Genomic DNA, 57225 nt, shown 5'->3' with positions numbered 1-57225 from the left:
AGATGGTGTATGAAGCAACACCGTCTTCCAGCGTGTCGGCACGCGCCTCTCAAAAGGCGCAAGTGCCGGCACCTCCATCGCCGACAGAGGTCAAAGCGCCTCCAACGCCCGAGCCACCAAAGCCTGCCCCACCTGAGCCAACACCTCCTGTTCCTGCTCCTCCGCCAGAAGCGCAAGCGTCGCCAGAGCCAACACCTAAACAGGCTTTAACGCCGGTTCAGCAAAAAGCGCCACCAAGTGAAAAGGGGGAGGTGAGCGAAAAGCCAAAGCCGGTTCATAAGATGCAGGCAAAACCTGCGCAGATTAAGGCAGCGGAGCATCAGGTTGAAAAACCGCCCGCCAAACCACAATCCTCGCAAACGCATCAAACCCACGAGGCGCCGAAGCATCAAGCTGATAGTCATTCTCTCCTTGCGACATTGGAGAGCTTCCGTACCGAGCAGAAGCAAGATCACCCACCGCGCGCGCAGGCTAATCCTCAACAAGGTGGGTCGCGTTTGGGAGGGGGGCGTCCTGATGGGGATACACGTGCGCTGACCAGTGGTGAGCAAAACGCTATTGGAAGCTCCGTGCAGCGTTGTTATCAAGAAGATACAGCGGCGCGGAATTATGCGCATTTTGAGGCGCATCTTATTGTGACTGTTGATGGAGCGGGTGAGGCGCATCTCGTTTCCTTTGCGCCAGAGACGGCCACGCGGATGGCGGCAGACCCGTCTTATCGCGTTCAGGCAGAACGGGCTCGTGCGGCTGTCTTGAGCCCCGTCTGTGCACGTTTGCCTATTCCGTCCCGTATGTTGGGGCAAAGGCGGCAATTTCGTTTTGTCTTCAAGCCCTGATTTTCAAGAGGTATCTGCACATGTCCTTTTTTTCTAACAAGGAAGCTGAAGCGCTTAAGGCTCATTTTTCACGGCGTTCTTTATTGGGTGGCTTAGCGGCGGGCGGCGTTATCGCTTCCCCATTGCGCGCTTTGGCCCAAGGAAACGGTGCCTCAAGCCCTGAAATTACGGTCGCTAATGCGCATCAAGCCCCCATCCCCATCATTGTGCCTGACTTTGGGCCGGGCGTGGGGCAGCGTATTGCGAGCGTGATTGCTGCAGACTTGGGCAATACAGGTCTGTTTCAGATCTTACCGGGCGAGGTGCCTCCCAATGTTCAGCCTGACTTTAGAGCTTTAAAAGCGCGTGGAGCGCGGGCTGCGGTAGCTGGTACCGTGGTTGAAAGCGGGCAGCTTCGTGTTGAAATGCGTCTTTGGGACGTGTTGGTTGGGCAGCAAATCCAAGGGACGGCTTATACGGCTCCAGTCGCGGATTGGCGCCGGATTGCCCATATCATTGCTGATGTTATTTATCAGCGCTTGATGGGTGAAGAAGGCTATTTCGACACACGGATCGCCTACGTCGCGCGTACGGGGCCACGGCGGCGCCAGACTACCCGTCTTGCCATTATGGACCAAGACGGGATGAACCCTCATATGTTGACTGATGGGCGCTGGTTGACGTTGGAGCCGCGTTTTAGCCCTGTGAGTGAGGAAATTGCGTTCCTCTCTTATGCGCAAGACCGCCCTCGTGTGTATACGTACGATATTAACTCTGGCCGTCAGCGCATGTTAGGGGCGTTTGAGGGGATTTCGTTTGCCCCGCGTTTTGCGCCTCATGGCAAGGCGATTATTTTGTCAGCGACGACCTCAGATGGTGGGGCTGATCTCTTCCAGGTTGATTTGACCAGTCAGCAGCGGCGTCGGTTAACGAGCTCCCCGGGGGTTATTGATACAAGCCCGTGCTACAGTCCAGATGGTCAGCAAATTGTCTTTAACTCTGACCGTGGCGGTAGTCCGCAGCTCTACGTTATGAGCGCTTCAGGTGAAGGTGCGCGTCGTATTTCCTATGGGGCGGGGCACTATGGGTCTCCGGTTTGGTCTCCTCGTGGTGATGTGATTGCTTTTACGCGTATTCACCAAGGGCGTTTCTCTCTTGGGGTGATGAATCCTGATGGCACTGGGGAGCGTATCCTGACAGAAGGCTTTACGGTGGAAAGCCCAAGTTTTGCGCCAAATGGTCGTGCGTTGACCTTTTGTCGGCAGAGTGAAGCGGGTGCTGGAGGTGCCGGCTTTACATCGACGATTGGGGTTATTGATGTTGCAGGGTTTAATGAACATATCTTACCCACGGCGACGGGTGCCTCTGACCCAGCATGGTCACCAAAACGGCGTTGAGTTCGTTCTTGTGTTTTAGGGAAATAAAGCGCAGGTTTTTCTAGAATTTTATAAATATCGTAGAGGTTAAGATGAAAAGTTTTAAGACATGCGCGGCATTGGGTATTGCTTTAGCTTTGACAGCATGCAGTGGCGATCATGATAAGCATGATGTTGGCGGGACAGGCCAAGATGTGGCTCCTCAGGTGAATAATGCCGGCCCTGTGCCTGGTAGTGAGGCAGATCTCGTTGCAAGCGCTGGTGACCGTGTGTACTTTGCTTTAGATCAAAACCAGATCAGCGGTGAAGCACGTGTGACATTGGATAAGCAGGCTGCTTGGCTGGCCCGTTATCCGCAAGTTAAGGTGCTGATCGCTGGTAACTGCGATGATCGTGGGACGGAGGAATATAATATTGCTCTGGGTCAGCGCCGTGCCAATGCTGCTCGTGAATATCTTGAGTCCAAAGGTGTGAACGCACAGCGTATCTCAACTATTTCCTATGGTAAGGATCGCCCTGCTGTCGATGGTGATAGCCAAGACGCATGGGCACAGAATCGTAACGCGATTACGTCCGTACGATAAGCGCATGAGTTTTGATACTCATCTGTAAAGGTTGATTGGTCGGGTTGAGCAGCTTATTGCTTAACCCGACTTTTTTATGTGAGGGAAATGTTCATGTCCCGTGTAGCTGCGTCTTCTATGCTGCGTTTGGCGGTGCTTTCAGTCGTTTTTAGTGGTTCGACGGTGGGTGCTGTGGCTTTTGCTGATGATGATGGGTTATCGCGTGAAGCGATCATGCGTCAGCACAGACATCTTGCCCAACAAAATAGCGGGGGAGATGAGCCGGCGAGTGAAAGCGTAGGTGGAGAAAGCTTGGCACCACCTCTTGCAGCTTCAGATGAAGGGAATGGCTCTTCCCAAGGGCAGGTGACGAAAAAAGCGGGCGGTGATCTTGTGACGCGTTTATTGGAGCGTGTCAGTGCGTTAGAGGGACAAGTAAGAACCTTGCGTGGTGATGTTGATCAACTCACGAACCAAGTTCATCAAGATGAGGCGAATACGAGCAAGCAGCTCAGTGATATGCAGTTTGCTCAACAAGGGGCGGCTCCACGTCGTGCGGCTTCCGTGGCTGCTCCGGCACCGGCAAATGAGGAGCGTAAATCAGATAACCCTTCTACGGCTAAGCAAAATCTTCATGATGCGGCTCTTGCGATCAAAGCCCATCATTATGATGAGGCGGAGCGACTTGCGCGGCAAGCACTAAAAACAGCCCATAGTAGCTGGGGTAAGACTGAAGCTCAATTTTTATTAGCGCAGTCTCTTGCAGGTAAAAAAGCCTATCAAAAAGCAGCACTTGCTTACTATGATACGTACAGCAAAGATCCTCAGTCTAAACGTGCTCCTGAAGCCTTGTTAGGTGTTTCAGGTGCGATGCTTGCGCTGAAGGATAAGAACTCAGCGTGCGAAGCATTGCAACGCCTGAAACATGAGTTCCCTAATGCATCAGAGCGCGTTAAAGCGTCCGAAAAAGTTTTCCGTGCACGTGCAGCCTGTCAGTGAGAACGAATTTTTAGCGCTCATTGAGCCGCTGGGGCCGTTTCCGCCTGACTGTCCAGAAACGCCCGTTATGCTGGCTGTGTCAGGAGGAGCGGACTCGATGGCGTTGGCTGTTATGGCACGTCGTTGGCGTCGTTATGTGATGGCTCTTGTGGTGGATCATGGTTTGCGGTCGGAATCTCAAGCTGAAGCACAACAAACCTGCGCCCGCTTGGCTGCATTAGATGTGCCATCACAGCTTGTTACGTTGAGAACGCTTCCTACTGGAAGTACGCAAGAACGAGCGCGAATAGCGCGCTTTCAATGTCTGGAGAGCGCTTGTGTGCAGGCCGGTGGAAGCGTTTTGCTGGTGGCTCATCATGCGGCGGATCAAGAAGAAACGGTGATGATGCGTCAGGAGCGTGCGAGTGGTTTTGCTGGGCTGTGTGGTATGGCACCACGAGCTGTACGAGAGCGGATCGCTGTCGTGCGGCCACTTCTGAGTGTAAGGCCCGAACGTTTGCGAGCAACCTTGCGAGCGGCCGGCGTGAATTGGTGCGAAGACCCGTCTAATCACAAACGCCATTATCGTCGTGTGCAAACACGCCAAGATATGACGTCGTCCCAGCGCGAAGAGATGACAGCGTTGAATGGTCAGGCGCTTGCTCACCAAAAGAAGCGCGACCAGCAGGTGTCTCAGTGGTTAGCAGAACAGGCAGTCTGGCATCCTGAAGGCTGGGTGACCCTCAACCGCTCTGCTTGGGAGATGATGAATAAGGACGGTATGTTGGATGGTCTTGCGCGATTGATAAAACTGATCGGTGGACGGCTTTATGAGGCCAATAGAGAAGCCGTTCAGCGTTTATGGCAACAGGGTTGTGGAACGCTTAGTGGTGTGCGCGTCACATGGCGTGAGGCGCATCAGGACATCGTTCTTTTGCGTGAGCGGCGCGGGATTGCTGCGGGCGTAGCGGCTCAGACGGGCCAGCGATGGGATGGTCGGTGGCGGTATCTGGGCCCTGATCAAATATCTTGCCAGATTGCTGCTTTAGGGAAAGCAACATGTTTTTTACGACAGGGGCGAGAAGTGCCGGCTGCTGTGTTACAAACAGTTCCAGCCTTGTGGTGTGAGGGAGAGGTGATTGCTGTCCCAGAAGAAGCACGTGGGCTTGATGGTCGTATACCACGCTGTTCTTTTGTGTGGGAGAGCGGTGTTCCGGCAACGGGAGAGCGTTCTTTTGGTTAAAACAGGCCCTCATAGGGCGATAAAAGCGCTTTTCTCTGATGAAAGGGGTAGGATCATTGCAGGAAATGCCTATCTTTAGAGAGATGAGTTGTAAGAGAACGGATTGCCGGACATCCGGCTTTCGTGAAATCATGAGAGTAAGATGAACAACATCGGTCGTAATGCCGCGATCTGGGTGGTGATCGTCATGGCCGTCATCGTCGTGCTGACAGCGTTTCAGCCCGGTGGCAGCCATAAAGCGATCCAACAGATTGCCTATTCTGATTTTGTCCACGATGTGGACCAGCATGACGTGCGTTCTGTGGCGATCCGTGATCAGAACATCTCAGGTGTCCTGACAAACGGAACGTCTTTTGAGACATACGCTCCGCCGGATCCTTCTTTGGTGCCACGTTTGACGTCGGCAGGGATTGAGGTGAAGGCGCAGCCTCCACAGAGCGATGAGAGTCCTTTCCTCCGCTATGTTGCTGCTTATTTGCCTATTTTGCTGATCCTTGGGATTGGCTTTATGATTTTCCGACAGATGCAAAATGGCGCTGCGGGAGGTCGTGGTGCGATGGGCTTCGGGAAGTCGCGTGCCAAGATGATGACGGAGCAAAAAGGCCGTGTGACATTTGATGATGTCGCTGGGGTTGAGGAAGCGAAAGAAGAGCTTGTGGAGATCGTGGATTTTCTTAAAAATCCTCAGAAATTCACAAAGCTTGGTGGGAAAATCCCCAAAGGGGTGCTGCTGACAGGCCCGCCGGGGACGGGGAAGACTTTGCTCGCACGTTCCGTCGCGGGTGAAGCGAATGTACCCTTCTTTAGTGTTTCTGGTTCAGACTTTGTTGAAATGTTCGTAGGTGTCGGGGCATCGCGTGTCCGTGACATGTTCGAACAAGGTAAGAAGTCTGCTCCATGCATTATCTTCATTGATGAGATTGATGCTGTTGGGCGGAGCCGTGGCTCAGGAATTGGCGGCGGTAATGATGAGCGCGAACAAACGCTTAATCAGATGCTGGTCGAAATGGATGGCTTTGAGAGCAATGAGGGTGTGATCCTGATTGCGGCAACAAACCGTCCTGATGTTCTTGATCCCGCCTTGTTGCGTCCCGGTCGTTTTGACCGTCAGGTGGTGGTCTCTAACCCCGATGTGGATGGGCGTGAGAAGATCCTTCAGGTTCATATGAAGAAAGTGCCGCTTTCATCTGATGTGGATCCACGCATTATTGCGCGTGGAACGCCGGGCTTCTCTGGTGCTGAATTGGCCAATCTGGTGAATGAGGCCGCTTTGTTTGCTGCGCGTCAAAATGCGCGTTCTGTCACGATGGATCATTTTGAAGAAGCACGCGATAAAGTGCTGATGGGGGCAGAACGCCGCTCCATGGTCATGACAGAAGAAGAGAAGCGTTCCACAGCTTATCATGAAGCGGGGCATGCTTTGGCAGGCTATCATACGCCGGGGAGTGTCCCCATTCATAAAGTGACGATCTTGCCGCGTGGCCCGGCTTTGGGTGTGACGTTCTTCCTACCGGAGAAGGATGACATTTCTTATAAGCGTCAACGCTGCATGGCTGATCTTATTGTGAGTGTCGGTGGACGTATCGCTGAAGATGTCATTTACGGGCATGACCAAGTGAGTGCTGGGGCTGCGGGGGATATTCAATCTCTGACAAAGCTTGCTCGTAATATGGTGATGCGCTTTGGGATGAGTGACCGCATCGGTATGATTGATTGTGCCGACTTGCGGATGGTTTCCCCTGAGACACATCATCAGATTGATGAAGAAGTGCGTCGTTTGTCGGATACGGCTTATGAGCAATGCCGTCAGCTGATCTTGTCTCATTTGGATGAGTTGCACCGTATTACGGATGCCTTGATGGAGTATGAGACCATCACGGGAGAAGAAGTCGGGAAAATCATCCGTGGTGAGCCATTAAACCGCGACGAAGAGACACGCACTTATAATGGTCGCCGTCCTTCTGTGCCTTCAAGTGGGGCTCCTGCGGGGGGCCTACCGGTGCCACAGCCCGGCTGATGGGCGGTTTTTAAAAAGGCGTTTAACGAGGCAGGCGTATGACGATAAGGTTCGTTATACGCCTGTTTTATGTTAAAGGCGTCAGATTATTATTGATGCACAAAGTTGCATTCTGAATTGTCGGATCGACGCGATGTGACGGGTGAGAGGGGAACGTATTCATGGCTGGTAAGCGAGTATTTTTTGGTACAGATGGTATTCGCGGTCAGGCTAATACGTCTCCGATGACCGTAGAGGTTGCCCAAAAGCTTGGCCAAGCGGCGGGGATACAATTCACAACGCAGTCTAACCATCGCCATACGGTGATTGTCGGTAAAGATACGCGTCTTTCAGGGTACATGATTGAATGCGCCTTGGTGTCAGGCTTTTTAGCCGCTGGGATGGATGTCATTCTTGTTGGCCCCCTTCCGACGCCAGCCGTGGCTTTTTTGACCCGCTCTTTACGGGCGGATTTGGGCGTGATGATTTCTGCATCCCACAATCCGTTTACGGATAATGGGATTAAGCTTTTTGGCCCTGATGGTTTCAAGTTGTCCGATGCGATGGAAGCGGATATTGAAAGCTTAATGCAGCAAGATTTGTCGGGGAAATTGGCAACACCTGAACATATCGGTAAAGCGTCTCGTCTAACGGATGCTGCGGGGCGTTATGTGGAGAATGTGAAATTCTCCTTCCCGCGTGGGCTGCGTTTAGATGGGCTTAAAATTGTTCTCGATTGTGCGAATGGTTCTGCTTATCGTGTTGCCCCTGCTGCTTTGTGGGAGCTGGGGGCAGAGGTGATTTCCATCGGCTGTCATCCAGATGGGGTGAATATTAACGATGGTGTTGGCTCTACACATCCGCAGCGTATGTGCGAGGCGGTGAAAGAGCACGGCGCGCATTGTGGGATTGCTTTGGATGGCGATGCGGATCGTGTTCTTTTTGCCGATGAAGAAGGACATTTGGTGGATGGCGACCAGATCCTCGGTCTTATTGCGGCATCATGGCATGAGCAGGGCCGCTTGAGAGGGCAGGAAGTTGTCGCAACTGTTATGTCCAATATGGGGCTCGAAAAATATCTCCAAACGATGGGACTGACATTGCATCGCACAGCTGTGGGAGATCGTTATGTGGTAGAGCGTATGCGTCAGGTGGAGGCAAATTTAGGCGGCGAGCAATCTGGCCATATGGTATTGTCTGATTATGGAACGACGGGTGATGGTTTGCTTGCAGCCCTACAAGTTCTAGCGGTTATGGTGGCGAAAGATCAAACCGCCAGCCAAGTGTGCCGGATTTTTGAACCTTACCCCCAGCTTTTGGAAAATGTGCGCTATTCGGGTGAAAATCCACTCAAAAGCTCTGAAGTCGCTGAGATTAGCCAATGGGCCGCGTCTATTTTAGGTGAACAAGGACGGCTCGTGCTCCGTGCCAGTGGGACTGAACCGTTGATCCGTATTATGGTCGAAGCTCAAAATGAGGAGACGGTACGAGAGATGGTGCAGCAGGTTCGTGAGAGAATCTGCCGCGTGATCTCCGTAGAGTAAATGACAACAGCAACACTTCTTTTACGTTGATAAAGCCACATAAAAGAGGTGTTGCTGTAAGAGAACGGTTTAGATCGCTTCACGTAAGTTAGGCGCTGCATGTGTCGATGACGATAACGCTGGGGAAGCAGGCTGTTCTGGTTCCTCAGCTAGAATATAGCCACGACCCCATACGGTTGTGATCATATGACCGGCTCCGAAACGTTGAAGTTTACGTCTTAGTTTACAGATGAAAACATCAATAATTTTCATTTCAGGCTCATCAATCCCGCCATAAAGATGGTTCAGGAAGGTATCCTTAGTAAGGATAGCGCCCCGACGTACGATCAAAAGTTCCATAATGGCGTATTCTTTACTGGTTAGATGTAAGAATTGTCCATCAATGCTGATCATTCGACTGCTAAGATCGAGCTCGAGTGGGCCTACTTTAATGCGTGGTTCAGCAAAGCCATGGGCGCGACGCATGAGAGCCTGAACACGAGCAAGAAGCTCATCATTATCGTAAGGCTTAATCACATAATCATCAGCACCTGCAGCAAAGGCCATTACTTTAGCTTGAGGCTGCATGAGTGTGGAGATGACCATAATTGGTGTTGTGATTTGAGCGCGTCTTATTTGACGAATAATGTCATGACCTTCCATATCCTCAAGAGACATTTCAGTAATGAGGAGGTCATAATCATAATATTTTAGCATGTTGATCGTATCACTTCCTGAAGTCGCATGATCGACTGTATAGGAAGCATTCCGCAACATTCTAATAAGAGGGGACGAGATAAAAAGGTCACTTTCCGCGATTAAGACACGCATAGGTTTTAACTCCTGTGGTGGAAATACAATTAGAAGCAGTATCAGCGATAAATGCAACCATAGATTGTTTTTTTGTGAATTTTACAACCAGACAGTGTGTCGTTGTCACGACTAATCGCGCACATGATGAACCAAAAAGTCGGTAAGCATCTAGCTGAAACGCTGGTTTATTATAAGAACAATAAAGGTAAAAATAACGTATAAGTAAAAAGGGGATAACGTTTGTTTTGGAAGTTTTTATTTAAAAACTTATTTTAATAACTATCAAATTTGGTGAAATCATATTCTCATGGAACCTCGACGAAAAGAAACTCGCCCGAATCGATAATAAACGAATCGATTCGAGCGAGGACAAAAGATTGCAGAGACGTTTCGTCACTCTACGGGGAAGAAGGCCGTATAATTTCCGAAATTTGATCGGGAGTTCCGATAAGTGCGCACGCAACGTGGTGAGATATGTCCTTTACAAAGACGAGGCGTGTCTGCGTGTTGCTCGGGAAGAGATCCGTTTCAAGACTATAGAGAGAGGGTGGAGTGCTCTGTTCATGCTCTTGTGCAGCTTTCGCTGCTTGGGTCATGAGGAGTCCAATACTTTTCTCAAGAGCTGTGAGAACACGTGTAGCGGTGTCAGCAACCGTTTCTTGTTCTTGAGCGTGATGACTAATCAGCTCATTCCATCCTGAGCGTGTAATGAAAGCGGGAATGCCATCTTCTGGTGTTTCGCGCTCTGCTCTCACAATGGCTCCAGATTGAGCCAATGTGAGGATGTTGAGTTCCGGTAGCTGAGCTGGATCAAGCGAAATAGGCATAAATATTAGTCCAGCACCCACTCACCTTTGCGGAGAACGGGCGTGCGTTGTCCGTTTTTGATACCATCAACATCAATTTTGTCAGACCCAATCATCCAATCAATATGGATAATGGAATGGTTGGCACCACGAGCAATCAGTTCTTCTTCACTCAAACCTTCGGGATCGGTCATGCATTTTGTGTAGGCTTGACCCAAAGCGATATGGCAGGACGCGTTCTCATCAAAAAGCGTGTTGCGATACAGGATTCCGCTTTGTGAAATAGGGGATGAGTGCGGCACAAGAGCGACTTCGCCAATGCTACGGGCCCCGTGATCGCTTTCAAGAATACGGTTGAGGACGTCTTCACCTTGGTCAGCATGAGCGTCAACAATACGGCCATTTTCAAAACGAACCGTGATTCCATCAATGAGGGAGCCTTGGTGAAACAAGGGCTTAGTCGAGGAAACAGTGCCGTTGATATGGGCGCAATGTGGCGTTGTGAAGACTTCTTCCGTTGGAATGTTGGGGTTACAGACGACGCCATTGCCAGCCTTTTCGGCCCCACCAGCCCAAAGATGGCCGTCAGCAAGGCCGATATCAATATCAGTGCCGGGGCCTTTAAAGTGGAGCGAATCGAAACGTAGCTTATTGAGTAGAGTGGAGCGGTGATGGAGGACGCGGTTATGGTCTGCCCACGCCTGAACGGGGTTTTCTGTATCGGCGCGAGACGCACTAAAGATACCCTTCCATAGAGCGTCCATAGCCTCTGCTTCTGGCAGGTCTGGAAAAATTTGCTGGGCCCAAGCCGGCGTTGCGCAGGCGATGATGTTCCAGTTGGTTGCAAACTGGGTAATGATCTCCATCGCGGGGCGGTTTGCGCGTGAGGCGGCCCGGCTGACGCGTGAGACATGGTCGGGGTTTTGGCCTTTGAGCAGGGTTGGATTGCCACCGGTAATGGCCATGCGTGCGGCCCCTTCACGGAAGGCCTTGGCAATACCGTCAGCCATCCAATTTGCGGCCGTATCGAAGCTCTCTTCAGGCGCATGAGCAAAGCGAGCGAGGAGGGCTTCGTCATCATTGTAGAAAGTTGTGACCAAGGAAGCCCCAGCCTTATAGGCATGGGTGGTGATGCGACGTATGAGAGGTACGGCATCAAGCGGTGCAGTGATGATGAGCTGCTGCCCTTTTTGGAGGTTTAGTCCAACGCGGACGGACGTTTCAGCAAGACGATCAAGGAGTTGATCGTGTGAAAGAGAGGAATGAGACATAGCCGTTGCACCCTGATGTTAGGAGACAAGAAATTAAGGCTATCGTGACGGCTGAACGCCAGAAGTGCAACGGGTCTAATGATGAGAAAAGTGAGCTTAATCGGCGTGCAAGACGTAGGAGCGGTGTGGACGCTCTTGCGGTGAGGAAGGAGACGTTGGTTTTTGCCGCAAATCTGAGCGTAATTCACGAATACGGCGCTCAATGCTTGCGCGCAAAGCCGGCGTTGTCTGCGGGCGTAACCGTAAGGCCGTATTGCAGAGCTCGTTAAGCTGGCGGCGCTTTTCATTGTTGTTACGCCGAATAGGGCGATGTTCGGCAAGTGTGCGATGAGCGGGACGCATCATGAAACCCTCCTGCATGGTTGTGAAGATCTACAGCTGTAGAACCTCCAACAATCATGCAGGAGGAAAGCTTACGACGCCGTTAACGCAGCGTATTTTTCTCTATAAGATCAAGGGCTTCTAGAAGGCGTTTGCTATCGTGGTCTGTGCCGATCGTAATACGTAGCCAGTCCTTAATGCGTGGTGAAGAGCCTTGATAGCGTACAATGATCGCCTGATCCCGTAATGCTTTGGCCAGCTTCCCGGCATCATGCTGTGGATGATGCGCCAAAATAAAATTCGCATAAGAGGGGAGAACGGTGAGCCCACGTTGACGCAGATCAGCGATCAAGGCATCACGGGTTTTGATAATTTTCCGTGTTGTGTCTTCAAGCCATGCTGTATCGCGGATGGAGGCTTCAGCACCAGCTTGGGCCGGGCGGGAGAGCGGGTAGGAGTTGAAGCTATCTTTGACACGGGTGAGCCCATCAATAAGCTCTTCAGAGCCGATGGCGTACCCTACGCGAAGCCCAGCGAGGCCAGACGATTTTGAGAAAGTGCGCACAATAAGCAGGTTATCGTAGCGTTTGATGAGAGGGATGGCGCTTTGACCGCCAAACTCGACATAGGCCTCATCAACGACGACGGTTCGGTTTGGGTGGCGTTGAACGAGAGCTTCAATATCTTCAACAGGAAGAAGCATTCCCGTATTGGCGTTCGGATTGGCAAGAATGATACCGCCGCATGGCCCGGTATAGTCTTCTTGATGAATGGAGAAGTCTTCTCGTAAGGGGATCATCCGATACGGCAGATCGAACATCTGGCAGTAAATAGGGTAAAAGCCGTAGGTGACATCGCTAAAGAGCACGGGCTCATCAGGATGGAACAGAGCGCGGAAGACATGAGCAAGCACTTCATCAGAGCCATTGCCGGGGAAGATATTCTCAACGCCAACGTTATAGAGCTCAGCAATCGCTTGACGGAGCCCTTGTGAGGTTGGATCGGGATACAGACGAAGCGTGCCTGAAGCCGCGTCTTTAATAGCCTGAATTGCCTTTGGGCTAGGGCCATAAGGAGATTCGTTCGTGTTGAGCTTTGTTAAATTGGTGAGTTTAGGCTGCTCACCTGGCGTATAAGGCTGAAGCGCGTGAACGCTCGGGTTCCACAAACGGCTCATGACGGGGTGCTTTCATCAAAGAGGGTAAGGCCCTGATGGGTGGCCATTTCGCGGGCGGACATGCCTTCTGCGTCGCGGAGTTCAGGGTTAGCACCATGATGCAGGAGAAGGCGGGCCATATTTTCGCGCCCGAACATAACGGCGAACATTAAAGGCGTGCGCCCTGCATGGTTGGGTTTATCAACCACCGCACCTTTGTCGATCAACAATGTGGCGATGTCTTCAAACCCCTTAAAGGCCACGCCAGAGAGAGCGGTGGCTCCTTTTTCGTCGATCTCGTTGGGGTCTGCGCCATGCTCAAGGAGGAGACGGGCTGCTTCAATTTGCTCATTGTACGTGGCAACGATCAGTGGAGTATAGCCCCGGCTGTCCGTGCAGTTTATTGGCATGCCAGCGTCCAAAAATTGCTTCAATAAGGAGCACTCGCCCGAGCGAGCAGCGTCAATGAACAGAGCAGTGATCTGTTCGGGTGTGAAATGCATAGCGTCGGCTTGCGTCATGATTGATGCTCATCCGTGTAAATGGCCGGTAATGGTCGTCAGGCTAGCCTGTTGTGCGTGGGAGGGAAAGATGAGGGCTGTGCTTTCTGAGACAAGGAAAAACGATCATCATGTCGAAAATGCACAGTTTCTTTACAGAAGGCATTGCGTCAGACGAAGGATCGCGCCACTTGTGGGGTCGTCATTCCCAAAAGATGGAGAGGTTAGGGGTGATCTCTTCAGCCTTTGGGAGATTCTGAGCATAAAAGGACTGTAAAAAAGTGACCAGTACGCTGTCAAAACTCTGTATTGACACCATTCGCACCTTGTCGATGGATGGTGTTGAGCGCGCAAAATCCGGGCATCCAGGAACCGCCATGGCTCTAGCACCGGCAATGTACGCTTTTTGGCAGTATGATATGCTCTATTATCCGGCAAACCCCCTTTGGCCGGCACGCGATCGATTCGTACTATCAGGCGGTCATGCGGCTATTTTGCTGTATTCTGTTCTGCATCTCGCTGATGTACATGATGTTGAAGATGGGAGGGTGGTTGATCGCCCTGCTTTAACGCTCGAGGATTTACGCTCTTTCCGGCGTTTAGATTCGCGCACGCCTGGGCATCCTGAATATGGGCTCACCGCTGGGGTGGAAGTTACGACTGGCCCGTTGGGGCAAGGCTGTGCGAATACAATCGGTATGGCCATGGCACAGCGCTGGCTGTCAGCCACGTATAACCGTCCGGGTTTTTCCTTGTTCGATTATCATATCACTGCCTTCTGTGGTGATGGTGACTTGATGGAAGGTGTGACGGGTGAGGCCGCGGCCATGGCGGGGCATTTGCAGCTCGGTAATGTCACGTGGGTGTATGATGCCAACCGTATTTCCATCGAAGGTGGGACTGATCTTGCCCATACGGAAGACGTCGGTAAGCGTTTTGAGGCATATGGTTGGCAGGTTCTCTATGTCGCAGATGGTAATGACGTGGGGGCCATCATGCAGGCCCTTAAAGAAGGGAAAGAGGATCAAGAGAGGCCAACGCTCATTATCCTCACAACAGTAATTGGTTACGGCGCTCCTAATAAAGCGGGTAAAGCTTCAGCCCATGGGGAGCCTTTGGGTGAAAATGAAATTATTGGTGCGAAAGCGGCCTATGGCTGGCCAGAGGATGCGCCTGATTTCATGATCCCGGATGGTGTAAAAGAGCATTTTGCGGAAGAGTCTGGCGCGCGTGGGCAGCAGGCCCATGCAAAATGGCAAGAGCTTTTTGCCCGTTATCATGAGGAATACCCTCAAGAGGCTGAGGAGCTCGATACGCTTTTTGCTCACGAGTTACCGCAGGGGTGGGATAAAGATATTCCGATCTATCCTGCCGATGAGAAAGGAATGGCCTCACGTCAAAGCTCGGGTGAGGTTCTCAATGCAGTAGCGAAGAATATCCCGTGGATGATTGGCGGGGCGGCGGATTTATCCCCTTCGACACGGACAACGATCAAAGGATCAGGGGCTTTTCAAGCACCGGGCATACGAGGTGTGATGGGGTCTTACAAAGGCCGCAATATCCATTTTGGTGTGCGTGAGCATGCGATGGGTGCTGTTTGCAATGGTATGGCTCTGACAGGATTACGTGTCTTTGGTGCCGGCTTCTTGATCTTTTCTGATTATATGAAGGCTCCTATTCGTCTTGCCGCGCTGATGCATCTCCCTGTGGTGTATGTATTCACCCATGACTCCATTGGTGTGGGAGAGGATGGGCCTACCCATCAGCCGATTGAACAATTTGCACAGCTGCGAGCAACGCCGGGATTAACACTTTTACGTCCGTCCGATGCGAATGAAGTGGCTGAAAGCTGGCGTGTGGCGATGAATGTCTCACGTCGTGGCCCGGTTGCGTTAGCCTTGAGTCGCCAAAACCTGCCGACGATCGATCGGACGCATTATGCACCAGCCGCTGGTGTCGCACGGGGTGCGTACGTGCTGGCAAGTTGTGAGGGAACGCCAGAACTCATTCTGATCGCTTCTGGTTCTGAGGTTTCTTTGGCGGTTAAGGCATATGAGCGTCTGACGGCGGAAGGTGTGAAAGCACGCGTTGTTTCAATGCCGAGTATGGATCTGTTTGAAGAGCAGGATAAAGCATATCGTGATACGGTGCTTCCTCCTTCAGTAGCGAACCGCGTTGGTATTGAGATGGCGTCTGGTTTTGGTTGGGATCGCTATCTTGGCCTCAAGGGTGCCATGATTTCGTTGAATGGTTTTGGTGCATCCGGAGCGGCCGGTGCCTTGATGGAGCGCTTTGGTTTTACCGAAGATGCTGTGTATCAAGTGGCACGGGAACAGCTAAAAGATCAGCATTAAAGGTTAAAATGGGGAGAGAAAACATGGCCAATGATACAGAGAAAAGTCCCCTAAATCAGCTTGCTCGTTGTGGTCAGTCGATCTGGCTTGACTTCATTCGTCGTGATTTCACGACGAATGGGTCGCTTAAAGAATTGGTTGATCGTAATGTTGTGCGTGGGGTGACTTCTAACCCCTCCATTTTTGAGAAAGCGATTGGCCATGGGGCGGAGTATGAAGAGGAAACACGCGCGCTTTTGGCTCAAAAATCGCTTTCAGCTGGGGAGCTGTACGAGCATCTAGCCGTTGAGGACATTCAACAAGCTTGTGATGTTTTAGCACCTGTTTTTAATGAGACGAATAAGCGAGACGGATATGTAAGTTTTGAGGTCTCTCCTTACATTGCTCATGATCAAGAAGCGACTCTTCATGAGGCGCGGCGCTTATGGCAGGCTGTAGCCCGTGACAATCTCATGATCAAAATCCCAGCAACGGTTGAGGCTGTTGATGCTGTTCGTCAGGCGATTGCTGAGGGTATTAATGTTAATGTGACGCTGCTTTTCTCCATTGAGCGCTATAAGGCCATTCTGGAGGCTTATATCGCCGGGCTAGAAGAGCGCGCGGCTCAAGGGAAGGCCGTTGACCACGTTGCGGGTGTGGCCTCTTTCTTCGTTAGTCGGATTGATACAAAAATTGATGGCGAGATTGATCGCCGTGTTGCGGATGGCGATCCGCAGGCAGAGGCTCTTCAGGCGTTGCGCGGTAAGGTGGCCATTGCAAATGCCACCTGTGCTTACCATTATTATAAAGAAGTGACGGAGAGTGAGCGTTGGAAGGCGCTAGCTGCCAAAGGCGCTCAGACGCAACGTCTTCTTTGGGCAAGCACAAGCACAAAAGATAAAGCTTACCGCGACGTGCTTTATGTAGAGGAGCTTATTGGTGATGCAACAGTTAATACGCTGCCTCCAATAACGTTAGAGGCGTTTCGTGATCATGGTGTTGCGCAGCCTCGCCTAGCAAAAGGAGCTGAGGAGGCGCGTCATGTTTTGACACAAGCTGACCAGCTTGGTTTAAAGCTAGGTGATATAACTGACACTTTATTAACTGAAGGATGTGCAGCATTCTGCTTATCCTTTGACGCGCTTCTGGGCGCGGTTGCAGCACGGCGGGAGGCAGTTTTGGGCGAAAAACTTCTAACAGTATCAAATGCGCTGCCCGATGATATGGCAGCTTCTGTAGTAGCGGCTGAGAAAGAATGGAGCCGTGAAGACAAAATACGCCGCTTGTGGGAGCGGGATGCCTCTGTCTGGACGAATGGCTCAGAGAGCAAGTGGCTTGGATGGTTGACCGCTGCGCAAGATGGCTTGGCGAATATTGATGCGTATAACCGCCTTGCACAGGACGTTAAAACCCACGGTTATAAAGATGTTTTGCTGCTCGGTATGGGGGGCTCCAGCCTTGGCCCAGAGGTGTTGGAGAAAACGTTTGGCCGTGTTGATGGTGGCCCTACGCTGCATGTCCTTGATAGTACAGATCCTCAGCAAATTGCGACGTTCCGCGATGCGGTCGATCTTGGCAATACGCTCTTCATTGTTTCCAGTAAGTCTGGCAGCACGCTAGAACCAAACATCTTGTTGGCTTATTTCTGGGAACAGGCCAAGAAAGCCCTTGGACGGGAACCGAGCGAGCGTTTTGTTGCGGTGACAGATCCAGGCTCAGCGATGGAGCAGAAAGCCAAAGATCATGGCTTCAGTCATATCTTTTATGGCAATCCTGAAATCGGTGGCCGCTATTCGGTATTGTCCCCTTTTGGGCTAACGCCCGCAGCAGCAGCTGGCTACGATGTCCGCGCCTTTTTAGAAAATGTGCAGTTGATGGTGGCGTCATGTGATGCGACGGTACCAGCGATGGTGAACCCCGGCGTGCAGTTAGGGTTAGCACTAGGCGTAGCGGCAACTTCTTTTGGGCGCGATAAAATTACTTTTGTGGCCTCACCGGAGATTGCTTCTTTAGGGGCATGGCTTGAACAGCTTCTGGCCGAGAGTACGGGTAAACGCGGCACAGGTCTCATCCCCTTTGATGGGGAAACATTGGGAGAGCCTAGCGTTTATGGTCAAGATCGTGTATTCGTAGAGTTGCGCCTTGGGCATGAGCCTGTAGATTCACGCTTGAAGGCGCTGCGTGAGGCTGGTCATCCAGTGTTGGGGCTTCATCTTCAGACACCGGAACAGATTGGTCAGGCTTTCTTCGCTTTTGAGTTTGCAACGGCGGTTGCGGGGTCAATTCTCGGGATTGATCCTTTTGACCAGCCCGATGTGGAATTCAGCAAAGTGGAAACACGAAAGCTGACTGAAGCTTACGCAGAGACAGGTCATCTGCCGGAAGAGGTTCCGTTTGCATCGGATGGGTCTCTGACATTTTATGCGGATGACAAAAATGCGGCTGCCCTCGGAACAGGAGATGCAGCATCAGTCCTGGGGGCACATTTTGAACGTGTTGGAGCAGGGGATTATATCGGTCTGTTAGCCTATATTGAGCGTAATAGTTCTCACACTCAGTGGGAGCAGGACGTTCGCCTTATGTTGAGAGACCGCCTGCATGTGGCGACGGCTGCCCAATTTGGGCCCCGTTTCCTTCATTCGACCGGCCAGGCTTATAAAGGGGGCCCCAATAGTGGTGTGTTCTTGCAAATAACAGCAGAAGATGCTGCTGATCTGGCAATTCCTCATCACGCTTACACATTTGGTGTGGTGAAAGCAGCGCAAGCGCGCGGGGATTTTGATGTATTAGCATCCCGTGGCCGTCGTGCATTGCGTGTGCATATTACCGGACCCCTCAGCGAAGGTCTCGAACGCCTCGCCAAGGTGCTGTCTGATGTTGTGAAAGGAGCTTAATGAATGCGTATCGGAATTATCGGACTAGGTCGTATGGGCGGAAATATTGCGGTTCGTCTAACACGACATGGGCATGATGTTGTAACATTCGACCGTACTCCTGCTGTAATTGATAAGATCGTTGAGCGGTGTGAGCCGGGACGCGCGCAGGGGGCTCCTACTTTTGAAGACATGGCGCATCTTCTGGAGAATGAAGAGCGTCGTGTTATTTGGATCATGTTGCCAGCTGGCGAGGTGACTGAAAACTGCATCAAAAAGCTTGCGCCTTTATTGAGTAAAGGTGATATCATCATTGATGGTGGTAATACTTATTACAAAGAAGACGTACGCCGTTCACATGAGTTGGCTGAAAAAGGCATTGATTATATTGATGTCGGTACATCCGGTGGTGTGTGGGGCTTAGAGCGCGGCTATTGCATGATGTATGGCGGTGAGCGCGCTGCTGCGGATTATATTGACCCGATCTTGAGTGCGTTGGCACCCGGTATTGGTGATATTCAGCGCACACCAGACCGTGACGATGGCCGTCACGATCCACGTGCTGAGCAAGGGTACCTCTATTGTGGCCCAGCCGGTTCAGGCCATTTTGTGAAGATGATTCATAACGGCATTGAATACGGTATGATGCAGGCTTTTGCTGAAGGGTTTGACGTTCTGAAGTCTAAGAATTCACCTGCGATGCCAGAAGATCAGCGTTATGATCTGAACTTGGCGGATGTGGCAGAAGTCTGGCGTCGAGGGAGTGTTGTCTCCTCTTGGCTGCTTGATTTGACAGCAGAAGCACTGACACGTTCTTCTGATCTGTCTGAGTTCAGCGGCGAAGTGCAGGATTCTGGTGAGGGACGTTGGACAATCGAAGCCGCGATTGAAGAAGACGTTCCAGCGCCTGTTATGACAGCGGCGCTATACACGCGCTTCCGTTCACGCACAGGCAATAATTTTGCTGAAAAAGCACTGTCTGCCATGCGGTATGGCTTTGGCGGTCACGTCGAACGTAAAAAATAACATCTTGATGATCAGGGAGCGTGCCGGGTTCGCCGCGCTCCCGGTTCCCTCCTTGATCGGAGTGCGTAACTATGACCAGCGACTCAGCTTCTTCTATTCGACTCGTTCTCTCTGATATGGATGGAACGATTTTGTCGTCAGAGCGTGTTCTTTCGCCCAAAACTCAGATGGCGGTGCGACATTTAAGAGATGTCGGCATTCCTGTAGCGCTTGTCAGTGCGCGCCCTCCTCAAGGGATGATGCCCTATATCCACCAGTTAGAGCTTCAAGGCCCATGTGCTGCTTTTAATGGTGGACTGATTTTTGATGCTGACGGCACGATTAAGCATAATATTGTATTTCCCAGTTCTGTCGCGCAGGCGTTATTGAGCTGTTTGACGGCTCACGATGGTGATGTGTGGTTTCAGAATAAGGATCGTTGGAGCGTGCGTGATGCGACGCGACCTTTTGTTACTAATGAAAGCCGGATTATCGGGGTGCACCCTTACGAGGTTGAGGATCTCGCCACTGAAGTTAGTGAAGTGAATCGTATCATTGCGATTGGTGACAATGTTGAAGAAGCAGCACGTTTAGAACAAGAGCTTGGTGAAAAGTTTGCAGGTCAAGCGAGTGTGCTGCGTTCAACACCCACTAAAATTAATATTACTCCAGCCCAGGCGACAAAGGGGCAAGCGGTTCATAAACTCGCGTCGTTCTACAGTGTGTTAGCTGAGCAGGTGGCGTGCTTGGGTGATGCGCAGAACGATCTTCCTATGCTGTCTGAAGCAGGAATGAGCATCGCTATGGGGCAGGCTCCTGAGACTGTGAAAGAAAAAGCATCCTATATTACAGGAAGTAATGCAGAGGATGGCTGGGCAGATGCGGTTGAAAGGTTCATTATGCCCCGCGTAGTGCATAATTGATTCTACTGATTCGGGAGCAGGAACATGACAACCGATATGCGGCATGCCGTATTTGAAGTTCTGTCGGATGTCGACGCGGTCGCCATGCGTATGGCTGAGCTGTTTATTGAAGCCGTGCAGAATCGCCCAGGGGAGCGTATTCGTATTGCTTTGTCGGGTGGTTCAACACCTAAGCGCTTATTTGCGATTTTAGCGCGTCCGGAAGTGGCTCAAAAAGTCGATTGGAAACGTGTTGAAATCTTCTACGGAGATGAACGCCACGTACCAGTCGGTCATGCTGACAGTAATCAAAGCATGGCGGAAAGTTTACTTCTGTCGAAAGTTCCGCTTCCAGCAGAGCAGATCCATCCAATGCCGACGCAGGGTCAGGCCCGCGATGATGCTCAGCGTTATCAAGAGGTGATGGAAGCGTCCTATGGGGCGGCAACCTTAGAGAAAGGTCGGCCTTTCTTCGATGTGGTGATGCTAGGTTTGGGTACAGATGGGCATACAGCTTCGTTGTTCCCGGGTGAGCCTGTGTTGGATGAGACGAAGGCATGGGTGTCTGTGTCTGATCCAAAGACAGCACCTCATGAGCGTTTAACACTGACATATCCTGCGATTGCTTCAAGCCGTAACGTTGTTTTCTTGGTAACAGGGGACAATAAGGTGCCGATGTTGCGACGTCTGCGCGAGGGAGATAGCAGCATTCCATCTGGGCGTATTGTTTCGGAAGGTAAAATTCTGGTACTGGCTGATCAAGCAGCCGCCGGAGAACACACTTCATGAATGTTGATGATTGCAAGAGAATGACCGCTCGTCACGCTGCAGACCTCGTCCGGTCCGGCATGGTCGTTGGTTTGGGGACGGGGAGCACAGCCGCTTTTTTAGTGGAGCGTCTGGGTGAGCGTGTTGCAGAGGGGCTGAAGATATGGGGAATTCCAACATCTGAAAGCACGGCAGCGCTTGCACGTGCTGTGGGGATTCCGATCACCACTTTTGCTGACCATCCAGAGCTCGATATTGCGATTGATGGGGCGGATGAAGTGGAGCGTGGCTCTCTTCATATCATCAAAGGACTCGGCGGTGCTTTGCTGCGTGAGAAAATTGTTGCTCAAGCAGCAAAGCGCTTTGTTGTGATGATTGATGCAACAAAGCCGGTTGACCGGTTGGGGGAACGTACTCCTGTTCCTGTGGAGATTACCCCATTTGGTTCAGAGTGCACGGCGGCACGTCTTCAAAAATTGGGCGCTCAGATCATTCGGCCACGCCGTACCTTGGCGGGAGAGCTGTTCGTCACAGATAACGGAAACATGATACTCGACTGTGCTTTCGGCCCGATTGCGGATGTGCCAGGTTTGGCAACACGCATCGACGGGACTGTGGGTGTGGTGGAGCATGGGTTGTTTCCAAAGATGGCAACCGATGTGCTGGTTGCAACAGAACGAGAGGTTGAACAATGGACGCCATGACTCAAGAGTCTACAAAGTCTCAGGCAGTGTCTGATATTGTTCCGCATTATGTTGTTGTTATGGGTGTTTCCGGAACGGGAAAAACAACGGTTGCGGAAATGCTAGCTAATACAATGAATTGGCCCTTCCAAGAGGGGGATGCTCTTCATCCGCCCGCCAATGTTGAAAAAATGCGTTCAGGTCACCCCCTAAACGATGATGACCGCGCGCCATGGCTGGAGCTATGTCGTGAGTGGTTGGCAAAGCAAGTGCAGGGCGGTCATGGCGCTGTTTTAACCTGTTCTGCCTTAAAACGTAGTTATCGTAATATTTTAGACAAGGGGATACCGGTACAATTTGTGTATCTGAAGGTGGATCCTGAAGTGGTGAAAGAACGTCTGGAAGCACGGACGGGCCATTATATGCCGCCAACGTTGCTCCCCAGCCAGTTTGCGACCCTTGAAGAACCGACTGAGGATGAACCTGTGATTGTCGTTCCTGGCGATGCTGGGCCGGAAATTCTGTTGCAGCGTATTTTAGAGCGTTTGCGCCGTGTGCCACCGCCAGAGGAGCAGGCGTAACGCCAATAAGCTTTAGAGCTCTTTTGTAAAAAGCGGCAGGGATATGCCCCCTGCCGCTTTTTTTTTACAGAAGTCGCTGAAGGTTAATCGCCGGCTGTTTGCCAGCCGGGGCCAATAATGGCGACGCGTCGTTGCCGTCCTTGTGTTTGGAGAATAATGGCTTCGCATTCTTCTAAATAGTGTAATTGCCGGCGTGCGCGACCAAGAGAGTGTGTGCCGTAAGCACGAGCAAGAGCGGCATCATCAGGGCAGGGGAGGCCATCCATTGCAGCGCGGGCGAGCAGAAAGAAAACGGCTTGCATATCGTCAGGAAGGCGGTTGGCGCGTTCTTCAATATCGTGCCATTCGGCACTTTGGGCACGTTCGCGGTCGATCCCACTTCGGATCGTCCCTAAAAGACGACGGAAGCGCTCCATACTTAACACCGTGCGTGGCAAGCCATTAAGCCGTGCGCGGAGTTGAAAGTCCTGATACAATGTGGCGAAAGGTCGGTATCCAGCGTCTGTTTCATTCACCATATCGGCAATAATCTGCCAGAGTTGTGCTGGGTCGGGCGTATGCTCTTCTGGTGCCTGCGCGGCCTGCTCATCGGCAGAGCGTTGAGCCCCATATTGATCAAGCTGCGTGATAAGATCTGGCTTAGGGGCTGTGGGCTCACGTCGTGGGCGTGGCGGTGGTTCCGTTGGTGCTTGCAGGATTATCTCGCGCAGTTCTTCTGGAGGAAGGTTAGGCTGTTCGAGAGGGACAAGTTCAGGCCCACCCGCATGGCTTGCGGTTTCAACGGGGCCTATTTTGATGCGTTGTGGCCGGCGGCATAAGGCCGGGCCAAGAGCCATAAATTGTCCTCGATCCAGATCGCGAAAAGCTTCAGCAGCGCGACGTTCCATCCCTAGCAAATCAGCAGCGCGGCTCATATCAATATCAAGGAAAGTGCGTCCCATCAGAAAGTTAGACGCTTCGGCGGCAACATTTTTGGCCAGTTTGGCAAGACGCTGCGTAGCGATAATGCCTGCCATGCCGCGTTTACGGCCACGACACATCAAGTTTGTCATTGCGTTCAGTGAAAGGCGGCGGGCTTCATCAGAGGTATCGCCACCTGCAACCGGTGCAAAAAGTTGGGCTTCATCGACGACAATGAGAACAGGATACCAATAAGCGCGCGGGGTCTCGAACATGCCGGAAAGAAATGCGCCAACAGCACGAAGCTGGGCGTCTGGTTCGGAATGCTCCAGATTGAGGATGACAGAAGCCCGGTGCATACGGGCGCGCTCTCCCGCAGTCCGAAGGCTCGCTTCTGTTTGGGTGTCAGTGTCGATGACGAGATGATTATATTTCTCAGCTAAGGTGACGAAATCCCCCTCCGGGTCCACGATCACTTGTTGGACGAGAGATGCCGTTTGTTCCAAGAGACGGCGTAGTAAATGGGATTTCCCTGAGCCAGAGTTGCCTTGTACAAGAAGGCGTGTTGCCAGCAATTCGGGCAGGTCAATAAGGGCCTCAGTGCCAGTTCTGTTCTGGCCGAGTACGATAGATCCAGGCATGGGTGACGTCATGGCGTTGTTATACCGTTCTCTGAAGAGAAGAGCCAGCGATGAACGCCTTCTGCGCAGGTATAAGCAGTCGAAAAACAGCCTTGTAGAAGATACCCTCCCGTAGGGGCTTCCCAATCCAGCATTTCCCCGCAGGCAAAAAGGCCTGGCTGATGACGGAGCATAAACTCATCGGTTAGGGCGCTATGCTGTAGCCCACCGGAAGTAGAAATAGCGCGGTCTATGGGCATTGGAGCCGTTAATGTAAGAGGCAGTTGCGTGACAGCACGAGTGAGCTCGTCCGGTGTTTGGGCATGGGGCGCGTATTCGGAGAGGAGCGCGCGAGAGAAGCGGTCCAACCCGAGAGCTTTGCGCAAACGGTTGCTACGGCTTTCACGTGGGCGCTGGGAGGCGAGGCGTTTATGAATGGCTTCAGCTGATAAGGTCGGGCGGAGATTAAGGGTTAATGAAACGGTGTCGTGCGTTTGTAAAGCGTCCCGCAGAAGCGGCGAAAGTGTATAGAGAGGAGCGCCCTCAAGGCCGCGGCGGGTCAGGATCAGATCGCCGCGATAATGATGCGTGCCATACTGTAGGCGAATGCCACGAAGTGTGTCGCCTTCATGACGCTCGCTTAATGATTGTGGCCAATGAGGGACGAACCCGCAATTAGAGGGGCCAAAGGGTGCACAAAGCGTGGGAAAAAGGGAGGCCCATTGCCCATCACTACCTAAGCGCGACCAGCTCGCTCCGCCCAAAGCAAGAACGCAGGCTTTATAGGGCACATGATGTGGGCCATGAGGTGTGTCGAACGTGGCTTCGTGAGCTGTGATAGCGGTGAGACGATGATGGGGCTGAAAATTTACCCCATGCTGTTCAAGTCGTGTGAGCCACGCGCGGAGCAGCGGGGATGCTTTGAGGCTTTTGAGAAAAATCCGGCCCGAACTGCCTTTGAAACAGGGCTGACCTAGGTCTTCTGCCCAATGTTGCAAAGCTGAAGGGGGGAATTGACGTAGTGCAGGTTCAAGCCAAGATTGAGCTTTTCCATATCGTGAGAGAAAACGCTCCAAAGACTCGCTATGGGTTAGATTAAGGCCGCTACGTCCTGCCATAAGAAGTTTGCGCCCAGGTCGTGCCATATGGTCGAAAAGTGTGACCTTGTGGCCGTAATGGGCTAAGCGTTCAGCGGTAAAGAGACCAGCAGGCCCTCCTCCGATGACAATCACAGAAGAGAGATGAGAAGCAGCTTTTTTGTCTGTCATAATGCGGTTATTGCCATGAGAAGAAAGGTTTGTCAGGGTGTGTTGGCCAGCCTTATAGCGTAGTTAGAAAAGGAAGACCCGCATGAAACGTTGCACAACCGTTCAAGAGGTGCGTCAGAGCCGAAAAGCACTGGGAACTGTCGGGTTTGTGCCAACAATGGGGTTTCTCCATGAAGGGCATCTTTCTCTTGTGAAGCGGGCAAAGGCTGAGAATGATGCGGTTATTGTCAGTATTTTTGTTAATCCCATTCAGTTTGGCTCCAGTGATGATCTCACACATTATCCTCGTGCGTTAGAACGTGACCTTTCTTTACTGAAGGAGGCAGGCGTTGATGTGGTGTTTACGCCGGACGTTGAGACGCTCTATCCGCGGGGATTTGTAACCAAAATTGACCTTGGGGGGATTGCTTCCCAAATGGAGGGAGCGTCACGCCCCGGGCATTTCTCGGGTGTGGCAACAGTGGTTACGAAATTGTTTAATATTGTGCAGCCACAGCATGCTTATTTTGGCCAGAAGGATGCTCAGCAATGCGCTGTTGTGCGGCGTTTTGTGACGGATCTCAATATTCCAACAGAGATTGTCGTGGTGCCGACAGGGCGTGAAGCTGATGGATTAGCCTGCTCCAGCCGGAATGTTCGCTTAACGCCGGAAGAACGGCAGAAGGCCCCGGCCCTTTATAAAGCACTTCAGAAAGCACAATCGCTTTTTAAAACAGGGGAGCGTTCTGGCCGTGTGTTGGAGAAGACAATGCGTGATGTACTCCATCAGCATGGACTAACACGGATTGATTACGCTGTTGTGGTTGACCCAGAGCAGTTCACGCCCATTAAAGAAGCCTCTGAAGAAGCGTTAGCTCTTCTTGCTGTTCAGATCGGTGATGTGCGTCTTATTGATAACATTGCATTAGATCAGGCATAGACTATGTTAAAAACCGTTGTTGCAAGTAGTTATCATATAGATAAATAGGAATAATTTTATCCTATTTATGACCTATGCAGATGGATACATTCAGACATGACGGATCAACCGTATAATGGCCTAGGCAATACTATTTTTTAAGCGTAGGGTAACCGGTGAATTAGGCGTTTACCATATGCTTTAGGAGGCCTTTATGGTCGAAAAGACACCTCGCTCCGTTACCTCTCCAAAGAAATTTATTGTTGGCATGGGGCTGCTGTCTCAGCTGCACGATTTTGTGAATGATTTTGGTGATAATGCATTTATCATTAGTGATGAGTTTATCGTCGAGCGTGTGAAAAAAGAGTGCCTTCCAGGGCTGGAGAAGGCTGGTCTAAAAGGGGCCGCTGAGAAGTTTAACTACGAATGTACAGACGAAGAAATTAAACGTCTTGGTGAGCTCGCTGGCCAGCAAAAAGCCAATGTGATTGTTGGTGTTGGGGGTGGTAAAACGCTTGATACCGCTAAGGCTGTGGCGCATTACTACAAAATGCCGGTGCTACTTTACCCAACTATCGCATCTAGTGATGCACCATGCACGGCTCTCGCTGTTGTATATACGAAGGATGGGGCATTTGACCGTTACCTCTTCCTACCACAGAACCCTGATGCTGTTATTGCTGATACGTCCATTCTAGCGGGCGCTCCAGTGCGCTTCTTTGCTGCTGGTGTGGGTGATGCACTTTCCACTTATTTTGAAGCTCGTGCATGCTTTAACTCTGATGGCATCAACTTGATGAACAAGAAGCCATCTCGTACGGGGCTTGGCATAGCAAAAATGTGCTATGATCTGCTGCGTGAAAATGTGGTGGAAGCCATGGACGCTGTGCGCAATAAGGTATCAACACGCGCTGTTGAGGAAGTTGTGGAAGCAACGATTTACCTGAGCGGTATTGGTGCGGAAACAGGCGGTTTGGCTGCTGCCCATGCGATCCATAACGGGATGACAGAAATTGAAGACCTCCATCATGCTCAACATGGTGAAAAGGTGGTCTTTGGTCTGCTGACACAGCTCGTTCTGGAAAAAGCTCCTCGTGAAGAAATTGACGATGTGGTGCGCGTTCTGAAGGCGGCTTCACTGCCAATGACGCTGAAGGAAATTGGTCTGAAAGAATTTGTTGAGGCTGATTGGCGCAAGGTGGCCGAGCTGGCCTGTGCAAAAGACGATACAATGAGCAATATGCCGTTCGCGGTAACGCCAGAAGATGTCTATAACGCGATTGTTGCTGCCAATGCGATGGCAGAGCGTTATCGTGCAGAAGGCTAAACGATAGTTTGGCTAGGCGCTGAGGCGTTTTAGGAGGCCTGTGGGGTTTCTCTGAAAAGAGAGGCTCCGCAGGCTTTTTTTATAAAGGGTAGGGTCGAATAGCGAATGGAGAATAGATGTTAGAATAAATGACCGAAAACAGACATGCTATGGATCGTATCGTGTACGCTACATCCACCGGAGAGGCCGAATAAAAGCAAAAAGAAAAATTTACTCATGAGCACATACCTTAATAATAGATTGCGTCATTCTCGTTCCTCTTCTGTGTCTTCTTATGCTTCCTATAATAGGGCATTGATAGGTTGCGCGCACTAAAAGGGATATGTTTTTTATTTTAAATTTCTTCCATCATAGAGAAAAATTACGGTTCCCGACTGTACACGCTTGTTGCTGAAGTGTGGAGATGTATGGCGTTAGAGGTCTTCAGTCCCTAGGCTACTAAGAGCCGCTTGCGTGTAGAAATGTTGTAAAAGAATCCGATCTTATATGAGCATGAGCAAGAGAGAAGCGATGCTCATCGCGATGGCGTTGAGAATGTTATTGCCTGCGGAAATGGTGGATGTTGCGCCCTGTGTCCTTTCAATAAGGCGTGCGTAAAACTGGCTGGAACATAAGCCTGCTGCGAAGCCCCCGAAAATGAGAAAGGTCAGGTCTGTTCTCCACGAGAGATTACAAAAGAAACCGACAGAAGCGAGGAGCATAACGATAAAAACAGATGTGGAGATGTGCCGATTGTTGGGGATGAGGCCTGCACAAAGCGCCCCCACACCAAGGGTTAACGTCGTGCTGAGCATGAGCACACTTGCGGCGTGTGGTTCTGATATGGGTAATGCAGCATGTTGGGCAAGCTGATGCATAAAAGGGGGGATGAGAGTGACTAATGCTGAAGCCACTCCCCAAAAAAGGCTGAGTAAGAGCGCAACGCCCATTTTCCCTGCATGGTGGGTGACGTGGATCATATGACGGAGGCTTGAGAGCCAATGAATGTTGATTGGTTCATTGCCTTGAGAGGGTGAGCGGATCGCTAAACTAGAGCTGATTCCGATAAGGGCCATGACAAGCATAGTGACACAGAGCCACATGGGTGGAAGCAGACTTGCAAGGGCTGTGCCTGCAAGGATGGCCATGAAGGTGGCGCCGTCTAGGAGACCGTTTGCAGTAACAAGATGGTCATCAGACGTTAGGTCTGGCAAGAGACCCAGCTTAACGGGAGAAATTAAGGTGATTTGTACACCAAAGGCGATAAGGGCACTGAGCATAAGGGGGATCGTGTCAGTGAGGATGCCGATGCTGCTGAGAAGCACTGCAACGAGCTCACTATATTTGTAGCATTGTAATAAGCGCGTTCGTGGGAAATGATCGCCCAAACTTCCTGCTAGAGGCGAGAGAATAAGGTAAGGAAGCACAAAAGAGAGCGTAGCCACGGCACCTACCCAGCGGCCATGACCGATAAGGTGAAGGAGAACAAACGTCTTCATCATATTGTCGGTGAGAGATGTCGTCACCGTGGTAAGGATGAGCGCGCTTATGGAGCGGTGTGAAGATAAGAGGGGCATAACGTGCTCGGTGAAAAGGGTGCTTATCGTGAAAGGAATTCTTTGATTTTTGAAAAGAAGTGAGCGTCTTTCTCTTGTGCTAGGGCGGTGGTTTGTGTGGACAGCTGCTCAATTTGGGTAATCAAAAAGGTCAGAATACGGTCGCATCCTTCAAGTTCACGGTTAATACCCTGTCGGTGATTCTCTAGCTGAGACTGTTGTAAGAGCGTATCATTGAGGAGAGTCGATAGAACGGTGCAACGTTCCGCAAGTGGTGTAAGCAAACGGTCTTCGTGTGGCGGTAGCTTTTTTTGAAAAAGGGTATGCGCCTGTTGGAGCGCTGCAATAAGGCGTTTTAATGTGTGGGTGTTGGCTTGTACTTTGGCGTATTTCTCCGCAAATGCGCGGTCTTGCTGAGTGAGCTTCTCTTGTAAGGCTATGATCCGTCGGCTGTAATCACGCAAATAGACATCCAAAGGGCGGTCTTTGAGTAGGCGGTTGCGTTTGCGTGGTTGATGCCACCCGTCAGCAAGGAGGGTGATGTGCTCTGAGAGAGCGGCAAACTCGTCGCGTTCTTGCAGGTCGATTGTTGCGATCCAGTGGGCGATAAGACGGTAGGCTTCTTCTTCTTGGCGGCCAATCGCGCGTATGCTGTGAGGGTGGTTCAGAGTAATGGATAAAAGAATGGTCTTTTCATAGTCAGGGCAGGAGAGCTCGCTGGGCGAAAGGCGTGTACGTAAGGGGGCTGTGACAGAGGCTTCTGTTACGGTTCGATCTGTTGGGGGCGGTGGGACAGCGACGGTTGATGGACGTGGTGCCACTTTTGAGGCAGTGGAAGACTCGGCATGTGGCACCGGTACTGTGCTGGCGCGCGCTTGAGGCGATGTCGTGCTGTTTTGTGGAGGGGGTACGGTACTAGGCCGTTTGGAGGAAGACACCATAAGAAAATGGATTAACGCGGTGCGTTAAGAGATGTCGAGTCCTGTTGGGCAATGGTTTTGTGGTAATCTTCTTGAGCGGCTTGCAAACGTTTCAAATCTGCGGCGCGTTTTTGTTCCCCATCTTGTTGAATTTGGCGGACATGGATAATGGTTTCTTTCATGGCTTCTTGCGCCTTGATCAGACGGTCGAGATCAATGGTGCCACGTTGTTGATGTTGGGCTACTTGCCGTGTGGCTTGATTGAGCATTTCCGCACGTTTTTGTCGCAAATTATTGGTGCTTTCTGCAACAGCATCAAGTTGGCGCACTGTTTCGCTGCTACGCTCAATAGACAGCGTATCGGCGAAAAGATTGCGATATTCTGTTAACTGGGAAAAAAGCGCGTCGTGAATGCCGCGAAAGAGGGCAAGAATATTATCTTTAATCCCCTCTTGTGTCATAAGATCTTGGCTAAGCGCTGCGAGCGTATCTTGGATGTCGTCGCGTTTACGGCGGGCTAGTGCGAGGCTGCTGTCAAATTTTTTAAGAGTAGCAACAGCGAGCGGATCATTGGTATCAAGGCTTTGTTCGAGCTCTGCTCTTTTTTTCTCAGAGTTCTCAATAAACTGTTCCATTGCTTGAAGATTTAGACGCTCTTCTGTGTAAAAAGAGCGAATATCCTCAATGCGCTTTTCGGCACGGATGCCGTCATCACGATGGATTTCTGCACGTTGGCGGAGGTTGTTTTCGAGCTGCTGAATGTTGCTTTCAACGGAGCGATATTGCTGCTTGATCAGCTCGATTTTATTTTTTCCTTTGCCCAGCCAGCGTGAGAGTATGGAGGTCTTTTCTTCTCCGGGGGATACGTTATTGACGGTGTTGAGCAATGAAGTGAGAAATTTACCGGTTTCGCCGGTATCTTTGGTCATCAACGAGGCCAAGAGTGCTTTTGAGGTATCGGCACGTTTTTGGCGGATGGAGAGGTCGATCGTGTCGATGCTGTCCGGGGCGTCGAGTGTTAACGAGGCCAGCTTGGCTTGAATTAAAGAAGCATCGGACATGACCAAACCTTTCAAAACTGTGAGCGGATCACTCATCTTCTCTTAACAAGAAAATATCGAAAAGCGAGGGGGGAAGCATCTTTTTTCGTTTTATGAAAAGGATTTAATAATGTTATAATAGCTCCTTAAGTCTTATATAAAATATTGTCCAAACGCTATTTTCAGTATGCGAAAAACACCTTATGGAAAATGTAGTTGTCATTAGAGTGGATGCGATACATGTCTGACCTTGTTTTTGATCTCAGCAAAAAGCTCGAGTTTCAGTTAGAAAAAAATGATGTATCGCGCAATATTTCGTTACGTGTTGGCTTCGCTCTTGATGCCTCAAGCTCGATGGAACAGGACTATGCGAGTGGGCGTATGACGCGTTTGAATGAGCGTATTTTGCCGGTGGCCTTACGGTTTGATGATAACCGTTCCCTTGAGGTCTGCGCGTTCTCTAAAGTGGCGTATGCTTTGCCTGATATGACGGCTGAGAACTATCAAACTTATATTGCAGATCATATTATGCGCGATTTTTATCGTTTGTCTGGTGCAACTTATTTTGCACCAGCACTGGCGTATTTTATTCATGAATGGGGTAAAAAAACCTCCATTATGGGAGCTGTACGTCGCTTTTTTACGCCGTCAGCACGTACAGAATCTTCAGAAGATCCAGGCTATATTATTTTGCAAACAGACGGCTGTAATTTTGATAACGACGAAACTATGGCCCTTATCCAATCGTTAAAAGAAAATAATATTTTCGTGACCTTTGTAACAACAGGGCCAGAAGCGAACCGTCAGCGTACGGAATATTATGCTCAGTGCTCAACAAATGTTGCAACATTGCATATTGAAGAATTGTCATATGTCTCTGATGATCGTCTGTATGCGTCTTTAGTCAGTCCTAAACTGGTAACATGGTTGCATTCTTTGTAGTGTCTTCCTCATCATACCTGTTGAGATGTGATCGATATAGATGCAGTATAAGGTTTAATAGTTATGAGTGAGTTAGCGTTTAATCTTTCTAAAGGGATGACATTTGACCTCGAAAAGGCACGTCCAGGACTTAAAAAGGTTCGTGTTGCGCTGAAATGGAAGAAGGTTAAACAAGGTATATCCGAAGCAGATGCAGACTTGACGGTGGTTGTGTTAGGAAGCCGGGCCGCTGCTGAAAGTGATTCCGCAGCCATTGCACAAGGTCAGAAGGATGCTCAACGTAAGATTTATGCATCTGACCCGGCCTGGGTTCTGTATTATAACTCCCCCCAAACAACGCTTGATGATGGCACAGCGGTTAAGGCGACACCGGGGCAAGAAATTGTTCACTGGGGCGACAACCGCACAGGGGGTGACTTTAATGGCGTAGATGGTGAGCAAGTTGATATCAACTTTGAAGGAATGCCTGAGGGGGTGATGGAAGTGTCCATACTTGGCACGATCTATGAAGGGATGGAACGGAACCAGAATTGGAACGCCCTAGAAGCCGTCTTGGAAATTACGGATCTGACAGATGATCGTATGATTGCGCGCTATGAGCTGGAGCATGATTTCCCGACTGATACGGCTGTCCAAGTTGGGGCATTTATTCGCACTGGGCCAGCGACATGGGAGTTCCAAGCGATTGGTAGTGGTAGCCGTAGTGGTCTAGGGCATTTCTTGTCCTATTGGAGCTAGAAACGCTGCCGTCCTGTTATGATTGTGTAAGAGGGAGTATAGGCGTGGAACGGGCATTATACTGTTGATTAGAAAAGGGAAGCTATGAGGCATTTCTATCCTGCCATCATCGTGTCTGTGGTGGCATTACTCATTGGTGTGGCGTTTGGCTATATTACTCAACCGAGCGTGGCAGGAGCACTGCTTGGAGCGGAATCTGTCATCATTCTAGCGCTCATGGAAACAGCAGAATCAATGGATAATGCCATTGTTGATGCCCGTATTCTTAAGACCATGACGGAGAAATGGCAGAAGCGCTATCTGACATTTGGAATGCCTGTTGCCGTTCTTGGAATGCGTTTCCTTTTCCCTGCTGTGATTGTATCCGCTATTGCGGCGATCACACCTTGGGAGGCGATTACCTTAGCGTTTAAGGAGCCTCACCATTACGCTGAGATTATGACAAGCGCGAAAAATAATATTTCAGCCTTTGGTGGTACATTCTTGCTGATGATTGCGTTGTCTTATTTCATTGATGAAGACAAAGAAGAGCATTGGCTGACATGGGTTGAGGCGAAAGCGGCTCGTTTAGGGGGCGTTAGTGGTTTTTCAGCAGGGGTGACGCTTTTGGCGTTGTTGGTCACGTCCTTCGCGGTGGCTGATCTTCGGCAACGTTGTGATCTTTTGCTGTGGGGTGGGATCGGTATCGTGAGTTATGTCCTCATTAAGGAGGTTCTCAGCTGGCTCATTGGGGATGCTCAGAGTACGAATACAGCGATGCGTGGTGGTTTTCTGACCTTTTGCTATCTCGAATTTATTGATGGTTCTTTTAGCTTTGATTCGGTTATTTCTGCGTTTGCGATCACAAATGATCCCGTTATTATCGCAGCAGGCCTAGGTGTTGGGGCGATGGTGGTGCGTTGTATGACATTGGCAATGCTGCGATCGGACACGTTGGCGGAATTTTCTTATGTAGAGCATGGTGCTTTTTATACGATTTTAATTCTCGCGATTTTGATGCTTGTGTCTATTTTTCATGATATTCCTGAGTGGTTAACAGGTAGTATTGGATTGGTTCTCATTGGTGGTAGTTTTGTGGCTTCCGTTTGGAAGAATAAGCAAAATGCTCACAGTCCTTAATGCAGGGGGTAGTTCTGTTCTAGAGGCTGTTAGTTCTTGATGTAGTGTGCTGTGGAATGGCTAAGGCATATTAAGCTTCGACGGTCAGCTTTTGGTGGAACCAGAACGGTGCGACATGGTTTTTCTTGATGGCATGGTCATCCACAGCCATCACAGGATAACTAGGACGAAAAAAGATACAGAAACATTGTAGGGATCGCGAAGCTGACTGATCGTATCAATGTTGATCTGTCCTATATTGGTCAATATGGGAACCACTCTGTTGATAGTGGGGCGCAAGCGAGTGTTTCTGCGGCCTTCTAAGGCCGCAGCATTGCTGGTTTAAGCGTTGTTTGGTTGAAGAGACGTTTGAGAGCATGTCAGGGTAGCGGAGAATAGTCTGGCGATTCCGTTCTCCTAATGGGGAAATGGGATCGTGGAGATGGATATAAGGAAAACGCTCCATGACTAATACACGTCGCGATGACATCCATGATGTGACCTCTTCTTCCCAGATGACGACACGAGAAGGGGCTTCGCCTGTTGGTAGGCGAGCGCTCCTTTCGGGAATGACTGCGTTAGGATCCTTATCAGCCTTGTCGTCGGCACAGGCTGCCAAGAAAGCGGTGAGCACGACCTCAGCAGAGGCGGCTCCCCTGCAAGACCCTGTTCATCATTATCCTTCGCCACCTTTTCATCAGCCACTACAATCTTGGCCGGGACTGCAGAGTTCTATGACCCCTCGTCCTGATTGTGGAGAGAAGAGCTATAAGGGGGCAGGGCGTCTTTCTGGACGAAAGGCGCTTATTACAGGGGGTGATTCCGGTATTGGACGTGCTGTTGCGATTGCTTATGCGCGAGAAGGTGCTGATATCGCCATTAATTATTTGCCGAAAGAAGAAAGTGACGCTCAAGAAGTTGCGGCTCTTATGCGCAAGGCAGGGCGTCAGGTTGCGCTGATACCAGGAGATTTACGTGAAGAAACATTCTGTCAAACATTGGTTCATAATGCTGTAAAGCAGCTGGGAGGCCTTGATATTCTCGTCAATAATGCCGGACGCCAGCATTATTGTGAGGATATTTTAGAGCTCACAACCGAAGAGTTCGACTGGACGCTTAAGACAAACATCTATGCGTTGTTCTGGTTGGTGAAAGCGGCTGTGCCTCATCTTCCTAAAGGGGCTACGATTATTAATACAGCATCACGCAATGCTTACGCGCCTAACCCTATTCTTGTTGACTACGCTATGACGAAGGCGGGGATCGCCAACATGACGCATAGTCTCGCCCGACAGCTTTTACCACGTGGTATCCGTGTGAACGCGGTAGCTCCCGGCCCATTTTGGACACCCTTGCAAGTGTGTGGGGCACAGCCGCAGTCTGTGGTGGAGCATTTTGGCTCTGAAACAGCGTATCATCGTCCCGGTCAACCTGTTGAGATCGCGCCCATGTATGTAACGCTTGCATCGCAAGAAAGCAGTTATGTTACTGGCCAAGTTTGGGGCATTACGGGAGGTGACGGCTCTCCGGGCTAGGTACACTGATAACGGTAGTAGAAGCTCATGGTGGCAACTAAATATAAGGTATTATGCTCTCAACCGTTCTGTGTATGAGCTCAGGTAGGCAGAGAAGAGAGGCTGGTCTAGAGTACTGCCCGTTATGTGACACCTGTGTGTAGGGATCGACCAATTTAGCGAGAGCAGTAAGGCTTCTCTTTGTTGTTACTTGTTTGAGAGGTTCTTTATGGCGACGCTTCGGTTTCGGCGATTGCACATTTGGCAGCGTTTTTTAAGAAAGTAAGATAGGCTTCGCTCATGATCCGTACAGAACGTTTTTCCTTGATGGCAAGAAAGCGCCTGTGCGGATCATGGATAAGGGGCTTTTGTGAAGGTTTATGCTTTGGAGAAGACTGTTTCATATGCCAGACGAGATTTGGGGCGTTTGGCGTTGGAATCATCGTCTGAATGATAGCCTAGTGTGACCACGACCAAGGGGGTAAGCTTTTGTCGTGTGAGGTCGAATTCCTCCGACATAATGGTGGGATCAAACCCTTCGATTGGGGTTGCATCAATGCCCATTGATGCTGCGGCGAGCAATAAAAACCCTTGGGCGAGATACACTTGCTTTTGGTTCCAATGCTCCACATCTCCGGCTTGGCGATGTAGGCCAACATAATGCGTCAGTGCTTCTTTCCACGTTGTAAAGGCTTCCTCTGTCGCAAAACGACCGTCTTCTTTCTCTTTTTCAAGAAGTGTTGTCAGATATGTATCGGACAATTCTTGGCGTGCGCAGAGAAGCACGGCATGGGAGGAACCGGTAATTTTAGGGCGATTATAAGCTAATGGGCTCTGCTCAGGGGTCGCTTTCGCGAGCCGTTCTTTCCCGGCATTATCATCAGCAACGATAAAATGCCAAGGCTGTGCATTGACCGAAGATGGGCTTAAACGCAAGGCTTCTAGAAGCTGGGCAATCGTTTCATCAGGAATACGACGGTCATTGTCATAGGCCTTAGTTGTGTAGCGTTTCTGTAGGGTATGAAGCAGTGTCACTGTTCTCATCCTTTCTTATAAAGTTATTGTTCTATTTTAATCGAACCATTGAGTCGTGACAAAGATTTTCTTGAGGAAGGGGTTTTCACAGAATATGAAATCAGGATAAGTATATATGGTATTTTTACTTTTAATATGAGTTCTATTCTATGTGTGGTCGTACGGAGACGGTAGCATATTGCTATAATAGGAACAGATTGGAAGTTGCTGAAATGGCACATTCACGATAATCATGATATGGGGCTCGATGCTCGCCAGCGACAGACAAGCCCAAAACGTGGTTTTGTAATGGTCTTATATCGTCGTACTTTTATATGAATAGCCAAAAAATGACAGCTTTGCGCTGGTGTCCCGTACGGGATTCGAACCCGTGTTGCCGCCGTGAGAGGGCGGTGTCCTAGGCCTCTAGACGAACGGGACTAAAGGCGTGAGCGTCTTTTAGGGGAGTTGGCGCCGGAGTGCAAGAGCAAAACAGGCACTCCGGTCATATTTTAGGTGTTTGAAGGGCTTAAAAGCGGGCCAAGAGCTTTCCCACCCAGCATATGGATATGAAAATGTGGGACTTCTTGACCGCTGTCAGGCCCAATATTGCTGATAATGCGGAAGCCATGATGAATGAGTGAATGCTCAGCAGAAATTTTATCTACGAGCTTCCAGAAATCAAGGATCTCGTCGTTGGATGCCCGAGAGGTGAAGTCGTGGAAGTCCGTGTAAGCACCGCGAGGGACGACGAGGATATGTACTGGTGCTGCTGGTGAAATATCGTAAAAAGCGAAAGAATACTTGCTATCGCAGACACGTTCAGCGGGGATTTCACCGCGCAGAATGCGGGCGAAGACGTTATTAGGATCGTACTGTGCGTTGCTCATGAGAACTCTCCCCTCAGGGCGTATTTTTAGGGCGTGATGCTTTTTCTTCAATGCCGCTTGTGCCTTCACGGCGCTCAAGCTCTGCCCAGACATCGCTAGGCTTCACCCCAGCATCAACCCACATCACGACGAGATGATAGAGCACATCGGCACTTTCACTAATGAGGGCATCGCGGTCTCCGTTGACAGCCTCAATGACACATTCAACGGCTTCTTCACCGAATTTTTGCGCAATCTTGTTCCGACCTCGTGCCATCAGTCGTGCTGAATGACTTAAAGAGGGGGAAGCGTCTTTACGCGAAACAACGGTATCGAACAAACGTTCGAGCACGTAGCGGGCTTGAAGATCTTTGCTCATCACATTCTCACTTTATATTATCGTCCGAGACGCACAGGCAAGCCTGCGTTGTGCAGGGCTGCTTTGACATCATGGATCTGGAATTGCCCGAAATGGAAAACACTGGCGGCGAGTAACCCACTGGCTCCTGCTTGTGCTCCTTCGATAAAATGTGCGTATTCTCCAACACCGCCTGAGGCAATGACAGGGACAGAAACGCGGCTACAGACAGTTTTCAGGAGTTCTAGATCAAAGCCAGAGCGCGTTCCATCGCGATCCATACTGGTGAGCAAAATCTCTCCAGCGCCGCGCTTAGCCATGTCTTCTGCCCAAGCAACGGCGTCTATGCCGGTCGGCTCGCGCCCGCCTTTGGCGTAAACTTCCCAACCGCCTTTGCCATTAGAGCGTGCATCAATGGCCACTACAATGCATTGGCTTCCAAAACGCTCTGAGGCTTCATTAATCAGCTCAGGTGTGCGGATAGCCGCTGAGTTGATGGCGCATTTATCGGCTCCACTCAGTAGGAGGCGGCGGACATCCTCACACCGACGCACGCCCCCACCAACGGTGAGGGGGAGAGAAACCTCCGCTGCGGTGCGTTTCACAACGTCTAAGATCGTATCGCGATTATCAGAGCTTGCCGTGATGTCGAGGAAGGTGAGCTCATCAGCGCCCGCCTTATCGTATAGTTTGGCTTGCTCAACGGGGTCTCCTGCATCACGCAGAGAAACGAAATTAACACCCTTTACGACGCGGCCATCGGCGACATCTAAGCAGGGGATAACGCGGAGTTTTAGCATGGAGCCTCCAGCACCTTAAGGGCGTCGGGAAGAGAGATCCGTCCATCATAGAGGGCTCGGCCTACAATAACACCCTCAATCCCTGGTACATCCTGAGCGACATTACGGAGAGCTTTAAGGTGGTCAAGATTACCCACACCACCGCTAGCGATAACAGGTATAGAGACGCTGCGGGCCAGCTCAGCTGTCTGCTCAAGGTCGAGCCCTTCTAACATGCCGTCACGGCTAATTTCGGTAAAGATAATGCGAGCGACCCCGGCATCTTCCATACGTTTTGCCAAATCAGTGGCTGTTAGTTCGGAGACTTCCGCCCAGCCTTCTGTGGCGACACGTCCTTGGCGCGCATCAATCCCAGCCACGACACGCCCCGGCCAAGCGCGGGCAGCCTGCCGCACGAGGTCTGGGTCTTTCACCGCCGCAGAGCCGAGGATAACACGGCTGACACCGGCTTGCAGCCATCGTTCGATGGTACGCATGTCACGCAGGCCACCGCCTAGCTGCACAGGCAAGGCTGTGTTCGCGACGATTTTTTCTACTGCATCGGCATTGGCGGAATGGCCGGCAAAGGCTCCGTCGAGATCCACGACATGGAGATGAGTGCATCCTGCATCAGCAAAAAGCTGTGCTTGAGCGGGGGGATTGTCGGAGTAATGAGTGGCGTCATCCATTTCTCCCTGTCGTAGGCGGACACAGGCACCGCCCTTGAGGTCAATGGCCGGGTAAAGCGTCAACCCTGAAGGGGCTGGGGACGCTGCGGGTTCATCATGTGATGCTGCTGAAGCAGCAGGCATATCAGCGGGCTGCCATTGAGCGACTTCTTGTTCGGGCACAACGAGTTTGGAAAAGAAAAGACCGCGCACTGTTTGTCCTTCGATACGTGTGTAATAGGGATGCGTCCCCCAATGGGTAAAACCGAGCTTGGCTATCAGTTGGATGGCTGCATGCTGATCTTCTCGAACTTCGCAATTAACCACCTTAGAGCCACGGCGCTGTGCTCGTTTGACCATCGTCGTGATGAGAGCCAAACCATAACCACGGCGGCGTGCATAAGGGGCGATGAAGAGCGACGACAGGCAGGCTTTAGGGCTGTAGAGCTCAGAACGTGAGGTCGGATGAGCGAGCAGGCCGGCACCGCAAATTACCCCTTCATGGTCACGCACCAAAAAGAGCTCACGTTCTGGAACGAGGAGAAGCCCTTCAAAAAAGCGCTGCATGTCCTGAGGGCCGGGCGGGTAAAGCCAACCGAACGTGCCACCATCGATAATGGCAGCCGTTGTGGCTTCAATCAGAGCGTCCATATCTTCCTGGTTAAGGGGAGAGGTGGCGCGGTCTATCCTGATACCCTCAGAGGAAGGAGATGTCATTGACAGCTTTTGAGAGGGATTGAACGCCATCTCTGTCACGATTGGGGCGTCCATTGTAGGAAGTTGCCGAGAATAGTGAGACCAACCTCTTGGCTTTTTTCAACGTGGAACTGTGTGCCACAGCGTGACCCGCGGGCGACGATTGCTGGAACAGTCTCCCCATATTGTGTGGAAGCGATGATATCAGCGTTGTCGGCCCCATGAAGGGCATAGGAGTGGACAAAATAGCCATGCTCACCGGGGGAAAGCCCTTCTGTTAGGGGGTGAGCGCCGGGTGTGAAGTCTAGAGTGTTCCATCCCATATGAGGCAGGCGCATTCCTGCTTTTTCGGCTTCGACCATGCGGCTGACATGGCCGGATATCCAGCCAAGCCCTTCAGTGCGCCCATGTTCAAGCCCATATTGGCTCATCAGCTGCATACCGACACAGATTCCCATAAAAGGGATTCCGCTCTCCGTTGCGCGTTCGATCAGTGGGCGAAGGTTGTCTTCTTCAAGCCCACGAGCGCAGTCGGCAAAGGCGCCTTGGCCGGGTAGAATGAGGCGGTCAGCATGCTCGATAACGCTTTCTTGGCGGGAGATAACCACCTCAGCCTCAATCCCCCGGCGTGCAGCAGCACGACGTGTCGCTTGAGCGGCGGAGGCAAGATTCCCTCCATTATAATCAATGACGACAACGCGCATCATGAGAAAAACTCCAAGACCGGGGGGTTATAGAACACCTTTAGTGGACGGAATCGTGCCTTCGCTGCGTGGATCAGGCGCAATGGCCATTCGTAACGCGCGTGCGAAAGACTTAAACGCACTTTCAGCGATATGATGGGCGTTTTTCCCACTCTTGCAGGTGACGTGTACGGTGAGATGGGCAGCCATAGCAAAAGCACGAAAGAATTCTTCCACCATTTCGGTTGCCATTGTGCCGATCATTTCGCGCGGGAAGGTGACATCCCATGCTAAGAAGGGACGGCCTGAAACATCCACAACCGACTCGCATAAAGCTTCATCAAGAGGAACAAGGGCATAGCCGAACCGTTCAATTCCGCGCTTATCACCAATGGCTTGACGGAAAGCATCCCCGAGAGCGATCCCGATATCTTCAATCGTGTGATGATCGTCGATATGGAGGTCGCCCTTCGCGTGAACGTCAAGGTCTAGGCCGCCATGACGGGCTAGGGCGTTGAGCATATGGTCAAAAAAACCAACCCCGGTTGCAATCGTACCTTTCCCCTGTCCATCAAGACAGAGGGAGACGGAAATATCGGTTTCGCCGGTGCGGCGAGTCAGGCGAGCGCTGCGTGATGTGTGCGTATTCATAATAGCCTTGCTATACCAAGGCTTGGGTCTTTTCCAAAGGTTGCTTCTAAAAAGAAGAGAAACGACATTAAGTGTTTGTCTCTTTTTGATGGATAAGGAAAGCTTATGACATCGTCAGTGCCCCACTCAAAAACGGCTTTTCAAGCGCTGTTAAGCCGCTCATCAACCGATGACCTTCTCACTCCTGCCCCGCAAGGAGAGCAGCTTGAGCGTATTCTTTCAGCGGGAGTAAGGGCGCCAGACCATGGGAAGTTGCGGCCTTGGCGCTATATCGTCGTGCAGGGAGACGCTCGTGCCGCTTTGGCGCATGAGGTGGTGGCAGCACTGGAACGCCAAGCCCCAGAGACGCCAGAGAAGAAAAAAGAAAAGATGGTGCACCGTTTTTCTACGATGCCAATGGTGATCGGGCTAGGGATGGCTTTACGTCCTGATGGCAAAATTCCCCTTCAAGAGCAGGTAATGGCCAGTGCGGCTGGGGCGATGAACGTGCTCAATGGCTTGCATCTTGAAGGGTTTGGTGGTGTTTGGGTGAGTGGGGTCTATTGTGACGACCGCACATTGCTGACTCGCCTTGGTGTGGATGGCCTTGCAGGTTTTTTGTTTGTGGGAACACCACAAGAGCCTGAACGTGTAAAACGCCGCCCTGATGTGGCTCATTACATGGTAGATTGGAACGGTCTGGGAGACGTGTCGTTCCCAGTGGATGAGAGAGAGAGCTGATGACCACAAAATCACAGACTGCTGATGGATCCTATGATGTCATTATTGCAGGAGGTGGCCCGGCTGGTCTCGCAAGTGCGCTCTCCTTTGCTTACGAGGGCTGGTCGGTGTGTGTGGTGGAACGTGCACCTGAGAGAGTGCTGGCTGATCCCTCTTTTGATGGGCGTGAAATTGCCCTGACGCACCATACAATCCAATGGCTTAAAGATTACGGAGCATGGGAGTTTATTGACTCTCATGCTGTTAGCCCACTGGAGACTGCACGGATTGAAAGCGGTACAGATAACGGCCCTCCTTTGCTTTTTCAGCCACCTGAAGAAGCGCAAGAGGCGGGGGAAGCGCTTGGTTATTTGGTCGCCAACCATCTTATTCGGCGGGCTCTTTACCAAGCTGTTGCCCAGACGGTAGGGATCACGCTCTGCTGCGATCATTCTGTGACGTCTTACCGTGCAACGCGCCGTGATGTGACGGTGCGTCTGGATGATGGGCAGATGTTGACCGGTCGTCTGCTGGTTGGGGCTGATGGGCGGTTCTCACGTGTGCGTGACATGGCGGGCATTGGAGCGATCGTGCATGATTTCGGTCGTGATATTCTCGTTTGCCGGATGCGTCATTTGCCATCTCACGAGCAGACGGCACTGCAATGGTTTGATGAGAATCAGACTATCGCGCTGCTTCCCGTTGCACCTGATGGTGGCATAGGGGATGTGTCATCTCTTGTTCTGACCTTACCACCTGATGACATCGCTCGCCTGAGAGCGGCTCCTGATGATGTTTTTAATACGGAGATTACCGAGCGCACAAGGGAAAGGCTTGGGATGCTTCGTATCGTGAGTGAGCGCATTACCTATCCGTTAAAGGCTGTATATGCCCATCGTTTCCAAGCGCAACGGTTAGCTCTAATTGGGGACGCTGCGGTTGGGATGCATCCGATTACCGCTCATGGTTTTAACTTAGGCCTTAAGGGGCAAGAAACCCTTGTGCGTGAGATACAGGCCGGCACAGGTGATCCGGGTGATTCACGGGCATTATTCCGTTTTGCGCAACGTCATCGTCGCGATACATTTCCTCTCTTCGCGGCAACGAATGCGATTGCGGTGGCCTATACGCGTGATGAGAAACCGTTCCTCATGGCACGCCGGGCGGGATTGGCACTCGCAGAGCGTCTCTCACCCTTTAAGAAGGCGGTGACGCGCATGTTGATGGATCCAACGCGTTAGACTGACGGAACGTCAGTGCTTTTCCCCTATGAGCATAGTTGGTGGGATTTTAAATGATGACTACGTTAGGAGTGTGTCATGGCATATAAAGGTCTCTTCTTTTCGTGTGTTCTTGGTCTCAGTTGGGCAACGGCCTCTCATGCTCAGAATACAGACACAGCCCCTCAGGTTGTGCAAAAAGTCGCGGATATGACAAACCATAGTGGGATATTGCCACTTCCTATAGGGGACGCTTTATCCGTCACACATTTGGAGGGGGCTGGCTCTGACCTTATCTATGATGTTGAGATTAATAAAAAAGCTTTGAACAAAGATGCGCTTGATCCGAACTTAAAAAGTGCAGCACAGCATGCTTTCCTAAAAAGCACCTGTGAACGTAAAACGAGTTATATTCTTTTAAATAAGGGCGTTACGGTTGTTGTGAACTATCGGAAGGAAGCGACCTCAAAAGTTCTTCTAAACTTGCGTATTTCAAAGAAGGACTGTGATGCTTATCAAGCAGAGAAAAGTTTGCAGAAGCATTAATGAATAAAGACGGCAATTATTTTCTATAATAAATTTTATATTTAATTAAAGTAATTCCACCCGAAAGAATATTCTTTCGGGTGGTACTCTTTCTTAGCGTCCGTTTACGTGAACGCATGTCTTCCCAAAGAAGGGGTAAAATCCATTGGTGCTATAATCAACAGACGAAACAGTATTAATGTCTGCTGAGCGTTTTGCTGTAGCAATAGACGCGTCGCCCTTGTTGATCAGTCCGAGCACGCTTGTGCTGCAGGCATGGCCATTTTTAAGGCCTGTTGGTTGCGATGTTGCACTGATAGGGCCTTTTACATTGGTGATAAGACCAGTACTTACAGGTGTAAGGCCGCCGGCACAGCCGGAGAGAGCAACAAGCAGAGCGGTGGAAGCAAGTGTTTTTTTAAGCATTATTTACTAATCCTTCATGCAGGGTGAAAGCTCATATGATAATTATAGATAATAAATATTTTCATAATGTCGTTTTTTACTTTTTATAAAAATATCGGAGAGCAGATGAAATATTAATTTTTGATATGGTTAAGAAAATATATTATACTTTGCTAGGCTTTGAAAATTGCCTTCCCTATATAAAGGGATGAGTACGCTCTGCCTTAGCAGAACGGCATATGTGACATCATAAAGAAGCCAAAGCTGCACAAAAGTGCGGAAACAGAGTGATCGGGAACCTGCTAGGTTCTTGAAAATATTTACATGCTTGAAATAAAATATTGCATAGAGGCGGTAGGTGGAGCTTCTGCTGCGATATGCGTGTTAGAAAGCTCAAGGCGTAATGAGCGAGCGAGAAGTTGCATGGGGCCTTGGGATGGTTTCGTTCCATAAAGCGTATCGCTGACAATAGGAGTGCCCAGAGCTTGACAATGGAGGCGGGCTTGATGGGTTCGCCCTGTTAAAAGGCGCAGCTCTAGCCAGCTTTTCCCGTCATGATGGCCAAGGAGGCGCCAGTGTGTCTCAGCGTTCTGTGCGCCTTTAGCCGCTGGAGTGGTCACTTCCATATGCCAGCGCCCGTGGTGCGTGACACGATGCACGGGCATTGTGATGTGTCCCTCTGTGCCGTTGGGTTTGCCCTCAACAATAGCCCAATAGAGTTTCTGTGTTTGGCGAGAGGCAAAGGCGCTTTGGGCGTCTATCAAGGCTGTTTTGCGTCGTGCGATCAGCAAGCACCCGGATGTGTCGCGGTCTAAGCGATGGACAAGCCATGGCCCACCGCGTTTTTGCGGTGTGAGCCGTGTTTCAACGGAATCGATTGTTTGGGGGCCGGGATGGACGGCAAGACCTGCGGGCTTATTCACCACGAGGAAATGAGGATTTTCGAAAAGAACAGGAAGTTCTTGCCCTAGTTTAAAGAGGGGAGGGGGCGCCATTAGTCCTCATCCTCGTCATCATCTTCACGGAGAGCCGAGCGATCCATCAAGACATTGCGGCGCCCAACATGGTTAGCCGAGCTGATGATGCCTTCGCTTTCCATTTGGTCAATGATATTGGCCGCACGATTATACCCGATGGAGAGGTGACGCTGCACGAAGCTGGTGGACGCACGTTGTTCACGCACAACCAGATCAACCGCTTTATTATACATCTCATTATTACTGTCGCCGTCACCGCGGCCATTGCCACGGCTAGGGGCGGGCTCTTCTGGTTCATCAGCGGTGACGTCTGCGTTATAAACGGGTTCGCCCTTTGTGCGTAGGTCAGCCACAACGGCTTCAACCTCTTCATCGCTGATGAATGGCCCATGGACACGCGTGATGCGCGCGCCTCCTTGCATGAAGAGCATATCCCCACGCCCTAAAAGCTGTTCACCGCCTTGTTCGCCCAAAATCGTGCGGCTGTCATATTTATTGGTGACTTGGAAGGAGATGCGGGTTGGGAAGTTGGCCTTAATCGTCCCAGTAATAACGTCCACTGATGGGCGCTGCGTGGCCATAATGACGTGAACGCCAGCGGCGCGCGCTTTTTGAGCCAAGCGGAGAACGGATGCTTCAATTTCTTTCCCGGCGACCATCATCAGATCCGCCATTTCGTCAATAACGACGACGATATAAGGTAGATGTTCAATTGGCAGACGATGTTCATCAAATACAGGGCGCCCTGTCTCAGGGTCGAATCCTGTCTGCACGCGACGTGTAGGGGTTTCTCCAGACGCTTTGAGGCGACGGATGCGGTCATTATAGCTGCTGATATTACGTACTTGATGGTCTGCCATCAGTCGATAGCGACGATCCATCTCCTGCACGGCCCATTTTAGAGCGCTGACAGCCTTGGGAGGTTCTGTCACGACGGGGGTCATGAGGTGGGGGATGCCGTCATAAACTGATAGTTCAAGAATTTTCGGGTCAATCAGGATAAGGCGGCAATCTTCCGGGCTTAAACGATAAAGCAAGGAGAGGATCATGGCGTTGATCCCAACCGATTTACCTGACCCAGTCGTCCCGGCAACAAGCAGATGAGGCATCTTGGCAAGGTCTGCGTAAATCGGTTCCCCAGCGATGTTTTTCCCCAGCGCAAGAGGAAGTTTAGCTTTGCTTGCTTTCCACCCATCAGCATGAAGAAGATCGGGGAAATAGACGGTTTCACGCGTTTCATTGGGAACCTCAATCCCAATGGCGTTCCGCCCGGAGACCGTAGCAATGCGCACGCTTAGAACAGCGAGGGTTCGTGCAATATCGTCAGCAAGGCCAATCACGCGTGAAGAGCGCACACCAGGGGCGGGTTCAAGCTCATAAAGTGTAACGACAGGGCCGGCGCGGTATTCATTGATTGTGCCCTGCACACCATAATCATGGAGTACATTTTCTAAAAGCTGAGCATTAGCCTGCAGACTTTCCTCTGACGGGCCGATTAGGTCGCTATCAGGAGGCGGGTTCAGCAAGTTTAAAGATGGAGGTAACCAGCCGGACGAAGCGGCAGGGAAAGGAGCGGCCTCAAGTCCTTTCCCACTAAGAGCATGACTTGGCGCTGCGGGTGCAGGCTGGGGGGCTGCCTGTGAAGGTTGAGCAGAAGGAAAGGGAGCTGACGGCGCAGGTGTTTCGTCACTTTCTTTAGCGCGGCTGAGGAAGCGTTTAAGGAAGTCAGCTGCTCCTTCTGTGGGGTGAGCTGCGGAGGAGGGCGCAACGGTTGGAGGTGTTTCTTCAGGCTCGTCAAAATCATCATCGTCGTCAAGTATGGAAGACGTGGTGGGTTTGGGGGCAGGTCGTTCACTATCGCGTTGAATATGGGCCAGCATCACGCCGTAAGGATTGCTTGGTTTGTTTTCCTCTTCCTCCGCAGTCGGTTCTGCAGGGGTGGCTTGTTGCGGCTTTTCCTCGCCTTGGTGCCACGGTGAGGGCTGTTGTGGTGGCTGCATCCAGGGTTGGGAAGATGGAGGCGTCTGTGGAGAGGTGCTCCCGGTTGTGGAGGCGATCCGTGGGTCTTGACGGGCCATGTTGCGGCGAAGGAAGCCAGAGGGAAGAGCCGCTCCGGCCATCGTCATCGTTGGACGATGCATCGGTGCGCCAGATTGCGGGTTATATAATTGTGGTTCGTTGGGGCTGCCGGTGACGTCTTGTATTTGTTTGGTGCGTAGGAGCCGTGCTGGAAAACGCACAACAGCTAAAAGACCACGACCGACTAACCGCCATTCATGTGTATGCAGTCCCATGGCTAATGGAACGAGAATGGTCATGAGGATAAGTACGAGAAGGAGCGAGGTAATACCGCCCATAGAGCCCATCTCACCTGTGGCGGCATTGAGCAAACGCCGCGCGAGGGAAAGTCCGACTTGACCACCGAGGCCGCTTTCAGCCGGCCAAGCAATATTTAGCCCAGGAAGTGTAAGCTGGCAGGTGCCGATAAAAAGTGCGCCAATTGGGAAGAGAAAAAGCGCTGAAAGCAAACGGACGAGAGGGGCTCCCAGCGCGTGATGACGCACGAGACGCCAGGCCCAAGCACACAGAACCAACACAGGGAGCATGCTGCTGAGGCCGAGCCACTGAATGAGGGCATCAGCAATTGTTGCACCGGTGCGGCCGAGAATATTAGTGGGTTGTGTTCCGGTTGCGGTATTAAAAGAAGGATCGTGCGGATTAAAGCTCAGCAATGAAACAGCGATGCCGACCGCTAAGAGTAAGAGAGCTAGCCCGAGGAGCTCCATCAAGCGTGCAGAGAGTAAGCGTGATAGAGGTGAATCGTGCCAGTCGGACGCGTCGGTATCATAGGCGTCGGACTGATGAACCGTATGCGTTGACGGGCGCCGTGACGATGGAAGAAGCGCTTTGAGTTTCTGCGTTAGTTGAGTCTTAGAGACCACCCGGGACATCCTTAAGCATCGCTGGAGGGGCAGAGATTAGCGTATATGCGCTGATTCTGAAACGACGGTATTTGATCTTCTAACGGTGTTGGGCGCTATACCATTAAATCGTAAAGAAAAAGGGATAGAGGATGGTTTCGTTCATCAGGAAATATGGGGCGTATGTTGCCATATTGTGATGCGTCCAACTCCAAAAGATCGTTGCGCGAGTGGGACGGGTGGTGGCGCGCTGTTCCCGGGGTAAAGATGCGCGTGGAAGGCTTCAAAAGGCTCGTCATCTTCTGATTGAGGGGCTTGCTCGGTTTCAGCAACAATGAGCGCCCCTTCGGCAACCCAGCCAGCACGGCTGAGCGCGCGTAGCCCCTTCTCGACCAAGCCTTTATGGTAGGGCGGGTCTAGGAAAATGAGCGTATGCGCTTTGGGAGCTTTTGGTGGATGCGTGACATCGCACGCGCGTAGGCGCGCACGTTCACTGAGCTTGCAGGAGAGCAAGTTATCACGAAGCGTATTAACGCCTGTGCGGCTGCTTTCCATGAAAGTTGCAAAGCGTGCACCGCGTGAGAGTGCTTCAAGCCCGAGCGCTCCTGTGCCAGCAAAAGCGTCTAGTACAATGGCTTGTTCAAGCTGTTCACGTCCATACCACGGGGCGTGCATTAGCATATCAAACACAGCTTGCCGCATTCGTTGAGAGGTTGGGCGTGTTGTGGCTCCCTTGGGAGCGAGAAGAGTGCGGCCGCGCTGGGCTCCGGCAATAATACGCATAGATTAGCGACGTTTCGCCTTGGTCATTTTGTCAGAAAAGCTCGGGATTTGGTCTGCCAGTACTCGGCTTGGCACTTCCTCAAGTTCGCGCGCCTTTAGGGAGCCAAGGATAAACGGCCCGTAAGAGAGGCGAATAAGACGGCTTACATGGAGGTTAAGCCCCATCATCACGCGTCGAATCTCACGGTTTTTCCCTTCTCTTAGGCTTACGGTAAGCCAAGAATTATCGCCTTTGGTGGAATCAAGCGTTGCGTCAATAGGCCCATAGCGCACCCCATCAAAGGTGGAGCCTTTTGCAAGCTGGGCCAGGCGTTTTTCGTCCACAAGCCCAAAGACACGCACGCGATAACGACGAACCCACTGACGTGATGGAAGTTCTAATTCCCGCGCAAGTGCGCCGTCATTTGTGAGAAGGAGCAGCCCTTCTGAATTTAGATCCAACCGCCCGACACTGATGACCCGAGGCATCGCCTTAGGCAGTGAGTTAAAAACTGTAGGACGTTCTTCTGGGTCATGGTGGGTTGTGACCAGTCCAGAAGGTTTGTGATAGCGCCAAAGACGCGTATGCTGAGGGGGATCCACGGGTTTCCCATCGACAATGAGAATATCGTGGTTCTGTACAAAGGTCGCAGGATGGGTGACCGCATGTCCATTAAGGGAAATACGCCCCTCGTCGATCATGCGTTCAGCATCGCGGCGACTGGCAACGCCACGACGCGCTAGGGCCTTGGCGATGCGCTCGCCGCGTTGTGTATCAGATGAAGAAGCTGAAGGATCGGTCATATGCACAGACATACCCCGTGGGCACTACGGTTTGCAATCCAGCTTGTGTAAATACTGTGCTTCTATGAAGAGCGTGACGTTATAAAATGTCCGCCTAAGATGAAGAGTGTTGCACCACTCAGGCGATCTATCCAATGACGGAAGCGCTGAAACTGTGCTGCAACTGGACGTTGGCTTAATAGGAGCGCAACGCCGCTAAACCATAGAAGGCTGAGGCCCATCATGAGCCCAACACAGCTAAGGCCTGCATAAAGAGGTGTATGAGCTGGGATCGAGGTTGCAAAGAGGGACGATGTAAAAATAGGGGCTTTAGGATTGGCAAGGTTGGTGAGCATTCCAGTGCGGAACGAGTGCTGCTTCGTTTGAGGAGAGTCATTAGTGTTATGCAAAGGGGCGGGATGTTTTGTCATGCCCTGGCGAAGGAGCTGCACGCCCAAATAGCAGAGATAGAGGCCACCAGAAATTTTTAAAAGCGTGTAGAGAAGAGGGGACGCTTCAAAGAGAGTGTGAATACCGAAAAAGCCTGCCAGCCCCCATAGTCCGATTGCAATGGTAATGCCACAAGAGACTTTAAGAGCAGCGACGCGCCCTTGCATCAGCGCTGTGCGTAGCACCATTAAAAAATCCATGCCGGGCACAATAATCGCCATTGTCCATAAGGCTGTCACATTGGCAAAGATAAGAAGCAGGCTTGCGTTGCTCATAGGGTGTTCCTTGAAGGGGAAGGCACAGTGTGGATTATGACGGATTGGATAGAGTTGTGAAAGAGGGGAAGAAAGTTTCGCTATCGCAAGCGATGCAACAGGCTTTGTCGCTTGCACGTGAAGCGTCCTCTGCGGGAGAGGTACCTGTTGGTGCCGTGGTGTTGTCCCCGAAGGGGGGAGTGCTTTCTGTGGCGCGCAATCAGGTGGAAGGCGATTATGATGGTTCCGCTCATGCAGAATTATTGGCGATGCGACGTGCGGCTTCTGTGCTGGGTTCTGCGCGTTTAGTGGGGTGCACGCTTATTGTCACATTAGAGCCATGCCCGATGTGTGCGGCTGCTATAAGTCATTTCCGTGTAGCGCGTTTGGCTTATGGGGCCTATGACCCCAAAGGGGGCGCTGTGGATCATGGGCCGCGTTTATTCCAGCGTGATTATTGTTTGCACAAGCCTGAGGAAGTCATTAGTGGGCTGTGTGAGCGTGAAGCGGGCGCGTTACTGACACATTTCTTTCAGCTGCGACGCTCTAGAACAATCCCTTCAATTACAGATGTTTCATCTAAGGGTTAGTTGCAGAAAATACCCAACATCCCATATTAACAATACTCTCTATTTTCCATTTTCAGGATGTTGTGATGACCACGCCTTCCCGCTTTTCTCTGGCGCTTCTAGCAGCTCTTCCTGTCATTGGGGCAGGGGTGGCACCTCTGCCAGCTTTGGCGCAAAGCACACAAATTCACCCACAAATGTCGGGTCAGGGTATTCCTGATTTTGTACAAATTGTTCATCAAGTAAAACCTGCCGTGGTGTCGGTAACAGCCCATGTGCGTGAAAGTGACGTACAGGGTGATGGGGATGGGCCGCCATCAATGGGAGGTGGGGGAATGCCGTTTCCGTTCCCTTTTCCCTTCCAGATGATGCCTGAGCCGTCCAATAGAACAGTAGAAGCGCGTGGTTCTGGTTTTATCATTTCTGATGATGGGTATATTGTCACCAATAATCATGTGATTAACGGTGCAACAAAAGTGACTATCAAGCTGGATGATGGCACTGTGTTGCCGGCCAAAATTGTTGGGCATGATGCGAAGACGGACATTGCGTTGTTACGCGTTAAGAACCCCACAAAACTGCCTTATGTCGAGCTTGGTAATTCAGACGAAGTGCAGCCAGGGCAGTGGGTTGTTGCTGTCGGAAACCCTTACGGCCTCGGTGGAACGGTCACGTCGGGTATTATTTCCGCATTAGGGCGTGATTTACACTCTGGTGCGTATAATGACTTTATTCAGGTTGATGCGCCGATCAATCGGGGGAATTCCGGTGGCCCGTTGATTACGCTGGATGGCAAAGTTGTGGGGGTTAACTCCATGATTATGTCGCCTAATGGTGGAGGGTCGATCGGTATTGGTTTTGCGATCCCATCCAGCACAGTTCAGTCTGTTGTGGATCAGTTGCGCCGTAATGGCCATGTCGTGCGCGGATATTTGGGCGTAGAGGGTCAGGACATTACGCAGACGATGGCGCGTGCACTTAACCTAACGGATGCGACCTCTGGTTCACCGTCTCATGGGGTGCTGATTGCTTCTGTAGCGCAAGGGGGGCCTGCGGAAAAAGCAGGCGTGAAGAGCGGAGATGTGATTACCGCCGTTAATGGACATCTTGTGCGTAATGCGCATGATTTGTCTGTAAAAGTGGTATCTATCGCGCCGGGAAGTAAAGCGCAGCTAAGCCTCTTGCGTGATAGTAAGCCGCTGACATTGACGTTTGAGGTCGGGAACCTCACGACGCATGGGCAGGATAATGGACGGAATACGCCCAATACCGCACCATCAGGGCGTTTAGGTATTTCTTTGGCTCTGCTTACGCCTCGTACGCGGCAAGAGCTTGGGTTGGATGAAAATGTAAAGGGTACCGTCGTTGCTGATGTCGCACAGGGTAGTCCCGCTGAGCATGCAGGGATTCGTCCAGGCGATATTATCGTCGCGGTCGGGAATCAGCCCACGGCAAACCCTCATGCTGTGGTTTCGTTGGTGCAAAATGCTTTAGCTCATCAGCAGCCGCCGTTGTTGCGCATCCTACGTGATGGGCAGCAACTTTTCGTGGCTGTTTCTCCTGACGGGGCCATAGATGATGGCGATGATGAAGATAATTAATACTTATTTATCAATAGGTTATCAGGTTATTTAAAATATCTAGGCCTGCTTTTACGGGGAGAGTAAGAGCAGGCCTTTCTTTTGAGAGAAAAGATATTTTTTCATAAAAAATAGCATTAATTGTCTTTCTTCCTTTTGGAGAGGTGCATACGAGGGTAATAGAGGTATGTCCTGCTAATCTGGAACCGTTTTTAGACGGAGGAAAGACCTGCCCTTCATGATTGAGCCGCTCTTATTCCCTCGGATTACTGTCCCTCTATTAAGGTACTGCGCTTTTCTTACAGTTGTGGGGGGAGCCGTCGGGATGCTTTTGATCCCTGTTGAGGGAAAGGCGACAACGGCATCATCCTCTCATCGAGTGGTCAAATCTGTATCGAAGGCTCATAAAAGGGTTTCGGTGCATAAGGGGGCGTGGGCACTGCGCGGGCGTAATGGTTGGCGCCGTCGTGTATCGCCACGGCATCGTTGGCCTTCCTTCGATTATTATATGAGCCAGCAAAGAAAAGCGGATGCGGAGCAAGCACGCTTAAAGGCGGAAGCTCAAGAGCGTGAGCGTGAGCGGCTTCAAGCGCCTGTTTTGGCGGATACGCTGGGTGCTGTACATAGTGCAACGACTCCCGACAAAGTGCTTGATAAACGTTCTGAACTGCCTCCTTCATTGAAATCGCAGCACTTTTTTGGAAATTGGGGAGGCGCCCAGCCGTGGCTTGCCTATCATGGCGTGCAGTTGATGGTGTCGGTTAATGAGGAGTTCGCGGGTAATATTACAGGGGGGCGGCAGCGCGCTTCGACGATTACGGGACAAGTTGGGTTAGAGCTTCATGTTGATTGGAGTAAGCTTGCGGGCATTCACCATCTAAAAACACATACGATTGTTGTGAATGGGCATGGGCAGAATGTCTCCGGTCTCTTTGGGGATACATATGCGGCTACTCAAGAGATCTATGGCGCCCGTGGGAACGTCATTGCGCATTTAGTGGCGATGTACGCGGAAACTTCCTGGTTTCACGACCGGCTTAATATCAATGCGGGCTGGATGCCTGTTGGGTCATTTTTTGCGGCATCTCCTCTCTTTTGTGACTTTATGAATGTGGCCATTTGTGGGAACCCTGCACCTAATAAATACACGAATGGCAACCGCGACTGGCCTTCGGGCAATTTAGGGGCGGTGGTTCGTGTCATGCCAACAAATGAAACATACATTATGGGTGGGCTTTTTGCTGTGAGTCCGCATGCGTACACTGGGGGGATCTCAGGGTGGTCATGGGCGCAGGATGGACTGGGGAAATTTTCTACTCCGGTAGAAATTGGCTGGATTCCTAGTTTTGGGAAGCATCATCTCGTAGGGCATTATAAGATTGGTTATTCCTACGATAATTCAAAACAGGTTAATCTTTTCAAAGATATTTACGGAGGGTCTTGGCAGGCCTCTGGGCAGCCACGTCGCTATCAGGCAGGGATGAATAGTGCATGGCTTATTATGGATCAAATGCTCTGGAGGCATGGGCCGGGTGATACGAATGGCCTTATTTTGATGGCCGGTGCGATGTACACAGATGGCCAAACAGTGGCTATGCACGACCATACCTGGGTTGGGCTTGTCGATAGTGGGAAGCTGTGGGGCCGTCCCCTCGATACGATGGGGATTATGTGGCAGCATTTTGATATTAGCTCAACAGCGGTGCGGCAACAGGAAGCGTCCCTTGCGCTGGGTCAGCCATTCCAGCCGACGCGTTGGGGGGCGGTGCCTGGTGTGCAGAGCCATGAAAATGTGTATGAATTTTTCTATAGCATCCACGTAGCGCGTGCGATGGCTTTTCAGCCGGACTTCCAATATATCCAACGCCCAAGTGCGACGACAGTCTATCATGATGCTGCCGTATTAGGCGCTCAGTTAAGTGTTTCGCTATAAGATAATAGGCATAGGAACATATTAAAAAAACGGCCCGTCTCTTCATCGTGAAGGCGGGCCGTTTTTGTTTTTCCTCAAGCCCTATTAAGCAGTAAGACTGTCAATCAGAGCATCTATATCATCAGGGCGTGTGTAAAAACTCGTCACAAAGCGGACAAGCTGCCCGGGAACCCCCTCCGGTGTGGGATAATGGTAAAAGTGATAGCCTTCATCATGCAGCTCTTGGAGGAGAGGGTGAGGCAGAACGGCAAAAACTTCGTTGCTTTCCGTCGCAAAAGGAAGATGAGCCGCGGGATGCCGTTTGAGGGCCTGTACAAGGCGTTGGCTCATCATGTTGGCGTGGTGAGCGTTTGTTAGCCACAGCTCATTGTCTAAGAGAGCGAGTAATTGCGCACTGAGGAAACGATGTTTAGACCATGTATGACCCGAGCGTTTGCGGAGGTGCGGCATAGCCTTCAGCAGAGGGCGCGTGCGGTCATTGAGGAAAAAGACCACAGCTTCTGCAGCCATAGCTCCCGCTTTTGTGCCTCCAAAGGAGAGCACATCAACACCGGCTTTCCACGTGGTTTCAGCGGGAGAACATCCAAGATGAGCGATGGCGTTGCCAAGACGTGCGCCATCAAGATGGACGGTGAGGCCATGCTCATGGGCTGTGGAACTGAGCTGTGAGAGCGCATCACAGGAATAGGTTGTGCCCCATTCTGTGGCTTGTGTGAGGGACAGGGCTTGGAATGGTGGCGCGAGAATGCCCTTTTCTGCATTCTGAACAAGAGTGCTGGGCAGTGTCGCAGGATCCATTTGTCCTTGCGCAGAGGGGATACCGACCAGTTTGGCGCCGTGAGTGAAAAACTCAGGCGCACCGCCTTCGTCAGAGTTAATATGAGCGCTTTGATCACATAGAATGCTACCATGTGGCGCCACCATAGCTGAAAGGGCGAGAGAGTTTGCCGCTGTCCCCGTCGCAACGGGGAAAACCTCAACCTCTGCTTCAAAAACCTCTGCAAAACGGGTCTTCAGTGTTTTAGAAAAGGTATCTTCTCCATAGGATGGGACACCGCCATGATTAACGCGGCTTAAGGCTTCCATCACTTCCGAGCAGACCGGTGTGACATTGTCACTGGCAAAGTTCTTTCGTATGTCCTCAGACACTGGGAGTTCCTTATCATCCTGCGAGACGGCGGGGAGAGAATACCACCGATTGGTGCCCTCTAGCGAAAAGAAGAGGGTTTGTCATGACCTTACCCCCTTATATATGGGGTAGGACTATTGGGCTTTGGAGTGTGTAGCATGTCAAGAACTGAAGTAAATGGAATGTCTGCCCCGCAGGGCGAAGCAGCGCGCATTGATGGGAAAGCCATGGCGAAAGCGATGACTGAAGAGATTCGCAAAAAAGTCGATGCGCTGGTTGAGCAGGGCCATGGACTGCCTGGTTTGGCTGTTGTGTTGGTGGGGAATGATCCAGCTTCAGAAGTTTATGTGAAAAATAAAGCCCTACAAACCCATCGTGCGGGTATGCGCTCTTTTATGCATATGATGCCTGAAAGTACCTCTCAGGATGAGTTATTGCGTCTTATCTCTGACTTAAATAGCAATGAGAAAATCCACGGTATTCTTGTTCAGCTTCCTCTGCCAAAACAAATTGATCCAGCTATTGTGACCAATGCGATTGATCCCGCAAAAGATGTGGATGGACTTGGGGAAGCAAATACGGGCCGTTTAGCGTTAGGGTTGAATAATGGGATTGTTCCTTGCACGCCTCTTGGCTGTTTAAAGCTTCTACAATCTGTCCATCAGGACATGACGGGCCTTCATGCTGTGATTATTGGGGCATCTAATCTGGTAGGTCGCCCTATGGCGCAGCTTTTGTTGCAGCAAAATTGCACGGTGTCGATTGCTCATATCCATACGAAGAATATCCAAGAGCTGGCACGTCAGGCCGATATTCTCGTTGTTGCTACCGGCAAAGCAGGGCTTGTGCGGGGTGATTGGATCAAGCCAGGCGCTACGGTGATTGATGTTGGTATTACGCGTGTACCCACCGCAGAAGGGAAAAGTCGCTTGGTAGGAGATGTGGTTTTTGAGGAAGCACGCCAAGTTGCAGGGCATATTACACCTGTGCCGGGTGGTGTGGGGCCTATGACGATCGCGTGCTTGCTCCATAATACGTTTCAAGCGGCACAGGGGGCCCTTTGAGGTTCCCTTAACTGTAGTATTTTCAAAGGGTTACGTGTCGTTGCTGGCCTATCGGTCATAGAAGAGATGATTTGTTACTTGTCAGACGTATGGAGAGTGTGTCATTGCTTTCTGACCGGTCGGTCATTCTAACGCCAAAACGCTCCTATTAGGAGAGTATTTTGGAGCACTAGGAGGCCCTCCCTGCATGGATAACCAGTAAGATAGAGGTGCAGCATGGCAAACGGCGAAGCGCAGAGCGAGTCGCAATCAGGGAAGGATGCGACTCCCCCAAAAGGAAGCTCCGCCAAAAGAATGATTTTGATCCTGTTAGTGATCATGGTTTTGGTCGGTATCGGTCTTTATATGTTTTTTAATCGTAATAAGATTGATACGGATGATGCCTATACAACAGGGCGGAAAATCTCCATCGCAGCTCATGTGAGTGGGTATATCTCTCATCTGATGGTTGATGATAACCAATTTGTGCATCAGGGGGATCTGTTAGTTCAGATTGATGGGCGTGACTATTTGGCTCAGTTGCATCGTGCAGAGGCATCTGTTCAACAGGCTGAAGCTGATATTACCGCCTATAATGTGTTGTCTGCTGTTGCGCGCAAAAACTTTCCCGGTCAGTTGCTGATAGCACAGGGGAGCCTCTCTGCGGCTAAAGCGCGTTTGTTCCGTGCACAAAGGGATTATGAGCGCCAACGGCGCGTAGATCGTGCGGCAACGACCCAACAAAATATTGATACAACCCGAGCGGCTCTTGATGAGGCCACGGCTGCTGTTGTGCAGGCACAAGGGCAGTTATTACAGGCTGAACCTGTGCATGATAATATTGCAAATGCTGATGCCCGTGTCACGCAGGCTGATGCGTCGTTAAAAGCCGCACGAGCTGACCTTGAAGCTGCACGAAATAATGTGGAGTGGATGGATATCCGAGCGCCT

General features: G+C 51.1%; 53 protein-coding genes and 1 tRNA gene (2 of these 54 only partly in view). 28 read left to right on the top strand and 26 right to left on the bottom strand.

Going from position 1 to position 57225, the window contains the following annotated elements:
• The 7 genes from GS535_RS01325 to glmM form a co-directional block, all read left to right on the top strand.
• Positions 1 to 836: the 3' portion of an energy transducer TonB gene (locus tag GS535_RS01325; RefSeq protein WP_408906233.1), read on the top strand. 97 nt of this gene lie to the left of the window's left edge; only the last 836 of its 933 coding nucleotides appear in the window; the start codon falls outside the window, past its left edge; its stop codon occupies positions 834 to 836.
• Positions 837 to 856: 20 nt separating this feature from the next.
• Positions 857 to 2212 carry a Tol-Pal system beta propeller repeat protein TolB gene (tolB, locus tag GS535_RS01320; RefSeq protein WP_160791501.1) on the top strand — a complete coding sequence of 452 codons (1356 nt, stop codon included), beginning with the start codon at positions 857 to 859 and terminating at the stop codon, positions 2210 to 2212.
• Between the two features lie 71 nt (positions 2213 to 2283).
• Complete coding sequence (pal, locus tag GS535_RS01315; protein ID WP_160791502.1) at positions 2284 to 2775, top strand: peptidoglycan-associated lipoprotein Pal; 492 nt, start codon at positions 2284 to 2286, stop codon at positions 2773 to 2775.
• A 93-nt stretch (positions 2776 to 2868) separates the two neighbouring features.
• Positions 2869 to 3753, top strand: a complete 885-nt coding sequence (locus tag GS535_RS01310; protein ID WP_160791503.1) for a hypothetical protein — start codon at positions 2869 to 2871, stop codon at positions 3751 to 3753.
• Positions 3731 to 4975: a tRNA lysidine(34) synthetase TilS gene (gene tilS, locus GS535_RS01305; protein WP_370518178.1), complete on the top strand. Its 1245-nt coding sequence runs from the start codon at positions 3731 to 3733 to the stop codon at positions 4973 to 4975. Before GS535_RS01310 ends, tilS begins: the two co-directional genes overlap by 23 nt.
• Positions 4976 to 5117: 142 nt before the next feature.
• Positions 5118 to 6992: an ATP-dependent zinc metalloprotease FtsH gene (ftsH, locus tag GS535_RS01300; protein ID WP_160791505.1), complete on the top strand. Its 1875-nt coding sequence runs from the start codon at positions 5118 to 5120 to the stop codon at positions 6990 to 6992.
• 161 nt (positions 6993 to 7153) lie between these two features.
• Positions 7154 to 8515: a phosphoglucosamine mutase gene (glmM, locus tag GS535_RS01295; RefSeq protein WP_160791506.1), complete on the top strand. Its 1362-nt coding sequence runs from the start codon at positions 7154 to 7156 to the stop codon at positions 8513 to 8515.
• 69 nt (positions 8516 to 8584) lie between these two features.
• Here glmM and GS535_RS01290 read toward each other — a convergent pair whose 3' ends face one another.
• The 6 genes from GS535_RS01290 to GS535_RS01265 all read right to left on the bottom strand — a co-directional run bounded on the left by GS535_RS01290 (position 8585) and on the right by GS535_RS01265 (position 13382).
• On the bottom strand, positions 8585 to 9325 hold the full coding sequence (locus GS535_RS01290) for a response regulator transcription factor (RefSeq protein ID WP_160791507.1): 741 nt from the start codon (positions 9323 to 9325) through the stop codon (positions 8585 to 8587).
• Between the two features lie 380 nt (positions 9326 to 9705).
• On the bottom strand, positions 9706 to 10134 hold the full coding sequence (locus GS535_RS01285; RefSeq protein WP_160791508.1) for a hypothetical protein: 429 nt from the start codon (positions 10132 to 10134) through the stop codon (positions 9706 to 9708).
• Positions 10135 to 10139: 5 nt separating this feature from the next.
• Positions 10140 to 11384 (bottom strand): aminopeptidase, encoded by a 1245-nt coding sequence (locus tag GS535_RS01280; protein ID WP_160791509.1) that lies wholly within the window; start codon positions 11382 to 11384, stop codon positions 10140 to 10142.
• A gap of 96 nt (positions 11385 to 11480) precedes the next feature.
• Positions 11481 to 11729: a hypothetical protein gene (locus tag GS535_RS01275; RefSeq protein WP_160791510.1), complete on the bottom strand. Its 249-nt coding sequence runs from the start codon at positions 11727 to 11729 to the stop codon at positions 11481 to 11483.
• 79 nt (positions 11730 to 11808) lie between these two features.
• Positions 11809 to 12882, bottom strand: a complete 1074-nt coding sequence (gene hisC, locus GS535_RS01270) for a histidinol-phosphate transaminase (protein WP_160791511.1) — start codon at positions 12880 to 12882, stop codon at positions 11809 to 11811.
• On the bottom strand, positions 12879 to 13382 hold the full coding sequence (locus GS535_RS01265; protein ID WP_160791512.1) for an ankyrin repeat domain-containing protein: 504 nt from the start codon (positions 13380 to 13382) through the stop codon (positions 12879 to 12881). Before GS535_RS01265 ends, hisC begins: the two co-directional genes overlap by 4 nt.
• A 260-nt stretch (positions 13383 to 13642) precedes the next feature.
• Here GS535_RS01265 and tkt point away from each other — a divergent pair, with 260 nt between their 5' ends.
• The 7 genes from tkt (at position 13643) to GS535_RS01230 (ending at position 22506) form a co-directional block, all read left to right on the top strand.
• A complete protein-coding gene (gene tkt / locus GS535_RS01260; RefSeq protein WP_160791513.1) occupies positions 13643 to 15715 on the top strand; it encodes a transketolase in 2073 nt (690 codons plus the stop codon).
• Positions 15716 to 15738: 23 nt separating this feature from the next.
• Positions 15739 to 18588 (top strand): bifunctional transaldolase/phosoglucose isomerase, encoded by a 2850-nt coding sequence (locus tag GS535_RS01255; RefSeq protein WP_160791514.1) that lies wholly within the window; start codon positions 15739 to 15741, stop codon positions 18586 to 18588.
• 3 nt (positions 18589 to 18591) lie between these two features.
• Positions 18592 to 19593, top strand: a complete 1002-nt coding sequence (gene gnd / locus GS535_RS01250) for a phosphogluconate dehydrogenase (NAD(+)-dependent, decarboxylating) (protein ID WP_160791515.1) — start codon at positions 18592 to 18594, stop codon at positions 19591 to 19593.
• A gap of 71 nt (positions 19594 to 19664) precedes the next feature.
• Complete coding sequence (locus GS535_RS01245; protein WP_160791516.1) at positions 19665 to 20495, top strand: Cof-type HAD-IIB family hydrolase; 831 nt, start codon at positions 19665 to 19667, stop codon at positions 20493 to 20495.
• Between the two features lie 24 nt (positions 20496 to 20519).
• Positions 20520 to 21263: a 6-phosphogluconolactonase gene (gene pgl, locus GS535_RS01240; RefSeq protein WP_160791517.1), complete on the top strand. Its 744-nt coding sequence runs from the start codon at positions 20520 to 20522 to the stop codon at positions 21261 to 21263.
• Entirely contained in the window at positions 21260 to 21946 is a 687-nt protein-coding gene (rpiA, locus tag GS535_RS01235; RefSeq protein ID WP_160791518.1) for a ribose-5-phosphate isomerase RpiA, read from the top strand. The genes pgl and rpiA overlap by 4 nt, the downstream gene beginning before the upstream one ends.
• Positions 21934 to 22506 carry a gluconokinase gene (locus GS535_RS01230; protein ID WP_202401549.1) on the top strand — a complete coding sequence of 191 codons (573 nt, stop codon included), beginning with the start codon at positions 21934 to 21936 and terminating at the stop codon, positions 22504 to 22506. The genes rpiA and GS535_RS01230 overlap by 13 nt, the downstream gene beginning before the upstream one ends.
• 83 nt (positions 22507 to 22589) lie before the next feature.
• Here the strand turns inward: GS535_RS01230 and GS535_RS01225 are convergent, their stop codons facing one another.
• Positions 22590 to 24047, bottom strand: coding sequence for an ATP-binding protein (locus GS535_RS01225; protein ID WP_160791520.1), 1458 nt, complete (start codon positions 24045 to 24047; stop codon positions 22590 to 22592).
• Between the two features lie 8 nt (positions 24048 to 24055).
• Complete coding sequence (locus GS535_RS01220; RefSeq protein WP_160791521.1) at positions 24056 to 25294, bottom strand: TIGR03862 family flavoprotein; 1239 nt, start codon at positions 25292 to 25294, stop codon at positions 24056 to 24058.
• A gap of 82 nt (positions 25295 to 25376) precedes the next feature.
• On the opposite strand from GS535_RS01220, the gene panC reads away from it, so the two are divergent.
• Positions 25377 to 26213: a pantoate--beta-alanine ligase gene (panC, locus tag GS535_RS01215; protein WP_160791522.1), complete on the top strand. Its 837-nt coding sequence runs from the start codon at positions 25377 to 25379 to the stop codon at positions 26211 to 26213.
• 193 nt (positions 26214 to 26406) lie between these two features.
• The gene (locus tag GS535_RS01210; protein WP_160791523.1) at positions 26407 to 27519 is read left to right on the top strand and encodes a glycerol dehydrogenase; all 1113 of its coding nucleotides are present in this window, start codon (positions 26407 to 26409) and stop codon (positions 27517 to 27519) included.
• A gap of 482 nt (positions 27520 to 28001) precedes the next feature.
• Here GS535_RS01210 and GS535_RS01205 read toward each other — a convergent pair whose 3' ends face one another.
• The 3 genes from GS535_RS01205 to GS535_RS01195 are packed head-to-tail and all read right to left on the bottom strand — an operon-like array spanning position 28002 to position 31035.
• The gene (locus GS535_RS01205) at positions 28002 to 29075 is read right to left on the bottom strand and encodes an MFS transporter (protein ID WP_160791524.1); all 1074 of its coding nucleotides are present in this window, start codon (positions 29073 to 29075) and stop codon (positions 28002 to 28004) included.
• 23 nt (positions 29076 to 29098) lie between these two features.
• On the bottom strand, positions 29099 to 29995 hold the full coding sequence (locus GS535_RS01200; protein WP_160791525.1) for a hypothetical protein: 897 nt from the start codon (positions 29993 to 29995) through the stop codon (positions 29099 to 29101).
• An 11-nt stretch (positions 29996 to 30006) separates the two neighbouring features.
• The gene (locus tag GS535_RS01195) at positions 30007 to 31035 is read right to left on the bottom strand and encodes a toxic anion resistance protein (RefSeq protein WP_160791526.1); all 1029 of its coding nucleotides are present in this window, start codon (positions 31033 to 31035) and stop codon (positions 30007 to 30009) included.
• Between the two features lie 219 nt (positions 31036 to 31254).
• Between GS535_RS01195 and GS535_RS01190 the strand changes: the two genes are divergently transcribed.
• The 4 genes from GS535_RS01190 to GS535_RS01175 all read left to right on the top strand — a co-directional run bounded on the left by GS535_RS01190 (position 31255) and on the right by GS535_RS01175 (position 35327).
• Positions 31255 to 31956 carry a VWA domain-containing protein gene (locus GS535_RS01190; RefSeq protein ID WP_160791527.1) on the top strand — a complete coding sequence of 234 codons (702 nt, stop codon included), beginning with the start codon at positions 31255 to 31257 and terminating at the stop codon, positions 31954 to 31956.
• A gap of 63 nt (positions 31957 to 32019) precedes the next feature.
• Positions 32020 to 32694 (top strand): TerD family protein, encoded by a 675-nt coding sequence (locus tag GS535_RS01185; protein ID WP_160791528.1) that lies wholly within the window; start codon positions 32020 to 32022, stop codon positions 32692 to 32694.
• Positions 32695 to 32778: 84 nt separating this feature from the next.
• Positions 32779 to 33813: a DUF475 domain-containing protein gene (locus GS535_RS01180; RefSeq protein ID WP_160791529.1), complete on the top strand. Its 1035-nt coding sequence runs from the start codon at positions 32779 to 32781 to the stop codon at positions 33811 to 33813.
• Between the two features lie 443 nt (positions 33814 to 34256).
• Positions 34257 to 35327, top strand: a complete 1071-nt coding sequence (locus tag GS535_RS01175; RefSeq protein WP_237442147.1) for an SDR family oxidoreductase — start codon at positions 34257 to 34259, stop codon at positions 35325 to 35327.
• 357 nt (positions 35328 to 35684) lie between these two features.
• On the opposite strand, the gene nfsB is transcribed toward GS535_RS01175, so the two are convergent.
• The 8 genes from nfsB to hisB all read right to left on the bottom strand — a co-directional run bounded on the left by nfsB (position 35685) and on the right by hisB (position 41024).
• Positions 35685 to 36350 (bottom strand): oxygen-insensitive NAD(P)H nitroreductase, encoded by a 666-nt coding sequence (nfsB, locus tag GS535_RS01170; protein WP_202401550.1) that lies wholly within the window; start codon positions 36348 to 36350, stop codon positions 35685 to 35687.
• Positions 36351 to 36685: 335 nt separating this feature from the next.
• Positions 36686 to 36761: transfer RNA gene (locus GS535_RS01165), tRNA-Glu, on the bottom strand.
• A gap of 71 nt (positions 36762 to 36832) precedes the next feature.
• Positions 36833 to 37210, bottom strand: coding sequence for an HIT domain-containing protein (locus GS535_RS01160; RefSeq protein ID WP_160791531.1), 378 nt, complete (start codon positions 37208 to 37210; stop codon positions 36833 to 36835).
• Between the two features lie 13 nt (positions 37211 to 37223).
• Complete coding sequence (locus GS535_RS01155; protein ID WP_160791532.1) at positions 37224 to 37568, bottom strand: phosphoribosyl-ATP diphosphatase; 345 nt, start codon at positions 37566 to 37568, stop codon at positions 37224 to 37226.
• 17 nt (positions 37569 to 37585) lie between these two features.
• Complete coding sequence (gene hisF / locus GS535_RS01150; protein WP_160791533.1) at positions 37586 to 38347, bottom strand: imidazole glycerol phosphate synthase subunit HisF; 762 nt, start codon at positions 38345 to 38347, stop codon at positions 37586 to 37588.
• Positions 38341 to 39711 (bottom strand): 1-(5-phosphoribosyl)-5-[(5-phosphoribosylamino)methylideneamino]imidazole-4-carboxamide isomerase, encoded by a 1371-nt coding sequence (gene hisA, locus GS535_RS01145; protein WP_160791534.1) that lies wholly within the window; start codon positions 39709 to 39711, stop codon positions 38341 to 38343. The genes hisF and hisA overlap by 7 nt, the downstream gene beginning before the upstream one ends.
• 35 nt (positions 39712 to 39746) lie before the next feature.
• Positions 39747 to 40394: an imidazole glycerol phosphate synthase subunit HisH gene (hisH, locus tag GS535_RS01140; protein ID WP_160791716.1), complete on the bottom strand. Its 648-nt coding sequence runs from the start codon at positions 40392 to 40394 to the stop codon at positions 39747 to 39749.
• Between the two features lie 27 nt (positions 40395 to 40421).
• Positions 40422 to 41024: an imidazoleglycerol-phosphate dehydratase HisB gene (gene hisB / locus GS535_RS01135; RefSeq protein WP_160791535.1), complete on the bottom strand. Its 603-nt coding sequence runs from the start codon at positions 41022 to 41024 to the stop codon at positions 40422 to 40424.
• A gap of 105 nt (positions 41025 to 41129) precedes the next feature.
• Here hisB and GS535_RS01130 point away from each other — a divergent pair, with 105 nt between their 5' ends.
• The 3 genes from GS535_RS01130 (at position 41130) to GS535_RS01120 (ending at position 43489) form a co-directional block, all read left to right on the top strand.
• Complete coding sequence (locus GS535_RS01130; protein ID WP_160791536.1) at positions 41130 to 41744, top strand: nitroreductase; 615 nt, start codon at positions 41130 to 41132, stop codon at positions 41742 to 41744.
• Positions 41744 to 42964, top strand: a complete 1221-nt coding sequence (ubiM, locus tag GS535_RS01125; protein WP_160791537.1) for a 5-demethoxyubiquinol-8 5-hydroxylase UbiM — start codon at positions 41744 to 41746, stop codon at positions 42962 to 42964. The genes GS535_RS01130 and ubiM overlap by 1 nt, the downstream gene beginning before the upstream one ends.
• A 78-nt stretch (positions 42965 to 43042) precedes the next feature.
• Positions 43043 to 43489: a hypothetical protein gene (locus GS535_RS01120; RefSeq protein WP_160791538.1), complete on the top strand. Its 447-nt coding sequence runs from the start codon at positions 43043 to 43045 to the stop codon at positions 43487 to 43489.
• 93 nt (positions 43490 to 43582) lie between these two features.
• Here the strand turns inward: GS535_RS01120 and GS535_RS01115 are convergent, their stop codons facing one another.
• The 6 genes from GS535_RS01115 to GS535_RS01090 all read right to left on the bottom strand — a co-directional run bounded on the left by GS535_RS01115 (position 43583) and on the right by GS535_RS01090 (position 50041).
• Positions 43583 to 43894 (bottom strand): TRL-like family protein, encoded by a 312-nt coding sequence (locus GS535_RS01115; protein ID WP_160791539.1) that lies wholly within the window; start codon positions 43892 to 43894, stop codon positions 43583 to 43585.
• Positions 43895 to 44193: 299 nt separating this feature from the next.
• Positions 44194 to 44868 (bottom strand): RluA family pseudouridine synthase, encoded by a 675-nt coding sequence (locus tag GS535_RS01110; RefSeq protein WP_160791540.1) that lies wholly within the window; start codon positions 44866 to 44868, stop codon positions 44194 to 44196.
• A complete protein-coding gene (locus GS535_RS01105; protein ID WP_202401551.1) occupies positions 44868 to 47801 on the bottom strand; it encodes a DNA translocase FtsK in 2934 nt (977 codons plus the stop codon). Before GS535_RS01105 ends, GS535_RS01110 begins: the two co-directional genes overlap by 1 nt.
• Positions 47802 to 47936: 135 nt before the next feature.
• Positions 47937 to 48554: a 16S rRNA (guanine(966)-N(2))-methyltransferase RsmD gene (gene rsmD, locus GS535_RS01100; protein WP_160791542.1), complete on the bottom strand. Its 618-nt coding sequence runs from the start codon at positions 48552 to 48554 to the stop codon at positions 47937 to 47939.
• A gap of 3 nt (positions 48555 to 48557) precedes the next feature.
• Positions 48558 to 49337 carry a pseudouridine synthase gene (locus tag GS535_RS01095; RefSeq protein ID WP_160791543.1) on the bottom strand — a complete coding sequence of 260 codons (780 nt, stop codon included), beginning with the start codon at positions 49335 to 49337 and terminating at the stop codon, positions 48558 to 48560.
• Positions 49338 to 49399: 62 nt separating this feature from the next.
• Positions 49400 to 50041, bottom strand: a complete 642-nt coding sequence (locus GS535_RS01090) for a LysE family translocator (RefSeq protein ID WP_160791544.1) — start codon at positions 50039 to 50041, stop codon at positions 49400 to 49402.
• 92 nt (positions 50042 to 50133) lie between these two features.
• On the opposite strand from GS535_RS01090, the gene GS535_RS01085 reads away from it, so the two are divergent.
• The 3 genes from GS535_RS01085 (at position 50134) to GS535_RS01075 (ending at position 54102) form a co-directional block, all read left to right on the top strand.
• Positions 50134 to 50610, top strand: coding sequence for a nucleoside deaminase (locus GS535_RS01085; protein ID WP_160791717.1), 477 nt, complete (start codon positions 50134 to 50136; stop codon positions 50608 to 50610).
• Positions 50611 to 50675: 65 nt separating this feature from the next.
• Positions 50676 to 52190, top strand: a complete 1515-nt coding sequence (locus tag GS535_RS01080) for a Do family serine endopeptidase (RefSeq protein WP_160791545.1) — start codon at positions 50676 to 50678, stop codon at positions 52188 to 52190.
• Positions 52191 to 52494: 304 nt separating this feature from the next.
• Positions 52495 to 54102: a carbohydrate porin gene (locus GS535_RS01075; protein ID WP_160791546.1), complete on the top strand. Its 1608-nt coding sequence runs from the start codon at positions 52495 to 52497 to the stop codon at positions 54100 to 54102.
• Positions 54103 to 54186: 84 nt separating this feature from the next.
• Here GS535_RS01075 and GS535_RS01070 read toward each other — a convergent pair whose 3' ends face one another.
• The gene (locus tag GS535_RS01070) at positions 54187 to 55251 is read right to left on the bottom strand and encodes a beta-eliminating lyase-related protein (RefSeq protein WP_160791547.1); all 1065 of its coding nucleotides are present in this window, start codon (positions 55249 to 55251) and stop codon (positions 54187 to 54189) included.
• Positions 55252 to 55389: 138 nt separating this feature from the next.
• Here GS535_RS01070 and GS535_RS01065 point away from each other — a divergent pair, with 138 nt between their 5' ends.
• The gene (locus GS535_RS01065) at positions 55390 to 56295 is read left to right on the top strand and encodes a bifunctional 5,10-methylenetetrahydrofolate dehydrogenase/5,10-methenyltetrahydrofolate cyclohydrolase (RefSeq protein ID WP_237442146.1); all 906 of its coding nucleotides are present in this window, start codon (positions 55390 to 55392) and stop codon (positions 56293 to 56295) included.
• 216 nt (positions 56296 to 56511) lie between these two features.
• Positions 56512 to 57225, top strand: partial view of an HlyD family secretion protein gene (locus tag GS535_RS01060; RefSeq protein WP_160791548.1) — the 5' portion only. Its footprint extends 378 nt past the window's final position; only the first 714 of its 1092 coding nucleotides appear in the window; the start codon lies at positions 56512 to 56514; its stop codon lies beyond the right edge, outside the window.

The sequence above is a fragment of the Saccharibacter sp. EH611 genome, from assembly GCF_009834765.1.
Classification (GTDB): Bacteria; Pseudomonadota; Alphaproteobacteria; order Acetobacterales; family Acetobacteraceae; genus Saccharibacter.
The sequence above is the reverse complement of the archived record's forward strand: the minus strand, read 5'-3'. Positions and strand labels throughout refer to the sequence as shown.

Excerpts from the sequence above, each read along its gene's own strand:
- nfsB (WP_202401550.1), bottom strand. The coding sequence starts at position 36,350 with ATGAGAACAGTGACACTGCTTCATACCCTACAGAAACGCTACACAACT.
- ftsH (WP_160791505.1), top strand. The coding sequence starts at position 5,118 with ATGAACAACATCGGTCGTAATGCCGCGATCTGGGTGGTGATCGTCATG.
- hisH (WP_160791716.1), bottom strand. The coding sequence starts at position 40,394 with ATGCGCGTTGTCGTCATTGATTATAATGGAGGGAATCTTGCCTCCGCC.
- GS535_RS01180 (WP_160791529.1), top strand. The coding sequence starts at position 32,779 with ATGAGGCATTTCTATCCTGCCATCATCGTGTCTGTGGTGGCATTACTC.
- GS535_RS01185 (WP_160791528.1), top strand. The coding sequence starts at position 32,020 with ATGAGTGAGTTAGCGTTTAATCTTTCTAAAGGGATGACATTTGACCTC.
- pal (WP_160791502.1), top strand. The coding sequence starts at position 2,284 with ATGAAAAGTTTTAAGACATGCGCGGCATTGGGTATTGCTTTAGCTTTG.
- panC (WP_160791522.1), top strand. The coding sequence starts at position 25,377 with ATGAAACGTTGCACAACCGTTCAAGAGGTGCGTCAGAGCCGAAAAGCA.
- GS535_RS01275 (WP_160791510.1), bottom strand. The coding sequence starts at position 11,729 with ATGATGCGTCCCGCTCATCGCACACTTGCCGAACATCGCCCTATTCGG.
- hisA (WP_160791534.1), bottom strand. The coding sequence starts at position 39,711 with ATGACATCTCCTTCCTCTGAGGGTATCAGGATAGACCGCGCCACCTCT.
- GS535_RS01120 (WP_160791538.1), top strand. The coding sequence starts at position 43,043 with ATGGCATATAAAGGTCTCTTCTTTTCGTGTGTTCTTGGTCTCAGTTGG.
- GS535_RS01195 (WP_160791526.1), bottom strand. The coding sequence starts at position 31,035 with ATGTCCGATGCTTCTTTAATTCAAGCCAAGCTGGCCTCGTTAACACTC.
- GS535_RS01280 (WP_160791509.1), bottom strand. The coding sequence starts at position 11,384 with ATGTCTCATTCCTCTCTTTCACACGATCAACTCCTTGATCGTCTTGCT.
- pgl (WP_160791517.1), top strand. The coding sequence starts at position 20,520 with ATGACAACCGATATGCGGCATGCCGTATTTGAAGTTCTGTCGGATGTC.
- hisC (WP_160791511.1), bottom strand. The coding sequence starts at position 12,882 with ATGAGCCGTTTGTGGAACCCGAGCGTTCACGCGCTTCAGCCTTATACG.
- GS535_RS01085 (WP_160791717.1), top strand. The coding sequence starts at position 50,134 with ATGCAACAGGCTTTGTCGCTTGCACGTGAAGCGTCCTCTGCGGGAGAG.
- GS535_RS01225 (WP_160791520.1), bottom strand. The coding sequence starts at position 24,047 with ATGCCTGGATCTATCGTACTCGGCCAGAACAGAACTGGCACTGAGGCC.
- hisF (WP_160791533.1), bottom strand. The coding sequence starts at position 38,347 with ATGCTAAAACTCCGCGTTATCCCCTGCTTAGATGTCGCCGATGGCCGC.
- GS535_RS01255 (WP_160791514.1), top strand. The coding sequence starts at position 15,739 with ATGGCCAATGATACAGAGAAAAGTCCCCTAAATCAGCTTGCTCGTTGT.
- GS535_RS01290 (WP_160791507.1), bottom strand. The coding sequence starts at position 9,325 with ATGCGTGTCTTAATCGCGGAAAGTGACCTTTTTATCTCGTCCCCTCTT.
- GS535_RS01160 (WP_160791531.1), bottom strand. The coding sequence starts at position 37,210 with ATGAGCAACGCACAGTACGATCCTAATAACGTCTTCGCCCGCATTCTG.
- GS535_RS01130 (WP_160791536.1), top strand. The coding sequence starts at position 41,130 with ATGACATCGTCAGTGCCCCACTCAAAAACGGCTTTTCAAGCGCTGTTA.
- GS535_RS01095 (WP_160791543.1), bottom strand. The coding sequence starts at position 49,337 with ATGACCGATCCTTCAGCTTCTTCATCTGATACACAACGCGGCGAGCGC.
- GS535_RS01065 (WP_237442146.1), top strand. The coding sequence starts at position 55,390 with ATGTCAAGAACTGAAGTAAATGGAATGTCTGCCCCGCAGGGCGAAGCA.
- GS535_RS01175 (WP_237442147.1), top strand. The coding sequence starts at position 34,257 with ATGACTAATACACGTCGCGATGACATCCATGATGTGACCTCTTCTTCC.
- tolB (WP_160791501.1), top strand. The coding sequence starts at position 857 with ATGTCCTTTTTTTCTAACAAGGAAGCTGAAGCGCTTAAGGCTCATTTT.
- ubiM (WP_160791537.1), top strand. The coding sequence starts at position 41,744 with ATGACCACAAAATCACAGACTGCTGATGGATCCTATGATGTCATTATT.
- rpiA (WP_160791518.1), top strand. The coding sequence starts at position 21,260 with ATGAATGTTGATGATTGCAAGAGAATGACCGCTCGTCACGCTGCAGAC.
- GS535_RS01220 (WP_160791521.1), bottom strand. The coding sequence starts at position 25,294 with ATGACAGACAAAAAAGCTGCTTCTCATCTCTCTTCTGTGATTGTCATC.
- GS535_RS01075 (WP_160791546.1), top strand. The coding sequence starts at position 52,495 with ATGCTTTTGATCCCTGTTGAGGGAAAGGCGACAACGGCATCATCCTCT.
- GS535_RS01210 (WP_160791523.1), top strand. The coding sequence starts at position 26,407 with ATGGTCGAAAAGACACCTCGCTCCGTTACCTCTCCAAAGAAATTTATT.
- GS535_RS01105 (WP_202401551.1), bottom strand. The coding sequence starts at position 47,801 with ATGTCCCGGGTGGTCTCTAAGACTCAACTAACGCAGAAACTCAAAGCG.
- GS535_RS01080 (WP_160791545.1), top strand. The coding sequence starts at position 50,676 with ATGACCACGCCTTCCCGCTTTTCTCTGGCGCTTCTAGCAGCTCTTCCT.
- glmM (WP_160791506.1), top strand. The coding sequence starts at position 7,154 with ATGGCTGGTAAGCGAGTATTTTTTGGTACAGATGGTATTCGCGGTCAG.
- GS535_RS01090 (WP_160791544.1), bottom strand. The coding sequence starts at position 50,041 with ATGAGCAACGCAAGCCTGCTTCTTATCTTTGCCAATGTGACAGCCTTA.
- GS535_RS01115 (WP_160791539.1), bottom strand. The coding sequence starts at position 43,894 with ATGCTTAAAAAAACACTTGCTTCCACCGCTCTGCTTGTTGCTCTCTCC.
- GS535_RS01155 (WP_160791532.1), bottom strand. The coding sequence starts at position 37,568 with ATGAGCAAAGATCTTCAAGCCCGCTACGTGCTCGAACGTTTGTTCGAT.
- GS535_RS01285 (WP_160791508.1), bottom strand. The coding sequence starts at position 10,134 with ATGCCTATTTCGCTTGATCCAGCTCAGCTACCGGAACTCAACATCCTC.
- hisB (WP_160791535.1), bottom strand. The coding sequence starts at position 41,024 with ATGAATACGCACACATCACGCAGCGCTCGCCTGACTCGCCGCACCGGC.
- GS535_RS01190 (WP_160791527.1), top strand. The coding sequence starts at position 31,255 with ATGTCTGACCTTGTTTTTGATCTCAGCAAAAAGCTCGAGTTTCAGTTA.
- rsmD (WP_160791542.1), bottom strand. The coding sequence starts at position 48,554 with ATGCGTATTATTGCCGGAGCCCAGCGCGGCCGCACTCTTCTCGCTCCC.
- GS535_RS01265 (WP_160791512.1), bottom strand. The coding sequence starts at position 13,382 with ATGACGCAAGCCGACGCTATGCATTTCACACCCGAACAGATCACTGCT.
- GS535_RS01205 (WP_160791524.1), bottom strand. The coding sequence starts at position 29,075 with ATGCCCCTCTTATCTTCACACCGCTCCATAAGCGCGCTCATCCTTACC.
- GS535_RS01245 (WP_160791516.1), top strand. The coding sequence starts at position 19,665 with ATGACCAGCGACTCAGCTTCTTCTATTCGACTCGTTCTCTCTGATATG.
- GS535_RS01200 (WP_160791525.1), bottom strand. The coding sequence starts at position 29,995 with ATGGTGTCTTCCTCCAAACGGCCTAGTACCGTACCCCCTCCACAAAAC.
- gnd (WP_160791515.1), top strand. The coding sequence starts at position 18,592 with ATGCGTATCGGAATTATCGGACTAGGTCGTATGGGCGGAAATATTGCG.
- GS535_RS01310 (WP_160791503.1), top strand. The coding sequence starts at position 2,869 with ATGTCCCGTGTAGCTGCGTCTTCTATGCTGCGTTTGGCGGTGCTTTCA.
- GS535_RS01230 (WP_202401549.1), top strand. The coding sequence starts at position 21,934 with ATGGACGCCATGACTCAAGAGTCTACAAAGTCTCAGGCAGTGTCTGAT.
- GS535_RS01110 (WP_160791540.1), bottom strand. The coding sequence starts at position 44,868 with ATGGCGCCCCCTCCCCTCTTTAAACTAGGGCAAGAACTTCCTGTTCTT.